The sequence below is a fragment of the Pseudomonas sp. DW-iso17 genome (genome assembly GCF_058725345.1).
Genome location: NZ_JBZXEA010000046.1, coordinates 1 through 44,261, shown reverse-complemented (window position 1 = coordinate 44,261; position 44,261 = coordinate 1). Strand labels below are relative to the sequence as shown.

Sequence of the window (44,261 nt, the reverse complement as noted above, 5' to 3'; positions counted from 1 at the left end):
GCTGCCACCTCCGGTGCCGGATGCTGTCAGGGTGTTGTGGGCCACAACACTTGCCGTGTCGCCGGCACGGATGCCGGATCCTGCCAAGGTGGTGCGGGCCGCACCACTTATATGGCTGCCACCTCCGGTGCCGGATGCTGTCAGGGTGTTGTGGGCCACAACACTTGCCGTGTCGCCGGCACGGATGCCGGATCCTGCCAAGGTGGTGCGGGCCGCACCACTTATATGGCGGCCACCTCCGGTGCCGGATGCTGTCAGGGTGTTGTGGGCCACAACACTTGCCATGTCGCCGGCACGGATGCCGGATCCTGCCAAGGTGGTGCGGGCCGCACCACTTATATGGCGGCCACCTCCGGTGCCGGATGCTGTCAGGGTGTTGTGGGCCACAACACTTGCCGTGTCGCTGGCACGAATGCCGGATCCTGGGCAAGTGATTTGGGCCGAGTCACTTGCGTGGCGGCCGCGGCGTATTTCGGTTCCTGTCAGGGTGTTGCGGGCCGCAACACTTGCTGTGTAGCTGGCACAGATTCCGGTCACGACCGCTTCGCTCTGGGCCGCGTTACCACGATATTCTGGTTGTCCACCTGACATCATGGATGTGTACCCCGATTAGGCTTCAGCAGATGCAGCATTCCGCTGAGTGTGTGTTTTGCGGTTTGTATCGACTCAGGGCTACGCGTCTGCGTTAGCGTCTTCGTCGGCTGCTCTGCGCCCTCTGGCGGGGCTGAAGCGTCTTGACGCTCGGGGCTCGCTTTTGCCTTGTCGTCAGGGTTCCATTGGCTGTTGAAATCGCCGCGAACGGCCATGCCGACGAGCGTCATTAAGTATCCAAGCGGGTTTCGGACCCCTCCCGAGTCACAGCGGTGGACCCATTGTTTGATGAGCGCGGTTTTCAACTCTGCTGGAACCTTTTGCAGCGCCAGGACCGCGTTCTGTTTTTGCTCGACCGGTAGTCGATGCAGTGCACCGAGCAAATCGGCAGCGATGTCGTTTGGTGTGGGCGGTACATGTACAGAGCTTTTACAAACATCTTTGTGTGTATCTGTATACGTACTATATGAGTTCGGATGCCGAACTAAGTCCGAACTCAGTGATTTACGGCTGAGTTCGGCATCCGAACTCTGCTCCAAAGCGATTCGCTCTTCGCCTTTTTCACTGAGTTCGGTATCCGAACTCAGTGGAGATAGAGCTATATTTTGCTGAGTTCGGATTCCGAACTCAGTCGCTTTAAGAACGACTGGAGCCTGCGCTTTGGTCCAGGCCTGGCTATTCATGCGGGATTCGATGATGTCCAGCCTGCTAGGTAAGCGTTGGCCAACATCAGGATCAGCTGCAAATTCCTTCCAGGCAATTTCTGCCACTTCGCGAATCACCTTGGTCTGGTGCTGCATTGACTGCGCGAGTAGCTGCAAGTAGTCCTTGTCGAACTCTATAGCTTCGGCCGGTGTGACCGGTTCGTCGTGAAGCAGGTAGACGTTGCCTTGCACTTGTCCACTCAGATCATTGCGCACCCGTCGCCCCAGGCTAAGCCAACGGGTGAGACGTAAGGTCACTAATGCTTTTGATACAGTTTCACGCGAGGCAGGCCTACCGGGTTGCATACCCAAATATGGCCGCAGTTGGTCATAGGTAGGGAACGCCGTAAGGCCGTCGTCATTGATCAGTAGGCGAAATACCTGCCAGGTGTTTCTTTCAAGCGGGGTTAAGCGATCATCCAAAAGCAATCGGCGAGGAACCGTTTCGTGTGGGTTCCCGCTGAAAATAATTCCGGAGTAGGGGGAAGACCCTTCAATCCCCGGAGGCGCCGACTCTTTTTTCTGAAGCAAATGAGCTTCAAGGTGACCCGAGGCCGAGTCTAAAAGCGTCGACAAGGGAAGCCGAGACAACCTCATAATACAGAGTCACCTTCCACCGATGTCGCTGCAGGCTGTGCAAGTCGTTGAGAAGACACAAGCTGTAGCCTTCTCGGAAGGCCAGGGTTTGCAGGAGGGTAAAGCCCTTCCTTTATCCAGGACTGAATGCGATGCCAGATGATGGCCAGGCTGAGGTTTTCGTGGGTCTCATCTGGGCTAGTATCCTGTGGAGCATTGAGTTCCTCGGCGACCAACATGGCGATGTCCAGCAACGCGAGACTGTCGCCAAGCTCTACCTGATGCTCTTGCATTAGGTGCGTCCATCGGTACCAAAGCTGAGCGTCCATCTCCTCACTGAATTCGCGCCAACGGCCACGACGTGCCGTCACGCCGATCATTAGGCGTTGAAGGGCCACATCCTGCGGAGACAGCCCGAAGAACTGTTGCAGCATTTGAGTGGTCGCGCCAAGTCGCAGCGCACGTTCAATCATGCGCACTTCTTCATCAGAACGCTGCGCGCCTGACAGTAGTTTTTTTACCATGTCCCCATCAATGGTGACGTTGCACCAAGACACGGGAGTGTTAAGCAGCAAGCTCAGTACTGAAGGTTGTTGGAGCTGAGCCAATATCTCTGGCTCCAGGCCCATTTCGATGCAGCGCCGAAGTTGGCCATTACGCATGTGATGAAGCACCTGTGACAGGATTGCTTCATTTATTGGTGTCTTGGACATGACGACTCCCCCTTGTAGAGTCCGTGTGTTAACTGGCTGAATTCGGACCGTTGTTGGCGACTGACTGGATTTCCAGGTCAATCAAACGTCTTGCGAGACGAATAATGCGGAACAGCTTCACTAGAGCGCCGTCGCTGAGACGGCATTCACTTTCAGGGGGCTGATCTTTTGTGTGAGGCTGGCCCAGTAAGATCTGGCCCAGTCCGGCTGCGAACTCAAAGTCAGCCAACGCGTCGATTTGAAGCTTGGGTTGCTGCTGAATCATTTTCAGTACGATGGCCATCGAGCCGCTCAAAGACTGGAGCAGCGTCAAGGTATGTTGGGCTGTGGCAGTAATTTCGACTTCCGCTTCGGGGTGTCGGTAGCTGAACCCGACGCCACCATCGATATCGATAAATTGACCTGGGGCTTTGACCGAGCTGGCTATTTCGCGAGCCAATTGAGCGATGTGCTGACGCAGGGTCGCGGTATTGTCTATTTCGCGTTCGATGTACCAAAGGTCAGAAATGGGATTGAGTCCGCCAGCTTGAACAGGGATGGCCACCAAGGCATTGGAGGCGAAGTCGGGCAAGACCTCACCGTCAAGCGCAGCGAGCTCCCGTTTCATCTTGTCGACTCTGGGAGAAGTCTTCACAGGGCTCGCAACGTGCCCATCGATACGTGCTTGGCGCTCTTGTGGGCTCATTTGCTCCTGCGGAGTTGGGGCCAGTTGCTGTTGCACCCCTTGAGGTGAAGGACTCTCTTTGGAGGGCGTCGTCTTATGTGTGCTGCCCCCCGAAGTAGTAGGGGGTAGTTGTAGAGGGTTCTGATTAGCCTCAATGCCATTGTTCGAAACGTTAAGTTGAGTCCCCCCCTCAAATTGCGATGCAGGGTACTGTGGCAGCTCAAGAACCGGCGTAGACCGGCGCAATTGGTCCTGGTTCTGAGTGATTTCCAACAGTATTTGCTCGTAGCCGAGGTTCAGCGGCTTTTTAAGGTGATCTATCAGTTCGTCCTGAAATCGCTGGAATAGAAATTCTTCAGCGTCGCCCTCAAACTGGGACAGTACATCTTGGAAAAGCGTATCGAAATCAAGGTGCTGCTCCTGCTCTTGATAATTGCGATCCCAGCACTGAAGAGCTGTTTTGCGCAAAGACAGAAGCTTTATGATTCTGTCTACTCCCAGTCCAGAGTACAGCGCGCCTGGAATTGCTGGCAGTAAGTACCGAATGGTGTCGTGCATACGACTCAAGTGAGACGCGGAGACCGGGTAGCCATCCGCTGACAGCCGCCGTGAAAGCTCACGTAATGAGATAGACTCCCCTGCCTCTGTTTCATACAGCGCTCTCGCTTTGTCGACCCCAATAGCCCGCTCAATGAACAGGAGCTGGCCTTGGAGGTCGTTTTCAGCCAAGTGGCCGGTGAGCGAGATGATTTCGCCCCGAACGGCGTCCCAGGGTCGAAATAGGCAGTGAAACTTGAAGTACTTCTCGTCGCCGGTCTCACGATACAACTCGTTTAAAATTGCCAGGCGAGTGTTGCCGCCGTTGCGGATCCGGTACTTATCTTCCCCAGGTTTACGAGTGACGGGAGGTGGCGTATCGAGTCCCCGATTTCGTATCGACTCTTTAATTTCATCGTACTTCGGGTTACGAGTCGTCCTTGGGTTTTCGTCATACGGCAGCGTTTCGTCGAGAGTCAACAGCATGGGGGTATCGACGATGGGGTCGCTCATTCGCGCTGCCACCGGCGACTTCGATTCAAACGCCGGCAGCAACAGCTTATCTTTCATGGTTTGGGCCAAAGACGCTTTCATACTCTGGCTCCTGGCTGCTCATAAGCCGGGCTTGCCGCCAAAAGCTGGTCAATGATTTTCAAAGCACGATCCAGAGCAGCTTCAAGTTCGGCAGTTGTCTCCAGCCGATAAACAATTTCTGAGTTCATCGACCTGGCGTTTTCACGTGCTTCCAACGCGATGCGTTCGCGCATCCCGTCGGGCAGGCGAATAACGAATTTTTCTTCATGCAGACGCTGTGGTTTGTTACTCATGGTGGGCTCCGATGCCTAGGGTAGAAAGTGTGTTCAGCGACGTTTCAACTGATCAGTGAGTTGGGTAGGTAACCCCTTGATGACTAATGAATTGGACGCCTCGTCGTACTCGATCTTGTCCCCTAGCAGATGCGCTTCAAAACTGATGGACAAGCCTTCGGCACGGCCGGTGAACCGACGGAATTGGTTGAGAGTGCGTTTATCCAGGGGGATTTCCGGCGACAGGCCGTAGTCCTTATTGCGGATATGGTCGTAGAACGCCTTGGGGCGATCTTCATCGATCAAGCCTGACAGTTCCTCCAGGCCCATGGGTTCACCGAGCTTGGCCTGGCTGGTGGCGTAGTCCACCAGGGCCTTGGTTTTCTCGCGGGCCGATTCGTCTGGCAGGTCTTCGTTTTCAACGAAGTCGCTGAACGCCTTGAGGAGGGCGCGGGTTTCGCCCGGGCCGTCGACGCCTTCCATGCAGCCAATGAAGTCGCTGAAATACCCCGAGATCTTCTTACCGTTTTTGCCTTTGATGTACGAGATGTACTGCTTGGATTGCTTGTTGTTCTGCCACTCGGACAAGTTGATACGCGCTGCCAGGTGCAACTGGCCAACGTCCAGGTGGCGTGAAGGAGTGACGTCCAGATCGTCAGTAACCACCACGCCTTCACTGTGGTGGAGCAGGGCGACAGTTAGGTAGTCGGTCATGCCTTGCTGGTAATGGGCAAACAGTACGTGGCCACCGGTGGAGAGGTTGGACTCTTCCATCAGCTTTTGCAGATGCTCGACCGCCGTGTGGCTGAAGGCGGTGAAGTCCTGGTCACCTTCAAAGTACTGCTTTAACCAGCCGCTAAACGGGTGCGCGCCGGACTCGGCATGGAAGAAACCCCAGGCCTTGCCTTGTTTGGCGTTATAGCTCTCGTTGAGGTCGGCAAGCATGTTCTCGATGGCGACCGATTCGGATAGCTCCGAATCGCGTGCCTGGAGAACAGCAGGTGTGCCATCGGGTTTTTTGTCGATCAGGTGGACGATGCAATGACGGATAGGCATTAGATTGCCTCCTGCGAGTGTAGGGTTTGAGCTCGATCAGCACGACGAATACGGGCTTTGGCGTTGAGGCCTGAGCGGTAATCGCTTGCGGTTGATGAGGTGTAAATCGATCCAAGGCCAGATTTCGTGAACTTGATATGGCCACCTTGAGTGCGAGACACCGTCCAGCCATTCGCTTCAGCAAACTTCACGAGTACACGAAGGCTCTCGCTTTTTCCGCGTAGGAGATTGGTGGTCATAGCTCTGCATCCCTGTCTGCCAGAACGTTACCGGTCTGGATCGCGATGATTTCAGCCTGATCGCCAGGAAACTTGGTACCGAGCTCATGCAAAAAGTGACGCGTAGCCTCACGTGCTCCAGGCACGCGGAACACCACGCTGCAGTGCTGAACTTCCGCGGGGTGTTGCAGGTGAGACATGACGGCCACTTTCAGCGAGCAGCACTGGAGGTAGCGGGGCACCCAAACCGACCAGAAGTAGCTGGATAGCAAGGCGCCCGCACAGAGCAGTTCAACGGTAATTGTTGCGCTGGGCGTGTTGGTCAGCTCGACGTAGCCGAGCTTCTCAAACTCCAACAGATCCTCACGCATGCTCATTGGGACCACGGTGCTGTGGTCACGAGCAAGGCGGCCGATCGCTTGAGCTAATGCGTCGAGCTCCACCGGGTTGATCCCAGATTTATGGGCATGAGCCACAGCAGAGGCTTCGAACACGGCACCGGCATGGATACTAGGAAATAGCTCGGCGCTACTGTGCATCCGACACCTCCTGAAGCTCCTCGATGTCATAGCTATTGCAAGTAGGGCAAATAAGCTCGTCCACTTCACCGCCGGGTAAGGCTGGAGCGCCACTCACTTGATGTTTCGGGTGGTGGCTATCGCATTGAAGGCACCAGTGAGTGATGCGTACGAGAGTATTCATCGCTGAGGTGTGCTTTTTCATAGTTGAGCCCCTTGCCAGCCGGCGTTGGGACTGAGGTTGGCAAACCGGGTCTGATTGGCGATGAAGGCTGTTCGTACGGTCCCAGTTGGGCCGTTACGCGCCTTGCCGAGAATGATTTCTGCAATGCCTTTGTGTTCGCTCTGAGGGTGGTACACCTCGTCCCGGTAGACGAACATAATCAGGTCCGCGTCCTGTTCAATCGCACCGCTATCACGCAGGTCTGCGTTGATCGGACGCTTATTTGGCCGTCGCTCCAGTTCTCGGTTGAGCTGGGAAAGCGCAACCACCGGGCAATTCATCTCTTTCGCTAGGGCCTTGAGGGACTGGGATATAGCGCTGATCTCGTTGGCCCTGTTTTCCTGACCTGGGCAGCGCATGAGCTGCAGGTAATCGATCAGGATCAAGCTCGGGTGTCCGAAGCGACGAGCTGCTCGACGAGATTTAGCTCTGATTACTGCAGGCGTGAGCGCTGATGAGTCGTCGATGACCAGCCGCTCTCCATAGCCATTAATACGAGAAACCGCTGCAGTCAGCTTCGGCCAATCATCATCATCGAGCTTGCCCTTCAATAGCCTGCCCAGATCGATATGGCCTAGGATGCCCATCAATCGATACATCAGTGCTTTGGCCGGCATTTCCATGCTGAAAACCTGAACTGTACGATCAAGCTTTGCCTGCAGAGCCGTATCTATGAAGTTCAAGGCCAGAGAGGTCTTCCCCATAGACGGGCGCGCGCCGAGGATGATCAGGTCGGCTTCTTGAAAACCCGACGTCAGCTCGTCCAGGTCCTCCAGGCCTGAAGGCAGGCCGGTCACGGTGATATTGCCGTTGAAATGTTCGTCTATTTGTTCGACGACGTTCGTCAGGCATTGGTTGATATTGACGAATTCCGTTGCGCTCTTGCCTTCACCCAGAGCGAACAGTTGCTGTTCAATTGATTCTTGAACATCCTCCGCACTTGCCAACGGGTCTGTCGCCTCGCGAGAGCATTGGTATCCAAGGGACATGAGCTGTCTGAGCCGAGAGCGATTACGCACGATGGATGCGTAATGCTCGATGTTGGCTACAGACGGCGTGTTTTTGGCCAGCTCGCCCAGATAGCTCAGCCCTCCGGCTTCGTCTGGCTCCTCCAACGCGTTGTGGACGGTGACGATGTCGAACGGAATGGACTTGTCAGCAAGGCTTGCCATTGTCCGGAACAGCAACCGATGGTCGTGTCGGAAAAAATCAGAGGCATCCAGTTTGTCTGCGACGAGATCCCAGGTGTTGTTGTCGAGCAGTAGCCCACCTAACACACCTTGTTCAGCCTCTACGGAGTAGGGAGGTGAGAGGTCAAGGTGATTCATTTCCCAGACTCCTGGCCTATCTGAAGAAAACCACTCCCGTTGCGTGCCCCCAGGGCTTTGACCATGTCGACTTCAACCTTCGCTGAATTGATCATGACCTGAGCAACCTCGGCAACCGCTTTGGCCCGTTCGATTTCCATTGGTCTTTCTGGGTCCAGGAGGCTCTCGATCGCGACGAACAGGTGATTACGTAGATCTTCAATCTTGTTCTTCATGTTCAACCTCCCGGATGGTGCGTTTGAGTTTGCCGATAGCGCGTATTGCGGATTTCAGCTCTTCCGGATACCGATGAATGGTGTTCCGACGCATACGTTCTGCTCTCGTCAGCAACTCCAGGTTATTCAGGGCTATATGGGCCTTGTTGCCGTCCTTGAAGCACACGCACATGTTTATAGGGACTGGTCCGTGATGCTCCTCCCAAAGCAGTACATGCACGGCTTTCCAGTCAACGGGTGGGTAACCGGTATCGGTGATTTTCTTCTGCTGATAACCGTCAGGAGTTGTGCGCAGGCTGCCAATAGGCAGCCAGTTCCCCGGTTTATTGCCGGCCTTAAACTGCGTCTGAGTCATACGGCCAGAGGAGGGGAGCCCCTTAAGGCCCTTATTCCATGGGACGGATCCCTTGGGAAAGCGGAATTCTGCGCCCAACTTGCCGTCAAGCCGGCCACAGAGACTACTGCGAAGAAACTCGGCGCTTTTGCTCAAGCCCAGCCGTTTGGCTTTGGCATAGACCTGATAGACGCTGAGCCCCAATTCGGCGGCTAGGACCTGAGTCGGTTCATTGGGATAGCGGGCAATGAGCGAGCGCTCTTCTGCCTCACTCCAAACATGGTGTTTGTGAACCGGGGCAAGCCCAAGTTGGGATCTGGCTTGTTCCAGCGCCGCCATGGCCAAAGGTGAAAGCGAATGAGTTCTCATTGGCTCCCTCCATGCCCAAGGGCTCCTTGTGACTGCTGTCCGACACCACGATGCAGCCTGGCATGCTTGCCCTGGTCCCATCCCGCTTGCAAAGAGCGGGTGTCATGACCTTTGGCTTCGATGGGCTTGATAATGGCTAGCGTTAGTTTTGGATGATGCCATTCCAGGTAGGCTTGGATCTCCAGCGCAGTGTTTTCGTCTATCCCACCTGCAAACTGGTTCACCTTAGAGGCGACGGCATTGAGCCAGCCCTCGGCAAACAGTTGGCCGCGGTGACGTTTGGTTTTCAGTTGGCAGCGCTTCTGCTGGGCAACATGAGCTCGTCGGGCTGCGACAAGCTGGTGATGCAGCGTTGAATAGGTGTGAGCTGCCAGATCGGGTGAAATACCTTTCCCCAAGAACTTGAAGGACCAGCCAAGTAGCGGATTGAAATACGCCAAGTGGCTGCAATCGAAGGCTTGGGAACAGATTGAGGCCAGGTTGTGCAGCCAATCCTGCGGTGCCCGACGGGTTTTGGTACCCACAATGGATTCTTCGATTGTATGGGCAGCGACTTCGGTGTGTTCCAAGTTGTACTGATTCATCAAATGGCGAGCTTGACGAAGTGCAATTTCCACTTCGTTTGGGGCAGCGCCTTGTGACTTGGCCAGCGCCATGAGTTTGGCGACCTTGCTGAGGACTTTTTGCTTGTCCATCATTCACCCCCTTCCTGTTGGAGGCGGGGGGAGAGCGCCTCTGACCACAGGCGAAGTGTTTCTTCCTCATCAGCAGAGAGGTGAGTCCGGGCAAGGCAGTCCGCAACCTTCTGTTTCAGGGCATCAAGGCGGTCTTGAACACTTGACCCATCGTCGTAAGCAATCTCTTGCTCAACAGCTTGCACAACGTCATTACGAAGAGAGAGAACCGTGCTTATCCAAAAAGCACTTGGGCTGGTCCAGCCAATGAGCTTTCGAGTTCTGGCAGGCGACAGGTAATCACGGAGCCTGAGATTGAACTCCCTAGGGGAATAACCATTCCTGAAAACGTCTGCTCGATTAAGCGTCAGCGCTGTTTTAAGAATATCTAGAAGAGGGTCCAAAGCCGTTGGCTCAGGAGCAAAGGGTTCTAAATATGTTTCAGCTACCAGGCGTTTGGCTTCGGCATATCGACTTTGCTGACGGCGTTTGGCTTGGTTTTCGTCGCGGCCGCGCTTTTCCTTCGCGTGCTTAATGTTCGAGTTCACTGACTCGATAAGCTTCGCGGCGTCCTGCAAAAGCTGAAGCTGGTCAACGCTCAACTGAGCGCCAATCCGACCGGGTAATTGGTAACCGCTTGTCAGGGCTCGGATTTCTCGTGCGGTTCCACTGAGCTTGGCTTGCAAGCTGCGCAATTGCTGAGCGCTGTAGTACTTGCCAACCTCTAGGATGAGGTTTGCAGTAATACTGCGGGCGTCGGTAATGGAGGGCTTCGCCATTTCAACGACCCTCCCTCACCAAGTTAGCTACCTTTTCCTCGGTCATGGCCTCGAAGCGGTCACGCCATTCTGGAAAAAGCTCAATGGCCAATTGGCGGATCACGACAAGGGCTGCAGGGGATATGCGGTTGGAAGGCTGTCTGTATTCCAAGCGGTGTACTGGGACGCCCAGGGATGAACTGTTACGAAACACCACTGCGGAGGGGACGACGCATTCCAGAACGTTGATTTCGTCATTGTCCTGGAAAATTTCCCGTACCGACTGCTCGATCATTTGCGCGTCGGTGGTTTGGTCGAGATTGTTGACGACGATCCGCACAGGAGGGATTTTCATGCCCAGGCGCCCATAGGCGCGCAGGCCGTCCAGCATCTGCATGGATCCCCGGCTGAACTCCCGTGCAGCGAGCATATTGGGCGGAAGTGGGGATATGACCAAATCAGAGGCTAGGACCACCATTTCGAGCATTGCCGACCTGGCGCCTTGGGTGTCAATCAGTACCAGGTCGAAATGATCTTTGAAGCCCGGCATCAGGTTGGCGAGTCGCAACCGTCCGTCAGGTGCTTGCAGGATCAGGCTGTTCAGTTGGTTGTTGATGTCGTTGGAAATGACAAGCGACAGGTTTGGTATCGTGGTGCTGGATATGATCTTGGCTGATTCGGTGATATTGAATGCCAGCAGGTCGTAGATGCCTCCTTGAGCTTCATCGACCAATTGGTAATACGAGGAGAGCGAAGGCTGTGCAGGATCTAGGTCGATCATGAGCACGCGCAGGCCTGCATCCGCACAAAAAGCGCCGAGGTTGGCCTCGATGGTAGTTTTGCCTACGCCGCCTTTGGTCGAAACGACCGCAGAGATTTTCATGGTTTGGAGCCTCTAATGTGGGTTCATTAGAGGCTGCGAGGCCACGGAAACAGCTATGTGTAGCGAACACGATCCTGGGCTATGAAGCACTAAAACCAATTGTCTTTTAACCAATTGGTCGTAGGTTCGAATCCCACACGACCCACCATTTTTGAGACCAGTTAACGCTGGAATCGAATCTTAAGATCAGAGGCCAAAAGCGCTGATCGAAGAAGGCGACTGAAAGGTCGCCTTTTTATTACCGGGGTATAGCGCAGTCCGGTAGCGCGCCTGCTTTGGGAGCAGGATGTCGGGAGTTCGAATCCCCCTACCCCGACCATATTAAAAATCCTCGTATCGAAAGATACGGGGATTTTTTTTGTGCTCGCAAATTCTGAATTCACCGCAAAATAAAGTGGGAGCGGGCTTGCTCGCGAATGCGCTGTGTCAGTCAGTACATCTGTGACTGAACCACCGTATTCGCGAGCAAGCCCGCTCCCACATTTGCCAGGCCTCCTTCGAGACCAGGTTGTTAGTGCAATTTAAGGCGTGGCTCGGTGCCGCGGCCGATCTTGCTGCCCAGCATCAGCATCGCCGTGCGGAAGAACCCATACAGCGCCATCTGGTGCATGCGGTACAACGACACGTAGAACATCCGCGCCAGCCAGCCTTCCAGCATCACACTGCCCGTCAGATTGCCCATCAGGTTACCCACCGCGGAAAAGCGCGACAGCGAGATCAGCGAGCCGTAGTCGGTGTACTTGTAGGTCGGCAGCTCCTTGCCTTCGATTCGTAGCTTCAGCGACTTGGCGAGCAATGAGGCCTGTTGGTGAGCCGCTTGGGCCCGTGGCGGTACATTGCGGTCGGTGCCCGGCTGCGGGCAGGCGGCGCAATCACCAAAGGCGAAGATATTTTCGTCGCGGGTTGTTTGCAGGGTTTGCAGGACTTGCAGCTGGTTGATGCGGTTGGTTTCCAGGCCGTCGATGTCCTTGAGGAAACCGGGGGCGCGGATACCGGCCGCCCAGACCTTGAGGCTAGCCGGAATCACCTGGCCGCTGCTGGTGATCAAGGCGTCGGCAGTTACTTCACTGACCGCCGAGTTGGTCAGTACCGTCACCCCTAGTTTTTCCAGGGTCTTGTGCACTGGCCCACCGATCCGCTCCGGCAGTGCAGGTAATACCCGCGGGCCGGCTTCGATCAGGGTGATGTGCATGTTTTCTGGCTTGATACGGTCAAGGCCATAGGCAGCCAGTTCATGGGCGGCGTTATGCAGCTCGGCGGCCAGCTCGACCCCGGTGGCACCGGCGCCCACGATGGCGACGCTGATCTGTTCAACGGCGTCGGTCTGCCCGGCATGGGCGCGCAGGTAGTGGTTGAGCAGTTGCTGATGGAAGCGCTCGGCCTGCTTGCGGGTATCGAGGAACAGGCAATGTTGCGCTGCGCCCTCAGTGCCGAAGTCGTTGGTAGTGCTGCCTACCGCAATCACCAGGCTGTCATAGCCCAGCACGCGGGCAGGCACCAGTTCGCGGCCTTCTTCGTCGAGGGTTGCGGCCAGCTGGATTTTTTTCTGCTCACGGTCAAGCCCGCTCATGCGCCCTAGCTGGAACTCGAAGTGGTTCCATTTCGCCTGGGCAACATAGTTGAGTTCGTCTTCAGAGGAGTTCAGTGAGCCGGCCGCCACTTCGTGCAGTAACGGCTTCCAGATGTGGGTCAGGTTGGTGTCGACCAGCGTGATGCTGGCCTTGCCACGCTTGCCCAGAGTCTTACCCAGGCGGGTAGCCAACTCCAGGCCGCCGGCACCGCCGCCGACGATAATAATACGATGGGTCATGAGGATATCTCGCAAGGCTAAAAGAAATCGGAGCAGTTACCCTCGCGAGCGCCAGGCGGCTCATAGCGTCAGGTAACTCAATAGGCGGCTCAGCGCACCGAGCCCGATTACCACGACCAGCACCACGCAGAGGAGCAGCCACGGCCGGAAAGGCTTGCGCTCGACTCTGTGCTGGGTAAGTCGCAGGTACTCTTCGACACGCTCTTGGTCATCGGGTTTCAGGCGGCTGGTCATAAAGGCCTCGTCAGGTAGACGTTGCAAAGGGGCGCCACGTTACAGCCAGGGGCATCAAAGGCTGATGCCGACATCAAACACTATGCTGCGGCCCAGGTTGTTGCGCAAGAAGTCCGGCGCGTCGGGATGTGCAAACAGCACCCTGGCAAAGGTTGGCCCCACCAGTGACAGCGAGCGCCAGCCTTGGCGCAGGTATTCGGTCGGCGGCGGAAAATGGCTGTTGAGGTCCAGCACTTCGCGTTTGAGGCTGGTAAACGCAATGAGGTCCAACTCCCCCAGGTCCATGCCGCGTTCTTTGTAGTTGTGGGCTTTTTTACGCAGTGTGGGGGCCAGGCGCAGCAGGAATTCATGGGCGGGAATGCGCCGTGGCTTGGCTTCGCGCCGTACCAGTTGGCTCAAGGAGAAAGCACTGCGCCTGCGCAGCAACTCATCGCGCCACTCGTCGTTCAGGCGACGGCCCTCGTCCAGCACAAAAAAGACCTCGAAGCTGGCGTCGCGAAACAACACGTCGGGCGGCTCCTGGCCCGCAGCGTGAAACTCTTCGACGCGGTAGGGCACGTTCAAGCCTTGCAGCAGGCGCTGGCAGACCCAACGCTCACGCTCCCACTTGCGGGCATTGGACAGAAACGCATTGGCTTGTTCGGCTGCTACGGTGAGCAGGCGCAAATAATCTGAGTCATCCATAGTCGCAGCTTAGCGTTCAAATGATGACCACAGGAAGTCTTGCCTTAAAAACGCGGGTGTAGAATGCTGATGTGGAGCAGGCCCAGGGACGAGGTGTGTGATGAGGTTTTTGGTAAAGGCAGAGCATCCGTGATCAGTGCAGCGGTTCTGGCACCCCAGACGCTCGGCCTCGGCTGGCTGGTGTATGCGCCCGTGTTGATGTGGGCGATGCTGCGCTCGCCATGGGTGGAGTTGTTTGCCGACCGTCGGCGCCAGCATTTGCTGTTCGGCACGGTGTTCGCGCTGTTCATGCTGTGGCTCGTGCGACGGGATTTCGATACCGGCGTGTCCTACCACTTTATCGGCATGACCGCCGTGACCTTGCTGCTGGATTGGCCGCTGGCAATCGTCGGTGGCTTTGCCGCCCAGCTTGGCTTGATGCTGTTGGGGCGCCAGGATCTGGCCGCGCTTGGCGTCAATGGCCTGCTGCTGATCGTGCTGCCGGTGCTGGTCACCGAAGGGTGCGCGCTGTTTGTAGAGCGGGCGCAGCCGCGAAACCCCTTTGTGTATATCTTCTGTTCGGGCTTTTTTGCTGCCGCCCTCTCGGCATTGCTATGCCTGTTGGCCGGCTTGGGCTTGTTGTGGTTCGACGGTCTTTTTGCGATGCCTGAGTGGTTGGAAGATTTTGTCGGTTACCTGTGGCTGATCATCTTTCCCGAAGCCTTTATCAACGGCATGGTCATCAGCGCGCTGGTGGTGTTTTGCCCGGAATGGTTGGAGACGTTCAACCGCACTCGCTACCTCTCGGCGCCGTGGAAGGACGACGATTCGCGGCGTTGATCCAGGTCAAATGCCAGGCCGCGGCGCGGGTCCATACTCTGCAAAATTTTCAGGAGCACGGACAATGAGTGTGTACGAGTGGGCACGGCAGGAGTTGCGCAGAAGCCAGGATGCAGCGCAGGAAATCGGTTTTGACCCCGGCTTGACCTTGCGGGCCATGCTCAGTGCGGTCGTGCAGCAAAGCAAGGGTGTACGCAGTTTTGAAGACCTGGCCGACGAGTTGCAATACCTTGCAGAGAACCTCGACGACCAGCAGGAATATGCCTTTATGCGCCCTTAGTGGCGTGGCGGCAGGTCTTCGGAAAACAGTTCATCTTCGGCGTCAGGGGCCACGGGAATCTTGTGTTCTTCAGCGGCCCAGGCGCCTAGGTCGATAAGCTTGCAACGGTCCGAGCAGAACGGTCGGTTGAGGTTGGTCGCTTTCCATTCCACGGGTGCACCGCAGGTTGGGCAGTCGACGGTCAGGGGTTGGCTCATGATCGGCCTCCACGCAAAGTAAGGTAAAAGTGGTGCAGTCGCTCGACCTCGCCGTGCAGCCAGGCGAGGTCCTTATCGTTGACCAGCACGTCATCGGCATGGTTCAGGCGGTCTTCGCGGCTGGACTGGGCCTTGAGAATCGCCTGCACCTGTTGTTCGCTGATGCCGTCGCGCTGCAGGGTACGCTGAATCTGCAGTGATTGCGGCACGTCGATCACCAGGATGCGCTGGGTCATGCTGTACTGCCCGGACTCGATCAGCAGCGGCGACACCAGGATCGCGTAGGGCGATTGGGCGCGTGCCAGGTGGCTGCGAATTTCCTCGGCGATCAGCGGGTGCAGCAAGGCTTCCAGCCACAGGCGCTCTTGCGGGACCTCAAAGATCAGTTTGCGCAGCGCGGCACGGTCCAGTTGGCCGTCGGCTTGCAGCACGTCGCTGCCGAAGTGTTCGGCGATGCGTGCCAGGGCCGGGCGGCCAGGCTCGACCACCCAGCGCGCGGCGTGATCGGCATCCACCAGGTCGATGCCCAGCTTGATAAAGTGCTCGGCCGCAGCACTTTTGCCGCTGCCAATGCCGCCCGTGAGCCCAAGAATCCAGGGTGTTGCAACAGAAGTGGTCATCTGAAACCGACAGACTGCAAATAGAAGTCGGTTATTTGACCACCCCAGAGCAATGCAATCCAGCCGGCAATTGCCAGGCAGGGGCCAAACGGCATCGGCGCTGACACCTGGGCCTTACGCAAACGCAGCAGGATCAGCCCGGCAAGCACGCCCAGCAGCGAGGCCATCAGCAGGGTCATCGGCAGAATCTGCCAGCCGCCCCAGGCTCCCAGCAAGGCCAATAACTTGAAGTCGCCATGGCCCATGCCGTCTCTGCCGGTGGCCATCTTGAACAGCCAGAACAGGCACCACAAGCTCATGTAGCCGATAACCGCGCCCCACACTGCATCGGGCAGTGGCGTCAACAGGTCAGCACTGTTGAGGATCAGCCCCAGCCATAGCAGCGGCAGCACCAGCACATCCGGCAGCAGTTGGTGGTCCAGATCAATCAGGCTCATGCCCAGCAAGCCCCAACTCAACAGCATCACCGCGCCGGCTTGCCAGCCGAAGCCGAAGTGCCAGGCGACAGCGGTTGAGATCAGCGCGCACGCGAGTTCGGTGAGGGGGTAACGCAGGCCGATGGGCTCACGGCAGTGGGCACAATGCCCCCGGAGCAACAGGTAGCTGAGCACCGGGATATTTTCCCAAGGCCGAATCGGTTGATTGCAGCGCGGGCAGCAGGAGTTCGGACGCATCAGGTTATAGGCCGGCCCACCGGGCTCGGCTGGCAAGTCGAGAATCTCATGGGCCTGGGCACGCCATTCCCGCTCGAGCATTTTGGGCAGGCGCCACGCCAGCACATTGAGGAAGCTGCCGACGATCAGGCCCAACACCAGCGCCAGGCCAACAAACGCCCAGGGATGTTCGCTCAGCAGCAGGCTCAAAATGCCGTCCCCAATTGGAACACCGGCAGGTACATGGCCACTACCAGCGCGCCGACAATCCCCCCCAATACGACCATGATCAGCGGCTCCATCAGGCTGGTGAGGTTGTCGACCAAGGTATCCACGTCTGACTCGTAGTGGTTCGCGACTTTTTCCAGCATGCGGTCCAGGGTGCCGGACTCTTCCCCGATTGCGGTCATCTGGATCGCCATGCCTGGGAACAGGCCGCTGTTATGCATCGATTGATTCAACTGCATGCCTGTGGATACATCGTGGCGCATACGTTCGATTGCCTGTTTGAAGGGGCCATTGCCGACGGCGCCGGCCACCGAACCCAATGCCTGTACCAGAGGGACGCCCGCCGCAAAGGTGGTGGAAAGTGTACGAGCGTAGCGGGCGACCGCAGATTTGTGCAGCAGTTTGCCTGCCATGGGCACTTTCAACAAACCTGCTGCCCACCAATGGCGAAACCCCGGGTAAGTACGGTAGGCGTGGCGCCCCACAACCAGCGCCGCGCCCACACCCAGCCCCAGCATCCACCACGCCTGTTGCAGCAGTTCCGACAGCGCGATGACCCCCAGGGTAAACCCGGGCAATTGGCCGTTGACCCCGGCGAACAAGTTCTGGAATTGCGGCACCACATGGATCAACAGCACTGTGCTCACCCCTGTGGCAATTACCAGTACCGCGAAAGGGTAGGTCATGGCTTTCTTGATCCTGGTTTTGAGCCGTTGGCTTTTTTCCAAATGAATCGCCACGCGCTCCAGCAGGGTTTCCAGGGCGCCGGCCATTTCGCCAGCCGCCACCAGATTGCAGTACAGCTCATCGAAATGGCGGGGATATTGACGCAGGGCAGCGGCCAACGGGTGGCCGCTGGCAATATGCTGTTTCAACGCCTTGACCAGTTCGCGCAGCTGTGGGTTTTCGACGCCTTCGCTGATGATGTCGAAGGCTTGCAGCAGCGGGATGCCGGCTTTGAGCAAGGTGGCCAACTGGCGAGTGAACAGGGCGATATCTGCAGGCGTTATTCGCGTCTTGAAGATGTGTAAACCATAAGATTTCTTGCGCACACGCTCAGGGCAGATCCCTTGCTGGCGCAGTTGTAGCTTGATCAGCGCAAGGTTATGGCCGGCGATTTGCCCGGACACCCGGCGCCCTTTGCGGTTGATGCCTTCCCAGGCATAAATTGTCGACGTGTCGTTCATGTGAGGTTGACGCACCCAGGTCGTGAAGAATTTATAGCTTAGTCAGGCGGCGGATTCGGACAGGCTGGCGCTAGGCGATAAAATGTCAGATTGTGCGTCTCGCAGGCGATGGACTGCGTGGGGATGAGTACACTGGCGCCGTTGCACACTACGGGGCGCAGGACGTGCCTTGTCATGGTTCTATTCTGGAGAGTGAAAGAGATGCGTCAAAAAGGTTTTACCTTGATCGAGTTATTGATCGTCGTGGCAATCATCGGCATTTTGGCCACCATTGGCCTGCCCATGTACACCAAGCACCAGGCCAAGGCCAAGTTCACCGCGGGGTTGGCTGAAATCAGCGCGTTAAAGGCCGGCTATGAGGACGTCATCAACCAGGGCACCACGCCGACCCTTTCCCTCATCGGGGGCACCAGCCCTACCGCCAACTGCGCGATCGAGGTGACAGGCGATGTGGCCTCGGGCGCAGGCACCCTGCGTTGTGAAATCCTCGATGCACCCGCGCCCGTGCTCGGCAAGACCATCACCTTGACCCGCAGCGCCACCACCGGCTGGAACTGTGCCACCACGGTAGAGCCGCAGTACGCTGCCAAGGGCTGCGGCGCCAACGGCGCGTGACAGTCGCCGGGCGGTGAGCGAGCAAGTTGCTGCATGCCCAATGCAGTGCTAGCTTTAGCCCACCGCCCGTGTAGCTCAGCCGGTAGAGCAGCGCACTCGTAACGCGAAGGTCGCAGGTTCGATTCCTGTCTCGGGCACCACAGGCACCACTGTTTCAACGGCAATGTTTTCAGATGATCCCAGAATGGTTCTGAAGGCCAGGTGAGCCGGGCATTTGCGCCCGCTCTTTTGTAACTGCGCAACCTTGAAGACCCAGATGCATTCCCATTCCTCGATCTAAGAGAACAATATGACCACGACCGAAATGACCCAGGCCGCTCGGCACGAACAAGCACTCAAGCACTACCTTGAGGACACGCCGCAGCTTAAAGAAGAGATCAAGGACCTGAGTGCCGACGATCAGCGCGACCAGATTCAGTGGGCATTCGAAGATGAGGCCGAGAGTCAGGGCTACCAGCCTTGGGAGCTGACCCTCAAGTACACCTCGACACCACAAGAGTTCGAAGCTGCGCGGTTGGCCTTGCACAAAGAGGCGGCCGAGGTGCTGGGTGTCGATTGGGAAGAGTACTGCGAGATGAATAATCTTGTAGTTTAAAAGCAGCCTGTAGGAGCGAGCTTGCTCGCTCCTACAGTTACGGCATCTTTCAGATACTGAGGCGCATCGACAGGTCCACCGCCTTCACATCCTTGGTCATCGCACCGATGGAGATGTAGTCCACGCCGGTTTCAGCGATAGGCAGCAAGGTGGTTTCATTGATCCCGCCGCTGGCTTCCAGTTTGGCCTTGCCGGCGTTCAGGCGCACGGCTTCGCGCATGTCGTCCAGGCTCAGTTCATCCAGCATGATGATGTCGGCACCCGCCGACAGGGCTTCACGCAACTCCTCCAGGTTTTCCACTTCGATTTCCACGGGCTTGCCCGGCGCGATCTTGTGGGCGGCGGTGATTGCTTGGGCAATACCACCGCAGGCGGCGATGTGGTTTTCCTTGATCAGGAATGCGTCATACAGCCCGATGCGGTGGTTGTGGCAACCGCCGCAGGTCACCGCATACTTCTGCGCCAAACGCAGGCCGGGCAATGTCTTGCGGGTGTCCAGCAGCTTGACCTGGGTGCTGGCGACAAAGTCCGCCAAAAATTGCGCACGGGTGGCAACCCCTGACAGCAATTGCAGAAAATTCAACGCGCAACGTTCACCACTGAGCAGCGAGCGGGCAGGGCCCTCAAGGTGGAACAACGCCTGGTTGGGGCTCACCCGTTCACCGTCAGCCACCTGCCAGTGCACGGCAACCCGAGGGTCCAGTTGACGAAACACTGCGTCCACCCACGCCGTGCCGGCGATAACAGCCGCCTCACGGGTAATGATCGTGGCCTTGGCCAGCCGTTCGGCCGGGATCAACTGCGCGGTGATGTCACCACTGCCGATGTCTTCCAGCAGTGCGCGGCGCACGTTGGCTTCGATTTCGGCGGTGAGGTCGGCAAGACGGAGGTTCGGCATAACAGGCTCCACAAACAAAGTGCCTCGATTATAGGGCCAGCGTGCGTTCTAACCCAGGCTCGCCACTCATTTACCGCACAAAGTCAGAGTGTGCTGGCGCAACTGCCCTCGTTTGCAAGATAATCTCGCGCCTTGCAATTGGCGTCATAGCTTTGACGTCTTGGTGGTGATCGGGTATTTGCAGTGCCTGCCGGGCCTGCGCTCCGTCTCTCCACCTCTCAAAACCGCCGTTTCAGGAGGCCAGGATGCACAATGACGGGAAGGTGGTGCCTATCAACAGGGCGCAGGCCACGCCATCGCCGCTCGCGCGCCTGCCGGTGGTGTTGCTGCAGGTGCGTGACAAGGCTGCGCAACAGCTGCAGCAAGGCTTGCAGGAACTGTTCGATAACGCCGACGACACCCTGTTCGAAATGGCCGAAAAGGCCCGTAGCACCGTCGACCATCATATTTTTTTCGAGGCCATGCGCGACCTGCGCCTCAAGCGCAAGAACTTCGAGCGCGTGTTCATGGAGCAGCTGTTCGTGGCGTTCGCCAACCTTGGCCAGGCCCGGTGCAGCGGGGCACACCTGGTGCCGGTGGTGTCTTATGAGGAGGTCCCCGGCACCGGCGCCGATGACGTGGAAAAAGCCGTGGCCCTGGAGGCGATGCTCGGTCGGGTGCATCACCGTGATGGTTTGGCGCTGGGGCAGTTGAACGCGCGCGTAAGTGCATTGCTCGGCAGGCGCCTGGACGATCCTGAAAACCCATTGGGCCCGGCGCGGTTGTGCGAGTTTTTCCTGCAAGCAGGGCGCAGCCTGGGGGTGGAAATCCGCGTCAAGCTGGTCATGCTCAAGCTATTTGAGAAATACGTGCTCAGTGACGCAGACTTGTTGTATGGCGAGGCCAACCAATTACTGATCGCCACTGGCGTATTGCCGGAACTCAAGGCGCTCCCATCCCGTCGAGCCGGCGGACGTGCGGCCCGGGAGCACCAGCATTGCACCGGCCAGGCGATGGCCGACCCGCCGCTGGATAAAAGCGGCCAGCAAGCGTTCAGTGCCTTGCAGAAGTTGCTGGTAGCCGTGCGTGGCAGCGTGGCCCCGACCCTTGAAGCCAGCGCCGAACCGCAACCTGTTGTCAGCCGCGATCTGCTGCGTCTGCTGTCGCATCTGCAGCAATATGTACCGGAGCCGGAGTGCGAGGACGATTTCGACCTGCGCAACCAGCTGGAACAGCTGCTCACCCGGGTCAGTGTCAAAAGTGGCAAGTCGCGGGTGTTAGAAGAAGCAGACGAAGATGTGATCAATCTGGTCGCCATGCTGTTCGAGTTCATGCTCGATGACAGCAGTGTGCCGGACGCTTTCAAGGCGCTGATCGCTCGCTTGCAGATCCCGCTGCTGAAAGTGGCGGTGCTGGACAAAAGTCTGTTCAGTTGCGCGGAGCATCCCGCGCGGCGCTTGCTCAATGATATCGCGAGCGCCGTCATCGGCTGGAGTTCGCCCCATGACCACACACGGGACAACCTCTACCTGTGTATCGAGCAACTCGTACAGCGCTTGCTGAATGAGTTCGTCGAAGACCCGACGATTTTCTCCCATTTACTCACCACCTTCAGCGAATTCATAGCCCAAGAGCGCAAGCGCAGCGAACGCCTTGAGCGATATACCCGTGACGTCGAGCAAGAGCATCTGCATATCAAGGTGGCGCGCCAGCGTGTGGCGCACGTGCTCAATCGACGGCTCGTGGGCGAAACCTTGCCGCAATCGGTGCTGCAATTTGTACAGCAGGCCTGGAGCCAGGTGCTGTTAGTGGCCGTTCTCAAGCACGGTGAACACTCGCTGCAGTGGCAGACGGCGCTGCGCACCCTGGATGAATTGGTCTGGAGCGTCGGCCTGCGTGAAGACACCGAAGCGGGCCGGCGTTTGCTCGAGCAATTACCCGGGCTGCTCAAGGCATTGCGTAGTGGGTTGGCCGATGCGGCGTTCGATCCTTTCAGTACCCGCGAGTTCTTCCTGCGGTTGCAGGCCATGCATGTTGAGCCGCTCGACAGTGAGGCGCTGGTTGAAGTCCGTGAGCCTTTTGCCCTGTGGGCTGGCCCGCCGGCTGCCGACGAACCACTGCCCCCTGATGACCCCGACCTGCTCAAGGCCCAGCAGTTGCGCGTCGGTGACTGGGTAGCGTTGCTGCAAAATGAAGCCGGTAACCTGCGCTGCAAGTTGACCGCAATCATGCCGCCCGCCGATACCTATATTTTTGTCAGCCGAGCGGGTCTTAAGGTGCTGGAGAAAAGCGCGGGCCAGTTAGCCTTGGCGTTCAAGCAGGGCGCCCTGCATACCTTGAATGATGGCCCGCTGTTCGAACGTGCACTGGCCGCCGTGGTGGGCGACCTGCGGCAACTCAATCGCGGCAAGTGATCGCAACCGCAGGGTGGAACGCGGCATACTGGTCACACCTCGTCTCACTCAAGGAGCCTGTATGCAGTTGGACCCCGCCAGCGGTTGGTGCCAGGGCATTCGTCATTGCCCTTCGCCCAACTTCAACGAGCGCCCTGAAGGCGAAATCTCGCTGTTGGTGGTGCATAACATCAGTTTGCCTCCGGCGCAGTTCAACACCGGTAAGGTGCAGGAGTTTTTCCAGAACCGCCTGGATATCTCAGAACATCCCTACTTTGAAGGGATTGCCAGCCTACGGGTGTCTGCGCATTTTCTGATTGAACGTGACGGCACTGTGACGCAATTTGTTTCGTGCCGTGACCGGGCCTGGCATGCCGGTATTTCCGTCTTTGAGGGGCGCGAGATCTGCAACGATTTTTCTCTGGGAATCGAGCTGGAAGGTACGGATGACCTACCGTTCACCGATGCCCAGTATGCGGCGTTGATCGACCTGGCACGCCAACTGTTGGCCGCTTACCCCGCGATCACCCATCAACGTATTTGTGGTCACAGCGACATCGCTCCGGGTCGCAAGACCGACCCGGGCCCCGCTTTTGATTGGATGCGCTTTCGCAGCGCCCTGCAGGATGGAGGACACGAACGATGAGTTTCCTGGTGTTGGTGCTGGCGGTATGGATCGAGAAGTTCTCGGCCTTGCGCCTGCGGTTGCAGCGTGACGGTGGATGGCTGCGTGAGCTGGCCAAGCTGGAATCGAGCCCGCGCATGGGCAAGCGGCCCTGGTTGATCCTGCTGGTATTGGTGCTGCTGCCGGTGGCGTTGCTGGCGTTGCTGTTGCTGGTCCTGGAGCCAGTGGCCTATGGCCTGTTGGCATTGCCGGTGCACTTGCTGGTGGTGATCTACAGCCTGGGCCGTGGCGATCTATTGGCCGGGCTGGGGCCGTTTCGGGATGCCTGGCGGCGCGGTGACCTGCAAGCGGCCGAGCATGTGGCCGAACGCGACCTCAAGCTTGGCGCCGACAGTGGCGAGCAACTGCTGGGGCGTGTTCAGGGCTACCTGCTGTGGCAGGCGTATCAAAGCTTTTTCGCGGTGATTTTCTGGTATTTCCTGCTGGGCCCGGTGGCCGCCCTGGCGTACCGCCTGTTGGCGCTGGCCAGCGAAAACAGCCAGAACCCCTTGGTGGCCGAGCGCGCCACGCAATTGCGCCACGCGTTTGACTGGTTGCCGGTACGCCTCCTGGCGGCCAGCTTTGCCTTGGTGGGCAATTTCGTCGGGGTCAGCCGGGTGATGCTCCACGAACTGCTGAGCTGGGACATCAGCGCTGCCCAACTGATGGAAAAAGTCGGCCTGGCCGCCGCGGAAATTCCTCCCCCCGTGGTGGGGGCCGATGGCATCAACAGCCTGGATCGCCTGTGGGAGCTGCTGCTACGTGCGGCAGTGCTGTGGTATGCCGGGTTTGCCATCTGGACGGTGTTGCCCTGAGTAATAGCGGCGGGGTGCATCCATCACTCCCGCCGTTAACCTTACGTTACAAAACTCCCTTTCGAATTGAGCTATACAGATAGAGCGCCAAATAGTGGCTATCTGCCGTCGCCCTGCGCCTCAATAAAAATAAAAGAAGGGGAGGTCACCTGTGAAGAGCTTGCTTTATCCCGCCGTCGCGCTGATGAACCGCCTGAGCTTCGGCATGAAGTTCAGCCTGATCAGCGTGCTGTTCCTGCTGCCGATGCTGGCGACCAACTATTACCTGGTGCGCGACTCGTGGCGCGAATACCAGGGCACCCGCGTCGAACTGCAAAGCCTTGACCTGCTCGGCAGCAGTCTGGCGTTGCGTCGGGAGTTGGAAACCCTCAACAACCAGGTACAGATCAACGCCACCCTCGGCCAGTCAGGCAAAGCGGCAGACCTGGAGGCCAGGATCAGCGCCTTGGAAGCCAGTGTAGTGGAGCGCTTGCAGGGCTTGCACGCGATCGCGACCCAGCCCGAGCACGTTGCCGTCTTCGACAGTAAGCGCGATGAGTTGATCGCTGCGTTCAAGGCTCAGCAACAGGAAACCTCGTTGCTCAACAAAGCAGCGTTGATCGGCAAGTTACTCAACCAGGCCCAGATGTTCAGCCAGATTATTGCCAGCCAGGCCGGCTTGAACCGTGATCCGCAAAGTGATCTGCGCCAGCTCAGCGACCTGGTCACCACCGTCACCCCTCAGGTCACCCAGGTCTTGGGTGAAGGCCGTGCGATGGGCGCGTACTCCCTGGGGCAGGGCTTTATCAATTCGTCCTCCAGTACCCGTTTTGACGAACTGCTGCAGCAGTTGGAAAAACTCCATGGTGAATATGGCCTGAAGCTGCAGGACGCGCTCGGCGCCAGCAAGGCCGCGCACGCCGCCCTCGAGGTGTCGGCGCAAGCCAGCCAGGCGAGCCTCAAGCAAGGCAGTGAGTTTTTCGAAGAGCAGGTGGTGATGGCCGAAACCCTCGACGCGCCTTGGCAGGGGTTTTATGACGGCGTCAGCCAACTAATGGCCAAGACCTATCAATTGGATGACGCCACCCTGGCGTTCCTCGGGCAGCAGTTGCAGCAGCGCCTGGCGCAGAACCGTCTGCACATGGTGTTGCTGGTCACGGCCCTGGCGACGGTGTTTGCGCTGATTTTCTATCTCTATGCCGGTTTCTTTGTTTCCACTCGCACCACCTTGCGCCGCCTGGGGGCGATGATGGACAAAGTGGCGACGGGCGATATGACCGTCACTTTCGTTGCGCAAAGCCGTGACGAATTGGGCGACCTGGGCCAGGTGTTCAATGGCACCGTGGCCAAGATTCATGACCTGATCGAGCGCGTTGGGCATACGGTCAGCCAGGTGGAGTTGCAGGCCGGCCAGGTGCAGGCGGTGTCGGCACAGAGTAACCAGGCGGTGTCCGGCCAGCGCAGCCAGATCGAACAAGTAGCGACCGCGATGAACCAGATGTCCGCCACCGCCCAAGAGGTGGCGCGCAGCGCGGCGGCGGCGGTCAGCAGTGCCCAGAGCGTCAATGATGAAACGGTCAGCGGGCGTGCGCTGGTGCAATCCCAGCAAGGCGGCATCGCACGCCTGGCGGCGGAGATAGACGATTCGGTGCGGGTGATCAACCAGCTGGCAGCCGACAGCCAGTCCATCAGCAGCGTTTTGGAAGTGATCAAGAGCATTGCCGAGCAGACCAACCTGCTGGCGCTCAACGCGGCCATCGAAGCCGCGCGCGCCGGTGACCAAGGGCGCGGGTTTGCGGTGGTGGCCGACGAAGTGCGCACTCTGGCTCGGCGCACCCAGCACTCAACCGAGGAAATCGAGCAGATGATCAGCCGCTTGCACAGCGGCGTCGGCGCGGCGGTGAAGGCCATGGGCAGCAGCCATGAGATGGCGAATGGCACGGTGGGGCAGTCGGAAAAAGTCCAGCAAGCCCTGGAAAATATCCTGGGAGCGGTAGGGATGATCGTCGACCAGAACCAGCAGATCGCCGCCGCCGTGGAACAGCAAACGGCGGTCGCCCACGACATCGACCAGAACATTGTCGAAATCAACCGTGCTGGCGAGCATGCAGCGCAAGGCGCCCAGCACACGGAAGCGGCCAGTCGGCAGTTGGCAATCCAGGTGGTTGAGTTGAAGCAATTGATTGGTGCGTTTCGGGTGTAGGGAGGTTCTGAAGGATGTAGCTACCGACCCTGTGGCCGATGTCTTGATTTGCCTGGGCGTGTTTTATCGCGACGTGAATAGGTGAAAATTTATTTCATCCGTCACGGTCACGAGGAGACACGACGATGGCCGCTGCAATCGGTATCAAAGGGCATTGCGCCCAGTGCGACATGACGTTTGAACTCAAGCCTTGGCAACTGAATGCCATTGCCATTGATGTGCCTTTTGACTGTACGTATTGCCACTCGGGGTTGCAGTTGGGGTGCGCCAAGCAGTTGCGGCAGTTCAGGGCCCTGGACCAATGGGCGCTGGTGCGGCCGAGCATGATCATGCTGACATGCGCGACCTTGCTGGTGGCCTTGTTCGCTGAATGGTTGGGGCTGCTCAGTGTGATCGGGCAACTGAACGTTTCGCTGGTCGCCGTGCTGATCCATTTGCTGGTGGTGCGCTATGCCCGGCATCGACAGACAATGATCTTGAAGTTGCAGGTGATCAGTCCGCTACCAGTTGAACAGCTCGCACGCATTGCGTGTGCTCGTCTCAGCGAGCGATAGAGGGCTGATACCCATGCGCTCGGCCAGGGCCGTGCAGATATCTGGCAGATGCTGCGGGCTATTGCGCTGGTTGGGGTACATGGCCGGAGCCATATCCGGCGCATCGGTTTCCAGCACCACGGCGTCGAGAGGCAACTGGGCCAGTACCCGGTGCATGCGCAGCGCCTGGGGCCAGGTGGCCGCGCCGCCCAGGCCCAGTTTGAACCCCAGCTTGATGTACTCGCGCGCCTCTTCAGCGCTGCCAGCGAACGCGTGGATGATGCCGCCTCTGGGCACGCGGATGCGCTTGAGGGTGGCAATCACGGCGGCGTGGCTGCGGCGAACGTGGAGCAAGGCCGGCAGTTGGAAATCCACCGCGAGTTTCAGTTGGGCTTCAAATAACTGTTGCTGGCGCTGGTGGTCCAACTGTTCGAGAAAGTAATCCAGGCCAATTTCGCCCACGGCGCACAGTTGCCGGTGGCCATGCAGGCGCGTCAACCAGTCGCCCAGCTCCAGCAGGTCGGCGGGGCGATGCTCCTCGAGATACACCGGGTGCAAGCCGAAGGCGGCGAACAAGCCTTCGTCCTGTTGCACCAAGTCCCACAGCCGCTGCCAGTTTTTCTGGTACACCCCCAGCACCACCAGGCGCCGCACGCCGAGTTCACGGCTGTGGGCAAGGACGTGCGAGCGATCCTGGTCGAAGTCCTCGAAGTCCAGGTGCGTGTGGGTGTCGATCAGCTCCACGCTCAGGCCTCGTGGATACGCTGCTTGAAAGTCCGGCCAATCGCATGCACGCCGGGTTGGTACTGTTCTTCTTCAATGGCGGCCAGGGCCAGGCGCAGGGCGGTCTCGGCAATCAATTGATGTTGCTGGGCCATGGCGTTGACCGGCAGCGGGAGGAAATCCAGCAACTGGGTATCGCCGAAGGTGCCCAGGCGCAGGGGACGTGACTTGAGGGGGAAGTCATGCAGCGCATCAAACACGCCTTGCAGCAGTACGTAGGAGGTGGTTACCAGCGCGTCCGGCAAATGCCCCAGGCGTTGCAGCAGTTGCTCCATCAGCTCTCGGCCGCAGTCACGACTGAAGGCTTCGCCCTGTTCGATAATCACTTCGCCCGTAAAGCCTTGCAGCGCATCACGGAAACCGGCGGTACGTGCCTGGCTGATGCTCAGCTCGGGCCGCGCGCCAATCAGTGCGATCTGCTTGGGCAACGGTTGCAGCAGGCTGCTGGTGAGTTGCCTGCAGGCCTGGTGGTCGTCGCTGACCACGGAGCAGAACTGGTTCGGCTCCATCTCCCGGTCGATGGCAATCACCGGCAGCCCCTTGGCCTGCAGCTCGCGATAGCTGTCATCGCTGGCTGGCAGGCAACTGGCGACGAACAACGCATCGCAACGCCGCGCCCGGAACAGTTGCAGCAGTTGGCGTTCGCTGTCCGCTTCATCATCGGAGCTGGCGATCAGCAACTGATAGCCCCGCGCCCGTGCTCCTTGTTCCAGCAGTTTGGCGATGCGTGCGTAGCTGGGGTTTTCCAGGTCTGGCAGGATGAACCCCAAGGTTCGCGTATGCCGGCTGCGCAGCCCGGCGGCTTGAGGGTTGGGGGTAAAGCCATGGGCTTGGACCACGGCACGCACACGCTCAACGGTGGCGTTGCTGATGCGCTGCTGTTCGGCCTTGCCGTTGATGACATAGCTGGCGGTGGTAACGGACACACCGGCCAGACGTGCGATATCACTGAGTTTCAAACCGGGATTTCCTTGTTTTTTGGCGCTCGCCCCGACATTTTGTCCAATCGTAACCGATTCCAGCATTCGACCAATGTCCCACAGCAAGCGCCGAGTGGCCCTTCAAGCTTGCGCAATTAACGCGTAATCTGCCATAAATTCTAGATTAAACGTTTCAGCAAGCGTATTTTTACGATGTTCGCCACTGAGTGACCACTGCCAATTGACCGCTCAGTCAGTTAATTTCGAACTTATTTACCTACAACAATACCTAGTGCGCCCGTCGCACTAACTAGGAGAACGGCATGCTTGAGCTCACTGTAGAGCAGATATCCATGGGCCAGGTGGCTGTGGATAAATCTGCTGCCTTGCACCTGCTCGCTGACAAACTGGTGGCCGATGGCCTGGTTGCCGAAGGTTATCTCAGTGGCCTGCAAGCCCGTGAAGCCCAAGGCTCGACCTTTCTCGGCCAAGGCATCGCTATTCCCCACGGCACGCCAGAAACCCGCGACCAGGTGTTTTCCACTGGTGTGCGCCTGCTGCAGTTCCCCGAAGGGGTGGACTGGGGCGATGGCCAGATCGTCTACCTGGCGATTGGCATCGCGGCTAAATCCGATGAACACCTGCGCCTGTTGCAACTGCTCACCCGTGCCCTCGGCGAAACCGACCTGGGCCAGGCGTTGCGCCGTGCCGGCAGCGCCGAAGCGCTGTTGAAACTGTTGCAAGGCGCGCCCCAGGAACTGGCGCTGGATGCGCAGATGATCAGCCTGGGCGTGTCGGCCGATGATTTTGAAGAGTTGGTGTGGCGCGGTGCGCGCCTGCTGCGCCAGGCCGACTGCGTGAGCAATGGCTTTGCAGCTGTATTGCAGCAGGTCGACGCGCTGCCCCTGGGCGATGGCCTGTGGTGGTTGCACAGCGAGCAGACGGTCAAGCGTCCGGGCCTGGCCTTTGTGACGCCGGACAAACCCATGCGTTACCTCGGCCAGCCCCTGCACGGCCTGTTCTGCCTGGCGAGCCTCGGTGAAGCGCACCAGACCCTGCTTGAACGCCTGTGTGCCTTGCTCATTGAAGGGCGCGGCGAGGAGTTGGGGCGCGCCACCAGCAGCCGCGCGGTGCTGGAAGTGCTGGGCGGTGAACTGCCGCCGGACTGGCCCATCGCCCGTATTACCCTGGCCAACGCCCACGGCCTGCACGCGCGCCCGGCCAAGATCCTGGCGCAATTGGCGAAAAGTTTTGATGGCGATATCCGCGTGCGCATCGTCGATGGCGCGGTGGGCGCCGTGTCGGTCAAAAGCCTGAGCAAGTTGCTCAGCCTCGGCGCACGTCGTGGTCAGGTGCTGGAGTTCGTGGCCGAGCCGACGGTGGCCGGCGATGCACTGCCCGCCCTCTTGGCCGCCGTGCAAGAGGGCCTTGGCGAAGAGGTCGAGCCCTTGCCCACCGTGAGCGCACAGCCAGCACAGGTCGATATCGAAGCGGTGCTCAGCGCGCCACTGAGCGGTAGCCAACTCCAGGCCATTGCCGCCGCACCGGGTATCGCCATCGGCCCGGCCCATATCCAGGTGCCGCAAGTGTTCGATTACCCGTTGCGCGGTGAGTCCGCCGCCGCCGAACGCCAGCGTCTGCACACGGCCTTGAGCGAGGTGCGCACGGATATCCAGGGCTTGATCGAGCGTAGCCAGGCCAAGGCCATCCGCGAGATTTTCATCACGCACCAGGAAATGCTCGACGACCCGGAACTCACCGACGAAGTCGACACCCGCCTCAAGCAAGGCGAAAGCGCCGAAGCCGCCTGGATGAGCGTGATCGAAGCCGCCGCCAAACAGCAGGAAGCCTTGCAGGATGCCTTGCTGGCCGAGCGTGCTGCCGACTTGCGCGACATCGGCCGCCGCGTGCTGGCCCAGTTGTGCGGCGTCCAAAGCGTGCAGGAACCGAGCGAGCCCTACATCCTGGTGATGGAAGAAGTCGGCCCTTCGGACGTGGCGCGCCTGGACCCGGCCCGCGTTGCCGGCATTCTCACCGCCCGGGGCGGCGCCACCGCTCACAGCGCCATTGTCGCCCGCGCTTTGGGCATTCCGGCCTTGGTCGGCGCTGGCGCTGCGGTGTTATTGCTCAACGCGGGCACGCCGCTGTTGCTCGATGGCCAGCGCGGCCGCCTGCATGTGGACCCCGACGCCGCCACCCTGCAACGGGCCACCGTGGAGCGCGACAGCCGCGAGCAGCGCTTGCAAGCCGCTTCGGCCCAACGCCATGAACCGGCGCTGACCCGCGACGGACACGCCGTGGAAGTATTCGCCAACATTGGCGAAAGCGCCGGGGTGGCCAGTGCCGTGGAGCAGGGCGCCGAAGGCATTGGCCTGCTGCGCACCGAACTGATTTTCATGGCCCACCCCCAGGCGCCAGACGAGGCCACCCAGGAGGCCGAATACCGTCGCGTACTCGACGGCCTCAATGGTCGCCCGTTGGTGGTGCGCACCCTGGATGTGGGCGGCGACAAGCCTTTGCCCTATTGGCCGATCGCCGAAGAGGAAAACCCCTTCCTGGGTGTGCGCGGCATTCGCCTGACGTTGCAACGCCCGCAGATCATGGAAGCGCAACTGCGGGCGCTGCTGCGTGCTGCGGATAACCGCCCGCTGCGCATCATGTTCCCCATGGTCGGCAGCGTGGATGAGTGGCGCGCCGCCCGGGACATGACCGAACGCCTGCGCCTGGAGATCCCGGTGGCGGACCTGCAACTGGGGATCATGATCGAAGTGCCCTCAGCCGCGTTGTTGGCGCCGGTCCTCGCCAAGGAAGTCGACTTCTTCAGCGTCGGCACCAACGACCTGACCCAATACACCCTGGCCATCGACCGCGGCCACCCGACCCTGTCGGCCCAGGCCGATGGCTTGCATCCGGCAGTCCTGCAACTGATCGACATCACCGTGCGCGCCGCCCATGCCCACGGCAAATGGGTAGGTGTGTGCGGCGAGTTGGCGGCGGACCCGCTGGCGGTGCCGGTGCTGGTCGGCCTGGGCGTGGATGAGTTGAGCGTGTCGGCCCGCAGCATTCCTGAAGTGAAGGCGCGGGTGCGTGAATTCAGTCTGAGCGAGGCCCAGGGCCTGGCGCAACAAGCACTGGCAGTGGGTTCGCCCGCCGAAGTGCGTGCCCTAGTGGAGGCCGTGTAGATGGCAAATATTCTGACCCTGACGCTGAACCCGGCGTTGGACCTCACGGTACGTCTGGCGCACCTGCAACCCGGTGAGGTCAATCGCAGTGAAGCGATGCTCACCCACGCGGCCGGCAAAGGCGTGAATGTGGCGCAAGTGCTGGCGGACCTGGGCCATTACGTCAGCGTGGGCGGGTTCCTCGGCAGTGCCAACCCCCAGGCTTTCAATGCGCTGATCAAGCGCCGTGGGTTTGGCGATGCCTTCATCCGGGTTCCCGGCGAAACCCGGAGCAATATCAAGATTGCCGAACAGGATGGGCGTGTCACCGACATCAATGCACCGGGGCCGCTGGTGACTGAAGAGGCGCTAAAAGCGCTGCTCAAGATGGTCGCGATCATTGGCCCGGAGTTCGATGCGGTCGTGGTGGCCGGTAGCTTGCCGCGCGGCGTCAGCCCGCAGTGGTTTAAAGGTTTGCTGGAGGCGTTGAAAGACCTCGGTTTAAAAATCGCCCTGGACACCAGCGGCGAAGCGCTGCGCCTGGGGTTGGAGGTTGGCCCGTGGCTGGTCAAACCCAATACCGAAGAGTTGGCCGAGGCCTTGGGTAACGCCACCGATGCCATCAGCCGCCTGCATCAGCAAGGCGTCGAACATGTGGTGGTCTCCGACGGGGCCGCAGGTGTGACCTGGTACCGCCCGGGTGCGGCGCTGCATGCCACGCCGCCCAAGGTGGCAGTGGCCAGTACCGTGGGTGCCGGCGACTCGCTGCTAGCCGGGATGCTCCACGGTTTGCTCAGTGGCGACACGCCGGAGCACACCCTGCGCCGGGCCACGGCGATTGCCGCGATGGCGGTGACACAGATCGGTTTTGGCATCAGCGATGACGCGCAGTTGGCGCATCTCGAAAGCGGCGTCGAAGTACGCACGCTGACAGAACAATAAGAGGGTTTGTGATGAAGTTAGCCATTGTTACCGCCTGCCCGAACGGCATGGTCACCAGTGTGCTGTGCGCCCGCTTGTTGGACGCCGCCGCCCAGCGCATGGGCTTGCACACCAGTGTTGAAGTCGTCGATGTGCAGCGTCCGGAGCGCCAGTTGTCCCAGGCGACGATTGATGATGCCGAGTGGGTGCTGTTGGTCAGCAGTACCCCGGTGGATATGCAGCGGTTTGTCGGCAAGCGTGTGTTCCAGAGCACGCCGGCCCAGGCGTTGGCGGATGTCGAAGGCGTACTGCGCCGGGGCGCCGAAGAAGCCCAGGTGTATGTCGCCGACGCCGCCCCGGTGGCGGCCAAGGCTGCGCCGCGTATCGTCGCGATTACCGCGTGCCCCACCGGTGTGGCCCACACGTTCATGGCCGCCGAAGCCTTGCAGCAGACTGCTCAGCGCCTGGGTTATGACCTGCAGGTCGAAACCCAGGGCTCGGTGGGCGCTCGCACCCCGTTGAGCTCGCAAGCGATTGCCGATGCCGATGTGGTGTTGCTCGCGGCCGATATCGAAGTGGCCACCGAGCGTTTCGCCGGCAAGAAGATTTACCGCTGTGGCACCGGCATTGCCCTCAAGCAATCCGAAGCCATCCTCAACAAAGCCCTGGCCGAAGGCGCGGTGGAAAGCGCGGCCGGCGGTGCACCGGCCAAGGCGGAGAAAACCGGCGTCTACAAACACCTGCTCACCGGCGTGTCGTATATGTTGCCGATGGTGGTGGCGGGGGGCTTGCTGATCGCCTTGTCGTTTGTCTTCGGCATCCATGCTTTCGAGCAGCCCGGCACCTTGGCGGCGGCGCTCAAATCCGTGGGTGACCAGGCGTTCCTGTTGATGGTGCCGCTGCTGGCGGGCTACATCGCCTACTCGATTGCCGACCGTCCTGGCCTTGCGCCCGGCATGATCGGCGGGCTGCTGGCGGGGACGCTGGGGGCTGGGTTTATCGGCGGCATCCTGGCCGGTTTCGTCGCCGGATATTGCGTCAAGCTGATCAGCCGCACGGTGCAACTGCCTCAGAGCCTGGAAGCGCTCAAGCCGATCCTGATCATCCCGTTATTGGCGAGCCTGTTTACCGGCTTGGTGATGATCTACCTGGTGGGCCCACCGGTCGCCCGCTTGCTCACGGGCCTGACGGACTTCCTCAGCACCATGGGCACCACCAACGCGGTGCTCCTGGGCATTCTGCTCGGCGGCATGATGTGTGTGGATTTGGGCGGGCCGATCAACAAGGCGGCCTATGCGTTCTCGGTTGGCCTGCTGGCCGCGTCGAGCGGCGCGCCGATGGCCGCGACCATGGCCGCCGGCATGGTGCCGCCGATTGGCATGGGCATCGCCACGTTGCTGGCCCGGCGCAAGTTCGCCCAGACCGAGCGCGAGGCCGGCAAGGCGGCGATGATCCTGGGGCTGTGCTTTATCTCTGAAGGCGCGATTCCCTTCGCCGCCAAAGACCCGCTGCGCGTCATTCCGGCCAGCATCGCCGGTGGCGCGTTGACCGGTGCGCTGTCGATGTACTTCGGCTGCAAACTCGCCGCGCCCCATGGCGGGTTGTTTGTGCTGGTGATTCCGAATGCGATGAACCATGCGTTGTTGTACTTGTTGGCGATTGTGGCGGGCAGTGTGTTGACCGGTTTGGTGTATGCCGTGCTCAAGCGACCGGAAGCGGCCGAACTGGCCGTGACTGCCTGACACTGGCAGAAAATGTGGGAGCTGGCTTGCCTGCGATAGCCTCGACGGGGTTTGCCTGATACACCGAGGTGTTTGCATCGCAGGCAAGCCAGCTCCCACAGGTGAACTCGACCGTTCTGCTAATCGGTGTCACATCCGCTTCATCCCATCATGCTTTAGTGGCCCTTTTGATACTCAAGAGGGCACCTGCATGAGCCACTTCGATCTCGGTCGCCGCCGTGTGATGCAAGCCGTGGGCGCTGGCCTGTTGTTGCCGGGCCTGGCGCCGGCGGTGATCGCTTCGGTGAAGGACCGACCCCAACTCACTGACGGCGTGCAATCGGGCGACCTGCAGGGCGATCGCGCAATGATCTGGAGCCGCAGTGACCGCCCGGCGAAGATGGTGGTGGAGTGGGATACCCGCAGCGTGTTCAGCAACCCGCGCCGATTCGTCTCGCCCCTGGCCGACAGCCGCACCGACTTTACCGCCCGTGTCGAGCTCACCGGGCTGCCGGTCGACCAGGCGATTTTCTACCGCGTGCATTTCGAAGACGCCCAGACCGGCATTGCCAGTGAACCCTGGTTCGGCCACTTGCGTAGCGTGCCGCAACAGCGGCGTGACATCCGTTTTGTGTGGAGCGGCGACACTGTCGGCCAAGGCTTCGGCATCAACCCGGACATCGGTGGCATGCGCATCTATGAAGCCATGCGCCTGCGCCTGCCGGACTTTTTTATCCACAGCGGCGACACCATCTATGCCGACGGCCCGGTCCCCGCGCAGCTCACCACTGAAGGCGGGCGCATCTGGCGCAACATTACCACCGAAGCCAAAAGCAAAGTCGCGGAAACCCTCGATGAATATCGCGGTAATTACCGCTACAACCTGCTGGATGAAAACGTGCGCCGCTTCAATGCCGAGGTACCGCAGATCTGGCAGTGGGACGATCACGAGGTGATCAACAACTGGTCATCGAGCAAGCAGTTGGATGAGCGTTACCAGACCCGCGACATCAATACCTTGGTGGGCCGTGCCCGCCAGGCCTGGCTGGAATATTCACCCATGCGCCGACAGAGCGCCGACGGTGGCGGGCGCATTTATCGCAAGCTCAGTTATGGGCCGCTGCTGGATGTGTTTGTGTTGGATATGCGCAGCTATCGTGGGCCGAATGATGACAACCTGGGCGCGGAAAAACCCTTCCTCGGGCGGGAACAGTTGGACTGGCTCAAACGCGGGCTCAAGGCCTCGCAAGCGCAGTGGAAGGTGGTCGCCGCCGACATGCCCATCGGTCTGGGCGTGCCCGACGGTGAAGTCAGCCCCGGCGTGGCGCGTTGGGAAGCGATCGCCAATGGCGACCCTGGCCCGGCGCAAGGGCGTGAGCTGGAGATCGCCGAACTGCTGGGGTTCCTGCATGAGCATAAGGTGCGCAACCACGTGTGGCTGACGGCCGATGTGCATTACTGTGCAGCGCATCACTATCACCCTGACCGTGCGACGTTCCAGGATTTCGAGCCGTTCTGGGAGTTTGTGGCAGGGCCGTTGAATGCTGGGAGTTTCGGGCCCAACCCACTGGATAAAACCTTTGGCCCGCACGTGGTGTTCCAGAAGGCGCCACCGGCGCAGAATACCTCGCCGTTTGCGGGCTTTCAGTTTTTTGGTGAAGTGCAGATAGATGGGCAGACGGCGGAGTTGACGGTGATGCTACGGGACTTGGACGGGGTTTCCGTGTTCGAGCAAAAACTGCAACCGGCCTGATCGGAATGCAGCCAAAACTGTGGGAGCTGGCTTGCCTGCGATAGCGATCTGTCAGTGAAAAAATCTTTCACTGATAGGCCGCCATCGCAGGCAAGCCAGCTCCCACCTTTGATCTTCTTTGTTTCTCGGGTCAGTAGACATCCCGACGATAGCGGCCCTGTTCGATCAGGCGCTCCAGCGCCTCCTTGCCCAAGATGTCTGCCAGTGCCTGATCCACCCCCGTCGCCATCCCCTGCAAGCTGCCACACACATAAATCGCCGCGCCATCCGCCAGCCATTTGCGCAGCACATCCGCTGACTCGCGCAGGCGATCCTGTACGTAGACCTTCTCCTCTTGATCGCGGGAAAATGCCAGGTCCAGCAGGGCCAGGTCTCCACTGGCGAGCCAGCCTTGCAGTTCGTCCTGGCACAGGTAGTCGTGGGCGATATTGCGCTCGCCGAACAGCAGCCAGTTTCGCTGCTGGCCGCCGGCAATACGCGCCTTGAGCAAGCTACGCAGGCCCGCCAGGCCGGTGCCGTTGCCCAGCAGAATCAGTGGCACAGGCGCGTCGGGCAAATGGAAGCCGCTGTTGCGCCGCAGGCGCAGGCTGATGGCCGAGCCGAGGGCGGCGTGTTCAGTCAGCCAGCCGGAGCCAAGCCCCAGGCTGCCGTCGGGGTGGCGCTCCTGGCGCACAATCAGCTCCAGCACGCCGTCGCTGGCAATCGAGGCGATGGAGTATTCGCGCATGCCCAGGGGGACCAGCGCGTCCACCAACGCCTGGGCGTGCAGGCCGACCAGGTGCGTGCGGTTGTCCGGCAGTTGGCGCGTGGCCAGGGCCTGATCAAGGGTGTGGGCCACGCCGTCGATCACCACACCGTCGCTGCCGACCAAGCCCAGGCCGGCCAGGAAGTGTTCGATGGCCCAGGGGCAATTGCGCGGCAGGACTTCCACCAGGTCGCCGGCCAGCCAGCTGTGTGCAGACGTGGATGTGAGGCCCAGCAGGTAGACGGGCGAGCCGACACTGTCGGGGTTGAGCAGGGTGCGTTGGCTCAGGGTCCAGTTTTCGTACTGGGCCGTCGGCCAGGCCGCTGCCGGCGCATGCCCGGTGAGCTGGCCCAGTTGCTGTTGCCAGGTGTGCAGGGCCACTGCGTCGCCGCTGTCGACTTCCACCGGGGCAAACAGCGGGGTGCCGCCCTGGTTGGTCAGCCAGAAATGCAGGCGCCGGGCAAAGCCGCAAAAATGTTCGTACTGCCGGTCACCCAGGGCCAGCACCGAGTAGTTCAAGCCTGTGAGGGGCAGCGAATGGCCGAGCACGCTGCGCTCGAAACCTCGGGCGCTGTCGGGGGCTTCGCCGTCGCCAAAGGTACTGACCACAAACAGCGCGTTCTGTGATTGGCTGAGGTCGTCGCGGCTGACACTGCCCAAAGGCTGCACCTTCACCGCCAGGCCCGCAGCCTGCAGTTGCCCGGCCGTTTGCCAGGCCAGTTGTTCGGCAAAGCCGCTCTGGCTGGCGAAGCCGATCAGCCAGGCCGGGGCATTGCTGTGGTTATCTGTCAAACCTTTGCGGGCATCGCGGACCTGGCGCTTTTTGCGGCGTCGGTCGAGGTACAGCAGCCAGCCCGTGATGAAAAACAGCGGCATAAGCAGTGAGCTGACGGTGAGGACGATGCGCCCGACCAGGCCGAAATAGCTGCCGGTGTGCAGCGCATACACACTGGTCAGCAACTGCGCCTTGAGGCTTTTGCTGGCGTAGCGCTCGTGGGATTTGACCTCGCCGGTGGCCGGGTCCAGGTTGATCTGGTTCAGGGCACGGTCATGGGGCGATGAAGTGAGCAGGTAATACACGGTGGCCGGTTGCCCGGCGACCGCGGGCATCCGAATGTTGTAGGCGCTCAAGTCGGGGCCGGCGTTGCTGTAGATGCTGCTCCAGATTGCGTCATAGTTGGCCACCGGAGCCGGGCCTGCGGGAGCCGGGCCGCGCTTGCGCATGCGTTCGTTCTGCGGCGCGTCGGACAGCAGTTTGGTCACGCCACGGTTGTACCAGTCGTAGGACCAGTACAGCCCTGTCAGTGCCGCCAGCAGATAAAACAACAGGCACCAGGTGCCGAATACCGAGTGCAGGTCCCAATTGAAGCTGCGGCCCTTTTTGCGCCAGTCCAGGGTCAGCCAGACGCGCCAGCTTTTCACCTGGCGCGGCCAGCGCAGGTACAGGCCGGAGAGGCAGAAAAACAGCAGGATCAGGGTGCAGGCGCCGGTGATATTGCGCCCGGTATCGCCGATGGCGAGGAAGCGGTGCAATTGCAGGATAAAACCGAACAGGTCCTGGCCGACCGCGTCACCCATGTAGTCGCCGGTGTACGGGTCAAAGTAGCGCATCTGGCCACGGCGCTCGCCCGGTGGCGGGGTGAAGGACACGCGGCCGGCGTTGCCGCTTTCACTTTCTACCCACAGCATGGCCACGGTCTTGCCTTCGGCCGCTTCCAGCTTGCGTACCAGCTCGGCGGGCGGCAGTACACCGGCCTCGCGTTTCTGCACGCTCAACACGGTGGGGTTGAGCGCCCGCAGGATCTCGTCCTGAAACGAGTACGCGGCCCCGGTGACCCCCATCAAGGCCAGCACCAGCCCGGCCGTGATGCCGAAGAACCAATGCAACTGGAACAGGGTTTTCTTCAACACGTCGGAGCGCCTCGCTTAGCTGGATATCTGATCACGGCGCGCATTATGCCGTGAGTTGCCTGGGAACACGCAAAAGCCCCACGCATCCGATGTGTGGGGCTTCTGGCTGGAACTTTACCGCTTTTAGAAGTGGAAGCTGGTGGTCAACAACGCCGTACGCCCGGCCGCTTGGTTGGCGAAATGCGTGGAGAAGGCCTTGTCGTAGTAGGTTTTGTCGGTCAGGTTCTGCACGTTCAGTTGCAGGTCGACGTTCTTGGTCAGCTTGTAGCTGGCCATGGCGTCGTAGCGGGTGTAGGAGGGTACATACACTGTGTTGCCGACATCGCCGTAAACCTCATCGACGTAGAAGGCGCCGCCGCCGACGGTCAGCTTGGGCGTGATCTCGTAGGTGGTCCACAGGCTGAAGGAGTTCTTCGGCGTGTTGGGCATCTGATTGCCTTTGTTGGAGCCCGCACTCACGACACCGTTACGCCCGTTGAGGCCGGATTTGACCAGTTCGCTGTCCAGATAGCTGTAGCCCGCAAACACCTGCCATTGTTCGGTGATTTTGCCGCTGGCGGACAACTCGATGCCGTCGACCTGAGATTCACCGGCGTTCTGGTAGGTGAGTGCATCCACCAGGATGCGGGTGTTTTTCTTCTCGGTGCGGAACACGGCTGCGGTCAGGGACAGGCGGTCGTGGAACAGGTCCCATTTGGTGCCCAGTTCGTAGTTGACGGTTTCTTCTGGCTGCAAGTCGCTGGTGGCAGCACCGGCAGACAGCGGGTTGCCGTCGGAACCTTCGCCTATCAGGCCACCGGCTGGCGTGGCCGATGTGGCGTACGAGGCGTAGATGCTGCCGTTCTCCACCGGCTTCCAGACAAGGCCGGCCTGCCAGTTAAAGAACTGACTGTCGTCCTTGATCTTGCTGCGGGCTTTTACCGTCGCGCTCGGCACTGCGTTGGTGTTGGCTTCGGTGTCAAAGGTGTCGTAGCGCAGGCCCACGTTCAGCAGCCATTTCGGATCGAGCTCGATGGTATCGAACACGTACGCGGCGCGGCTGGTGGCTTTGGTGTTGGTGCCCATATAGTTGCGCGCAATGCTGCCGTTCCAGGCGTCGTCCGGGTTCGGGTTGCTCAGCGACGTGCACTGGCCGCCCAGGCTGCCCTTGGCCGTTGTGCACACCGGGTTGGCGTTAGGGCTGACGGTGTAGCCGCTGACACGGGTTTCTTCACCGGTGAACTCCAGGCCAGTAGAGTAAGTGTGCTTGAAGCCCAGGGCCTGGAAGCTGCCAAACAGGTCAGTCTGGTTGGTGGTTGTGGTCGTGGTGGAGACACGGCTGTTGGCGCGACGCCAGACGGTGCCGTAGCGGTTGACGTTGAACTTGCTGTCATCCGGCTGGGTGAGCACATAGTCCTGGCCGGTGCTGCCGTGGCGCAGGGTGTTCTTGAGCGTCATGTTGTCGTTCAGGTCGTGCTCGATGGAGAACGTGCTGATGTCGGCGCGGGTCTTGCGGAAGTCACGGCTTTTCAAACCGTAGAAGTTGTTGCTGTCGTCGCCGTCGTTGGGTTTGTCATGCGCGTGGGCCGTGGCGGTCGCTGAGCCATAGCCATACGGAATCCCCGAATCCGGCAGGTCGTCACTTTCCATGTGGTAGTAGCTGAGGTTGACGCGGGTCGGCGTGCCCAGGCCAAACGTCAGCGACGGGGCTACACCCCAACGGTCGTAGTTCACCGCATCGCGGCCAGCCACGTTTTGTTCATGGCTCATCAGGTTCAGGCGGAATGCCGCGCTGTCGTCCAGGAACTGGCGGTTCACGTCGAGCACATAGCGGCGGGTCTGGTCGGAGCCGTAGGTAAAGCCGCCGTTGGTGAAGTCCCGCGCTTGTGGGGTCTTGCTCACCAGGTTGAGGCTGCCACCGGCCGAGCCACGGCCGCCGAACGAAGAGTTCGGGCCTTTGCTGACTTCGATGGACTCGATGTCGAAGATCTCGCGGCTCTGGCCGCCGGTATCGCGTACGCCATCGAGGTAGGTATCGCCCTGGGCATCAAAACCACGGATGAACGGACGGTCGCCCTGAGGGTTGCCACCTTCACCGGCACCGAAGGTGATACCCGGTACGGTGCGCAAGGCGTCCTGCAACGAGGTGGCGGCGGTGTCCTTGAGGACTTGTTGCGGCACCACGGTGACCGAGCGCGGCGTGTCCACCAGCGGCGCGGTGTACTTCTGCGACGAGGCTTTCTCCACCTGGTAGGAGGTGTTGTCCTGCTCCTGGCCGGTGATGTTGGTGGCGCCGAGGGAGATAGGGTTGCGCTCGCCTGTTGGCTCGGTATTTTCAGCCGCCTGCGCCAGGTGGGCGGCGGAGCCGGCACTCAGGGCAACGCCAATGGCGGAGGCCAGCATGCGTGGTGAACTGGCCGGTATTTTTAGAATAGTGCGCGACATGACGTGTCCCTTCCCCAAGGATGTGAGGCCGCGGAATATAGGGCCAACAAGACTTTGTATCAATTGCGAGATATTGCTATTCGCATCAAATTTACATTCTTTACACTTTTTCTTTACGGATTTTGTGTTCTCGTTCGTCCTCGCGTTTTACAGGGCGGATAAGAATCAATACCATTGGCGCCTCTCTGATCGCAGGTATTGCCTCATGTTGCTGCACATTCCCGGCCTGTTCTCTCGCGAGGAGGTGCTGCGCATTCGCCAAGCCCTGGAAGAGACCGAATGGGCTGACGGCAAAATCACCGCCGGGCACCAGTCGGCCAAGGCCAAGCACAACCTGCAATTACCCGAAGGCCACCCCCTGGCCAAGGAAATCGGCGCGGCGATGTTGGAACGGTTGTGGAGCAACCCGCTGTTCATGTCGGCCGCGCTGCCGCATAAAGTCTTCCCGCCACTGCTCAACTGCTACACCGCTGGCGGCAGTTTCGACTTTCATATCGACAACGCGGTGCGCCAACCCAAAGGCAGCCATGAGCGCGTGCGCACCGACCTGTCGTCCACGCTGTTCTTCAGCGACCCCGACGACTACGACGGTGGGGAACTGGAGATCCAGGACACGTTCGGCCTGCAGCGGGTCAAGCTACCCGCCGGCGACATGGTGCTGTACCCCGGCTCCAGCCTGCACAAAGTCAACGCGGTGACCCGTGGCGCGCGTTATGCCTCGTTCTTCTGGACCCAAAGCCTGGTGCGCGAAGACAGCCAGCGCACCTTGCTGTTTGAAATGGACGGCGCGATCCAGCAACTGACCCGCGACGTGCCCGACCACCCTGCGCTGATCCAGCTCACCGGCACCTACCACAACCTGTTGCGCCGCTGGGTCGAGGTCTGAGCATGGGCTTTTTATTGCGCCGCGAAGAAGTGCTCAATGTCGAACAATTGCAGAGCATGCTCGATGACTCCCCGGTGCGCGCCGCCCAGGCCATTCTGATCGCGGCCAAGGCAGGCGTGGTCGATGCCCAGGCCCTGCTCGGGCAAATTCTGCTGGAAGGGCGCGGCATCGCACGCGATGAAGCATTGGCGCTGCGCTGGTTCCAGATTGCCGCGCAGGGCGGGCACCTGATGGCGCGCAATATGATCGGGCGTTGCCGCGAGCATGGCTGGGGCTGCGCTGTCGATGAAGCCGCCGCAGCACGGGAATATCGTCTGGCGGCACACGCCGGGTTGGATTGGGGGCAATACAACTACGCCAACCTCTTGGCTACCGGCCGTGGCGTTGTTGAAGACCAGGCGCAAGCACTGGCGCTGTATCGCCAGGCTGCCGAACAGGGCCATGCCAAGTCGATGAACCTGCTCGGGCGTTACCTGGAAGACGGGCAGCATTGCCCCAAGGATGTTGAGGCGGCCGTTGAGTGGTACCGCCGCTCAGCCGAGGCAGGTGATTTTCGTGGGCAGTTCAGCCATGCGGCGGTGCTGGCAGGCAGCGGCCAGGTCGACGCGGCGCTGGAGTGGTTGCACAAGGCGCTGGCAGGCGGGAATCTCAAGTTTCTGCAAACGGCACACAAGGCGCTGGCACGGGCGGATGACCCGCGAATTCGCGCCATGGCCGAGTTGTACCAGCAACGAGCTACGAGCTGATCGTTCCCACGCTCCGCGTGGGAATGCCGCCCTGGACGCTCCGCGTCCGCACTTGAGCGCGTAACGCAGAGCGTCACAGGAGGCGTTCCCACGCAGAGCGTGGGAACGATCGGGGGTGGGGTTAAACGTAGAAGGATTTCAGCGGCGGGAACCCATTGAACTCCACCGCGCTGTAGCTGGTGGTGTAGGCACCGGTCGACAACCAGTACAGACGATCACCAATGGCCAGGTTCAACGGCAGGCCGTACTTGTAGTTTTCGTACATGATATCGGCGCTGTCGCAGGTCGGGCCGGCGATGACCACTTCTTCCATCTCGCCTTTCTTCTCGGTCCAGATCGGGAACTTGATGGCTTCGTCCATGGTTTCGATCAGGCCGGAGAACTTGCCCACATCCGTGTACACCCAGCGCTCGACGGCGGTACGGGACTTGCGCGCCACCAGCACCACTTCGCTGACCAGGATACCGGCGTTGGCGATCAGCGAACGGCCAGGCTCCAGGATGATTTCCGGCAGGTCGTCACCGAAGTCTTCTTTAAGGAAACGGATGATTTCTTCGGCGTAGGTTTCCAGGCTGTTGGTGCGGGTGATGTAGTTGGCCGGGAAGCCGCCGCCCATGTTGATCAGCTTCAGGTGGATGCCGTCTTCTTCTTTGAGGCGTTCGAAGATCACCTTGACCTTGGCGATGGCTGCGTCCCACACGCTGATGTCGCGCTGTTGCGAGCCGACGTGGAACGAGATGCCGTAAGGCACCAGGCCCAGATCGCGGGCGAGGATCAGCAGGTCCATGGCCATGTCGGTCTGGCAGCCGAATTTACGCGACAATGGCCAGTCAGCAGTGGTCGAGCCTTCGGTGAGGATACGCACATACACTTTCGAACCCGGCGCGGCCTTGGCGATGTTGCGAAGGTCGGCTTCGGAGTCGGTGGAGAACAGACGCACGCCCTTCTCATAGAAGTAGCGGATGTCCTTGGATTTCTTGATGGTGTTGCCGTAGCTGATACGGTCGGCGCTGACGCCGCGGTCCATGACCTTGTCCAGCTCATAGATCGAGGCGATGTCGAAGCTCGAACCCTTGTCTTTCAACAGGTCGATGATCTCAACGGCCGGGTTGGCCTTGACGGCGTAATACACCTTGGCGAATTCGAAACCGGCGCGCAGGTCGTCGTAGGCCTGGCTGATCATCGCGGTGTCGATCACCACGAACGGGGTTTCTTGCTTGTCGGCGAACGCCTTCATTTTGTCAAAAGTGGCGCGCGCGAAATAATCTTCGACGTTGATCGACATGCTGGGAACTCCTAAGGGCAAACTAATTTGATCAATGGGTGCAAATGAACGTCCTCCGTATCCCCACTTTGGTTCGCCTACTTCCCAAGGCATGTCGCCGAAAGCAAAAAGGCCATGGGGTAAGCTGCCCTTGGCCTTGCTGTCTCGTCGTCAGTACTTGAGCCGGATGGATCGTTTCCAGCATGGACGTTCGGCGCGAACTTTAGGGCTTGGCGGGCGTGGGATCAACTAAAAATGTCGCGTTTTTGCACGCGTTCGTCGCGCGGCCGCGTGCAGCTACTTATGTAACCGACCGGTGTGACGGATTGATGTTCCCCGGATGGGGCCAATCAGATGGATTTGCGGTGTATTCATCGCAGGCAAGCCAGCTCCCACATTTGAACTGCATTCTTATGCTCAGCCCTTTCAAGGTCTTCTGTAAAATCCCCTGAAATTCATTCAGGGGGTACCTA

42 protein-coding genes, 2 tRNA genes and 1 pseudogene are annotated in these 44,261 nt (G+C 59.8%); 18 read left to right on the top strand and 27 right to left on the bottom strand.

Annotation, left to right across the window (positions count from 1 at the left end; genetic code table 11):
• The 14 genes from AC4PS6_RS25200 to AC4PS6_RS25135 form a co-directional block, all read right to left on the bottom strand.
• On the bottom strand, nt 1-285 hold a 285-nt coding region (locus tag AC4PS6_RS25200), incomplete at its 3' end, for a hypothetical protein (RefSeq protein WP_492181057.1).
• Nucleotides 286-590: 305 nt separating this feature from the next.
• The gene (locus tag AC4PS6_RS25195) at nt 591-1,892 is read right to left on the bottom strand and encodes an STY4528 family pathogenicity island replication protein (protein ID WP_019816979.1); all 1,302 of its coding nucleotides are present in this window, start codon (nt 1,890-1,892) and stop codon (nt 591-593) included.
• Nucleotides 1,889-2,584 carry a DUF2857 domain-containing protein gene (locus AC4PS6_RS25190; RefSeq protein WP_008437329.1) on the bottom strand — a complete coding sequence of 232 codons (696 nt, stop codon included), beginning with the start codon at nt 2,582-2,584 and terminating at the stop codon, nt 1,889-1,891. Before AC4PS6_RS25190 ends, AC4PS6_RS25195 begins: the two co-directional genes overlap by 4 nt.
• A gap of 28 nt (nt 2,585-2,612) precedes the next feature.
• Nucleotides 2,613-4,379 (bottom strand): ParB family protein, encoded by a 1,767-nt coding sequence (locus tag AC4PS6_RS25185; RefSeq protein WP_008437328.1) that lies wholly within the window; start codon nt 4,377-4,379, stop codon nt 2,613-2,615.
• Complete coding sequence (locus AC4PS6_RS25180) at nt 4,376-4,612, bottom strand: Arc family DNA-binding protein (RefSeq protein WP_008437327.1); 237 nt, start codon at nt 4,610-4,612, stop codon at nt 4,376-4,378. Before AC4PS6_RS25180 ends, AC4PS6_RS25185 begins: the two co-directional genes overlap by 4 nt.
• Before the next feature lie 33 nt (nt 4,613-4,645).
• Nucleotides 4,646-5,647 carry a nucleoid-associated protein YejK gene (gene yejK, locus AC4PS6_RS25175; protein WP_008437326.1) on the bottom strand — a complete coding sequence of 334 codons (1,002 nt, stop codon included), beginning with the start codon at nt 5,645-5,647 and terminating at the stop codon, nt 4,646-4,648.
• Complete coding sequence (locus tag AC4PS6_RS25170) at nt 5,647-5,886, bottom strand: type II toxin-antitoxin system HicA family toxin (RefSeq protein WP_008437325.1); 240 nt, start codon at nt 5,884-5,886, stop codon at nt 5,647-5,649. The genes yejK and AC4PS6_RS25170 overlap by 1 nt, the downstream gene beginning before the upstream one ends.
• Nucleotides 5,883-6,404, bottom strand: a complete 522-nt coding sequence (locus AC4PS6_RS25165) for a hypothetical protein (protein ID WP_008437321.1) — start codon at nt 6,402-6,404, stop codon at nt 5,883-5,885. Before AC4PS6_RS25165 ends, AC4PS6_RS25170 begins: the two co-directional genes overlap by 4 nt.
• A gap of 180 nt (nt 6,405-6,584) precedes the next feature.
• Nucleotides 6,585-7,934, bottom strand: coding sequence for a replicative DNA helicase (gene dnaB, locus AC4PS6_RS25160; protein WP_008437319.1), 1,350 nt, complete (start codon nt 7,932-7,934; stop codon nt 6,585-6,587).
• The gene (locus AC4PS6_RS25155; protein WP_008437317.1) at nt 7,931-8,149 is read right to left on the bottom strand and encodes a hypothetical protein; all 219 of its coding nucleotides are present in this window, start codon (nt 8,147-8,149) and stop codon (nt 7,931-7,933) included. Before AC4PS6_RS25155 ends, dnaB begins: the two co-directional genes overlap by 4 nt.
• The gene (locus AC4PS6_RS25150; RefSeq protein WP_020301295.1) at nt 8,133-8,852 is read right to left on the bottom strand and encodes an HNH endonuclease signature motif containing protein; all 720 of its coding nucleotides are present in this window, start codon (nt 8,850-8,852) and stop codon (nt 8,133-8,135) included. The genes AC4PS6_RS25155 and AC4PS6_RS25150 overlap by 17 nt, the downstream gene beginning before the upstream one ends.
• Nucleotides 8,849-9,550, bottom strand: a complete 702-nt coding sequence (locus AC4PS6_RS25145) for a DUF2786 domain-containing protein (RefSeq protein WP_008437315.1) — start codon at nt 9,548-9,550, stop codon at nt 8,849-8,851. The genes AC4PS6_RS25150 and AC4PS6_RS25145 overlap by 4 nt, the downstream gene beginning before the upstream one ends.
• A complete protein-coding gene (locus AC4PS6_RS25140; RefSeq protein WP_008437314.1) occupies nt 9,547-10,305 on the bottom strand; it encodes a hypothetical protein in 759 nt (252 codons plus the stop codon). Before AC4PS6_RS25140 ends, AC4PS6_RS25145 begins: the two co-directional genes overlap by 4 nt.
• A 1-nt stretch (nt 10,306) precedes the next feature.
• Nucleotides 10,307-11,167, bottom strand: a complete 861-nt coding sequence (locus AC4PS6_RS25135) for a ParA family protein (RefSeq protein WP_008437313.1) — start codon at nt 11,165-11,167, stop codon at nt 10,307-10,309.
• Nucleotides 11,168-11,409: 242 nt separating this feature from the next.
• On the opposite strand from AC4PS6_RS25135, the gene AC4PS6_RS25130 reads away from it, so the two are divergent.
• Nucleotides 11,410-11,486, top strand: a tRNA-Pro gene (locus tag AC4PS6_RS25130).
• Nucleotides 11,487-11,678: 192 nt separating this feature from the next.
• Here the strand turns inward: AC4PS6_RS25130 and AC4PS6_RS25125 are convergent.
• The 3 genes from AC4PS6_RS25125 to AC4PS6_RS25115 are packed head-to-tail and all read right to left on the bottom strand — an operon-like array spanning nt 11,679 to nt 13,895.
• A complete protein-coding gene (locus AC4PS6_RS25125) occupies nt 11,679-12,977 on the bottom strand; it encodes an NAD(P)/FAD-dependent oxidoreductase (protein WP_014716868.1) in 1,299 nt (432 codons plus the stop codon).
• 60 nt (nt 12,978-13,037) lie between these two features.
• The gene (locus AC4PS6_RS25120; RefSeq protein ID WP_014716869.1) at nt 13,038-13,211 is read right to left on the bottom strand and encodes a DUF3094 family protein; all 174 of its coding nucleotides are present in this window, start codon (nt 13,209-13,211) and stop codon (nt 13,038-13,040) included.
• Between the two features lie 54 nt (nt 13,212-13,265).
• Nucleotides 13,266-13,895, bottom strand: a complete 630-nt coding sequence (locus AC4PS6_RS25115) for a DUF1780 domain-containing protein (protein ID WP_003188431.1) — start codon at nt 13,893-13,895, stop codon at nt 13,266-13,268.
• A gap of 129 nt (nt 13,896-14,024) precedes the next feature.
• Between AC4PS6_RS25115 and AC4PS6_RS25110 the strand changes: the two genes are divergently transcribed.
• On the top strand, nt 14,025-14,714 hold the full coding sequence (locus AC4PS6_RS25110; RefSeq protein ID WP_038448869.1) for an energy-coupling factor ABC transporter permease: 690 nt from the start codon (nt 14,025-14,027) through the stop codon (nt 14,712-14,714).
• A gap of 64 nt (nt 14,715-14,778) precedes the next feature.
• Complete coding sequence (locus AC4PS6_RS25105; protein ID WP_003171680.1) at nt 14,779-14,994, top strand: hypothetical protein; 216 nt, start codon at nt 14,779-14,781, stop codon at nt 14,992-14,994.
• Here the strand turns inward: AC4PS6_RS25105 and yacG are convergent.
• From yacG to AC4PS6_RS25085, 4 genes are read right to left on the bottom strand one after another with little or no spacing between them, the layout of a single operon-like run.
• On the bottom strand, nt 14,991-15,191 hold the full coding sequence (gene yacG / locus AC4PS6_RS25100) for a DNA gyrase inhibitor YacG (RefSeq protein ID WP_003188437.1): 201 nt from the start codon (nt 15,189-15,191) through the stop codon (nt 14,991-14,993). The genes AC4PS6_RS25105 and yacG overlap by 4 nt on opposite strands.
• Nucleotides 15,188-15,811 carry a dephospho-CoA kinase gene (gene coaE, locus AC4PS6_RS25095; RefSeq protein ID WP_032903992.1) on the bottom strand — a complete coding sequence of 208 codons (624 nt, stop codon included), beginning with the start codon at nt 15,809-15,811 and terminating at the stop codon, nt 15,188-15,190. The genes yacG and coaE overlap by 4 nt, the downstream gene beginning before the upstream one ends.
• Entirely contained in the window at nt 15,808-16,674 is an 867-nt protein-coding gene (locus AC4PS6_RS25090) for a prepilin peptidase (RefSeq protein ID WP_060766604.1), read from the bottom strand. Before AC4PS6_RS25090 ends, coaE begins: the two co-directional genes overlap by 4 nt.
• Entirely contained in the window at nt 16,671-17,879 is a 1,209-nt protein-coding gene (locus tag AC4PS6_RS25085) for a type II secretion system F family protein (RefSeq protein WP_130174635.1), read from the bottom strand. Before AC4PS6_RS25085 ends, AC4PS6_RS25090 begins: the two co-directional genes overlap by 4 nt.
• Nucleotides 17,880-18,080: 201 nt before the next feature.
• On the opposite strand from AC4PS6_RS25085, the gene AC4PS6_RS25080 reads away from it, so the two are divergent.
• The 3 genes from AC4PS6_RS25080 (at nt 18,081) to AC4PS6_RS25070 (ending at nt 19,089) form a co-directional block, all read left to right on the top strand.
• Nucleotides 18,081-18,494, top strand: a complete 414-nt coding sequence (locus AC4PS6_RS25080) for a pilin (protein ID WP_166406348.1) — start codon at nt 18,081-18,083, stop codon at nt 18,492-18,494.
• A 64-nt stretch (nt 18,495-18,558) separates the two neighbouring features.
• Nucleotides 18,559-18,634, top strand: a tRNA-Thr gene (locus AC4PS6_RS25075).
• A 149-nt stretch (nt 18,635-18,783) separates the two neighbouring features.
• Nucleotides 18,784-19,089, top strand: a complete 306-nt coding sequence (locus tag AC4PS6_RS25070) for a DUF6388 family protein (RefSeq protein WP_014716875.1) — start codon at nt 18,784-18,786, stop codon at nt 19,087-19,089.
• A gap of 49 nt (nt 19,090-19,138) precedes the next feature.
• Here AC4PS6_RS25070 and nadC read toward each other — a convergent pair whose 3' ends face one another.
• Nucleotides 19,139-19,987: a carboxylating nicotinate-nucleotide diphosphorylase gene (gene nadC, locus AC4PS6_RS25065; RefSeq protein WP_014716876.1), complete on the bottom strand. Its 849-nt coding sequence runs from the start codon at nt 19,985-19,987 to the stop codon at nt 19,139-19,141.
• A 245-nt stretch (nt 19,988-20,232) separates the two neighbouring features.
• Here nadC and AC4PS6_RS25060 point away from each other — a divergent pair, with 245 nt between their 5' ends.
• From AC4PS6_RS25060 to AC4PS6_RS25035, 6 genes and pseudogenes are all read left to right on the top strand, one after another.
• The gene (locus AC4PS6_RS25060; RefSeq protein WP_103451984.1) at nt 20,233-22,380 is read left to right on the top strand and encodes a DUF1631 domain-containing protein; all 2,148 of its coding nucleotides are present in this window, start codon (nt 20,233-20,235) and stop codon (nt 22,378-22,380) included.
• Between the two features lie 61 nt (nt 22,381-22,441).
• Nucleotides 22,442-23,005: a 1,6-anhydro-N-acetylmuramyl-L-alanine amidase AmpD gene (ampD, locus tag AC4PS6_RS25055; RefSeq protein WP_014716878.1), complete on the top strand. Its 564-nt coding sequence runs from the start codon at nt 22,442-22,444 to the stop codon at nt 23,003-23,005.
• Nucleotides 23,002-23,838 carry a regulatory signaling modulator protein AmpE gene (gene ampE / locus AC4PS6_RS25050; RefSeq protein WP_336827311.1) on the top strand — a complete coding sequence of 279 codons (837 nt, stop codon included), beginning with the start codon at nt 23,002-23,004 and terminating at the stop codon, nt 23,836-23,838. The genes ampD and ampE overlap by 4 nt, the downstream gene beginning before the upstream one ends.
• A 184-nt stretch (nt 23,839-24,022) precedes the next feature.
• Nucleotides 24,023-25,114, top strand: a pseudogene (locus tag AC4PS6_RS25045) (methyl-accepting chemotaxis protein); the annotation flags it as partial.
• A complete protein-coding gene (locus AC4PS6_RS25040) occupies nt 25,091-26,020 on the top strand; it encodes a methyl-accepting chemotaxis protein (RefSeq protein ID WP_371101477.1) in 930 nt (309 codons plus the stop codon). The pseudogene AC4PS6_RS25045 and the gene AC4PS6_RS25040, both read left to right, overlap by 24 nt.
• A 125-nt stretch (nt 26,021-26,145) precedes the next feature.
• Nucleotides 26,146-26,574, top strand: coding sequence for a hypothetical protein (locus AC4PS6_RS25035; RefSeq protein ID WP_019816973.1), 429 nt, complete (start codon nt 26,146-26,148; stop codon nt 26,572-26,574).
• On the opposite strand, the gene AC4PS6_RS25030 is transcribed toward AC4PS6_RS25035, so the two are convergent.
• The gene (locus AC4PS6_RS25030; RefSeq protein ID WP_020301289.1) at nt 26,521-27,297 is read right to left on the bottom strand and encodes a TatD family hydrolase; all 777 of its coding nucleotides are present in this window, start codon (nt 27,295-27,297) and stop codon (nt 26,521-26,523) included. The two genes, AC4PS6_RS25035 and AC4PS6_RS25030, sit on opposite strands and share 54 nt — an antisense overlap.
• Nucleotides 27,298-27,299: 2 nt before the next feature.
• On the bottom strand, nt 27,300-28,295 hold the full coding sequence (cra, locus tag AC4PS6_RS25025) for a catabolite repressor/activator (RefSeq protein ID WP_014716882.1): 996 nt from the start codon (nt 28,293-28,295) through the stop codon (nt 27,300-27,302).
• 284 nt (nt 28,296-28,579) lie between these two features.
• Between cra and ptsP the strand changes: the two genes are divergently transcribed.
• The 4 genes from ptsP to AC4PS6_RS25005 all read left to right on the top strand — a co-directional run bounded on the left by ptsP (nt 28,580) and on the right by AC4PS6_RS25005 (nt 35,812).
• Nucleotides 28,580-31,438 carry a phosphoenolpyruvate--protein phosphotransferase gene (gene ptsP / locus AC4PS6_RS25020; protein ID WP_336827313.1) on the top strand — a complete coding sequence of 953 codons (2,859 nt, stop codon included), beginning with the start codon at nt 28,580-28,582 and terminating at the stop codon, nt 31,436-31,438.
• Nucleotides 31,439-32,359 carry a 1-phosphofructokinase gene (gene pfkB, locus AC4PS6_RS25015; protein ID WP_014716884.1) on the top strand — a complete coding sequence of 307 codons (921 nt, stop codon included), beginning with the start codon at nt 31,439-31,441 and terminating at the stop codon, nt 32,357-32,359.
• Nucleotides 32,360-32,370: 11 nt separating this feature from the next.
• Nucleotides 32,371-34,080: a PTS fructose-like transporter subunit IIB gene (locus AC4PS6_RS25010; RefSeq protein WP_073843081.1), complete on the top strand. Its 1,710-nt coding sequence runs from the start codon at nt 32,371-32,373 to the stop codon at nt 34,078-34,080.
• Nucleotides 34,081-34,270: 190 nt separating this feature from the next.
• Nucleotides 34,271-35,812, top strand: coding sequence for an alkaline phosphatase D family protein (locus AC4PS6_RS25005; protein WP_014716886.1), 1,542 nt, complete (start codon nt 34,271-34,273; stop codon nt 35,810-35,812).
• Between the two features lie 130 nt (nt 35,813-35,942).
• Here the strand turns inward: AC4PS6_RS25005 and AC4PS6_RS25000 are convergent, their stop codons facing one another.
• Both AC4PS6_RS25000 and AC4PS6_RS24995 read right to left on the bottom strand, forming a co-directional pair.
• Nucleotides 35,943-38,468: a PepSY domain-containing protein gene (locus AC4PS6_RS25000; RefSeq protein ID WP_492181056.1), complete on the bottom strand. Its 2,526-nt coding sequence runs from the start codon at nt 38,466-38,468 to the stop codon at nt 35,943-35,945.
• 123 nt (nt 38,469-38,591) lie between these two features.
• Nucleotides 38,592-40,892: a TonB-dependent receptor gene (locus AC4PS6_RS24995; protein ID WP_492181055.1), complete on the bottom strand. Its 2,301-nt coding sequence runs from the start codon at nt 40,890-40,892 to the stop codon at nt 38,592-38,594.
• A 205-nt stretch (nt 40,893-41,097) separates the two neighbouring features.
• Between AC4PS6_RS24995 and AC4PS6_RS24990 the strand changes: the two genes are divergently transcribed.
• A complete protein-coding gene (locus AC4PS6_RS24990; RefSeq protein ID WP_003188464.1) occupies nt 41,098-41,778 on the top strand; it encodes a Fe2+-dependent dioxygenase in 681 nt (226 codons plus the stop codon).
• Nucleotides 41,779-41,780: 2 nt separating this feature from the next.
• Nucleotides 41,781-42,524, top strand: coding sequence for a tetratricopeptide repeat protein (locus AC4PS6_RS24985; RefSeq protein ID WP_014716889.1), 744 nt, complete (start codon nt 41,781-41,783; stop codon nt 42,522-42,524).
• Nucleotides 42,525-42,645: 121 nt separating this feature from the next.
• Here AC4PS6_RS24985 and AC4PS6_RS24980 read toward each other — a convergent pair whose 3' ends face one another.
• Nucleotides 42,646-43,809 (bottom strand): type III PLP-dependent enzyme, encoded by a 1,164-nt coding sequence (locus tag AC4PS6_RS24980; protein ID WP_014716890.1) that lies wholly within the window; start codon nt 43,807-43,809, stop codon nt 42,646-42,648.
• Between the last annotated feature and the right edge of the window lie 452 nt (nt 43,810-44,261).

Bases quoted from the DNA above. Each gene is read 5' to 3' on its own strand.
- AC4PS6_RS25195 (WP_019816979.1), bottom strand. From the start codon at position 1,892: ATGAGGTTGTCTCGGCTTCCCTTGTCGACGCTTTTAGACTCGGCCTCG.
- AC4PS6_RS25190 (WP_008437329.1), bottom strand. From the start codon at position 2,584: ATGTCCAAGACACCAATAAATGAAGCAATCCTGTCACAGGTGCTTCAT.
- AC4PS6_RS25185 (WP_008437328.1), bottom strand. From the start codon at position 4,379: ATGAAAGCGTCTTTGGCCCAAACCATGAAAGATAAGCTGTTGCTGCCG.
- AC4PS6_RS25180 (WP_008437327.1), bottom strand. From the start codon at position 4,612: ATGAGTAACAAACCACAGCGTCTGCATGAAGAAAAATTCGTTATTCGC.
- yejK (WP_008437326.1), bottom strand. From the start codon at position 5,647: ATGCCTATCCGTCATTGCATCGTCCACCTGATCGACAAAAAACCCGAT.
- AC4PS6_RS25170 (WP_008437325.1), bottom strand. From the start codon at position 5,886: ATGACCACCAATCTCCTACGCGGAAAAAGCGAGAGCCTTCGTGTACTC.
- AC4PS6_RS25165 (WP_008437321.1), bottom strand. From the start codon at position 6,404: ATGCACAGTAGCGCCGAGCTATTTCCTAGTATCCATGCCGGTGCCGTG.
- dnaB (WP_008437319.1), bottom strand. From the start codon at position 7,934: ATGAATCACCTTGACCTCTCACCTCCCTACTCCGTAGAGGCTGAACAA.
- AC4PS6_RS25155 (WP_008437317.1), bottom strand. From the start codon at position 8,149: ATGAAGAACAAGATTGAAGATCTACGTAATCACCTGTTCGTCGCGATC.
- AC4PS6_RS25150 (WP_020301295.1), bottom strand. From the start codon at position 8,852: ATGAGAACTCATTCGCTTTCACCTTTGGCCATGGCGGCGCTGGAACAA.
- AC4PS6_RS25145 (WP_008437315.1), bottom strand. From the start codon at position 9,550: ATGATGGACAAGCAAAAAGTCCTCAGCAAGGTCGCCAAACTCATGGCG.
- AC4PS6_RS25140 (WP_008437314.1), bottom strand. From the start codon at position 10,305: ATGGCGAAGCCCTCCATTACCGACGCCCGCAGTATTACTGCAAACCTC.
- AC4PS6_RS25135 (WP_008437313.1), bottom strand. From the start codon at position 11,167: ATGAAAATCTCTGCGGTCGTTTCGACCAAAGGCGGCGTAGGCAAAACT.
- AC4PS6_RS25125 (WP_014716868.1), bottom strand. From the start codon at position 12,977: ATGACCCATCGTATTATTATCGTCGGCGGCGGTGCCGGCGGCCTGGAG.
- AC4PS6_RS25120 (WP_014716869.1), bottom strand. From the start codon at position 13,211: ATGACCAGCCGCCTGAAACCCGATGACCAAGAGCGTGTCGAAGAGTAC.
- AC4PS6_RS25115 (WP_003188431.1), bottom strand. From the start codon at position 13,895: ATGGATGACTCAGATTATTTGCGCCTGCTCACCGTAGCAGCCGAACAA.
- AC4PS6_RS25105 (WP_003171680.1), top strand. From the start codon at position 14,779: ATGAGTGTGTACGAGTGGGCACGGCAGGAGTTGCGCAGAAGCCAGGAT.
- yacG (WP_003188437.1), bottom strand. From the start codon at position 15,191: ATGAGCCAACCCCTGACCGTCGACTGCCCAACCTGCGGTGCACCCGTG.
- coaE (WP_032903992.1), bottom strand. From the start codon at position 15,811: ATGACCACTTCTGTTGCAACACCCTGGATTCTTGGGCTCACGGGCGGC.
- AC4PS6_RS25085 (WP_130174635.1), bottom strand. From the start codon at position 17,879: ATGAACGACACGTCGACAATTTATGCCTGGGAAGGCATCAACCGCAAA.
- AC4PS6_RS25080 (WP_166406348.1), top strand. From the start codon at position 18,081: ATGCGTCAAAAAGGTTTTACCTTGATCGAGTTATTGATCGTCGTGGCA.
- AC4PS6_RS25070 (WP_014716875.1), top strand. From the start codon at position 18,784: ATGACCACGACCGAAATGACCCAGGCCGCTCGGCACGAACAAGCACTC.
- nadC (WP_014716876.1), bottom strand. From the start codon at position 19,987: ATGCCGAACCTCCGTCTTGCCGACCTCACCGCCGAAATCGAAGCCAAC.
- AC4PS6_RS25060 (WP_103451984.1), top strand. From the start codon at position 20,233: ATGCACAATGACGGGAAGGTGGTGCCTATCAACAGGGCGCAGGCCACG.
- ampD (WP_014716878.1), top strand. From the start codon at position 22,442: ATGCAGTTGGACCCCGCCAGCGGTTGGTGCCAGGGCATTCGTCATTGC.
- ampE (WP_336827311.1), top strand. From the start codon at position 23,002: ATGAGTTTCCTGGTGTTGGTGCTGGCGGTATGGATCGAGAAGTTCTCG.
- AC4PS6_RS25040 (WP_371101477.1), top strand. From the start codon at position 25,091: ATGACCGTCACTTTCGTTGCGCAAAGCCGTGACGAATTGGGCGACCTG.
- AC4PS6_RS25035 (WP_019816973.1), top strand. From the start codon at position 26,146: ATGGCCGCTGCAATCGGTATCAAAGGGCATTGCGCCCAGTGCGACATG.
- ptsP (WP_336827313.1), top strand. From the start codon at position 28,580: ATGCTTGAGCTCACTGTAGAGCAGATATCCATGGGCCAGGTGGCTGTG.
- pfkB (WP_014716884.1), top strand. From the start codon at position 31,439: ATGGCAAATATTCTGACCCTGACGCTGAACCCGGCGTTGGACCTCACG.
- AC4PS6_RS25010 (WP_073843081.1), top strand. From the start codon at position 32,371: ATGAAGTTAGCCATTGTTACCGCCTGCCCGAACGGCATGGTCACCAGT.
- AC4PS6_RS25005 (WP_014716886.1), top strand. From the start codon at position 34,271: ATGAGCCACTTCGATCTCGGTCGCCGCCGTGTGATGCAAGCCGTGGGC.
- AC4PS6_RS24995 (WP_492181055.1), bottom strand. From the start codon at position 40,892: ATGTCGCGCACTATTCTAAAAATACCGGCCAGTTCACCACGCATGCTG.
- AC4PS6_RS24990 (WP_003188464.1), top strand. From the start codon at position 41,098: ATGTTGCTGCACATTCCCGGCCTGTTCTCTCGCGAGGAGGTGCTGCGC.
- AC4PS6_RS24985 (WP_014716889.1), top strand. From the start codon at position 41,781: ATGGGCTTTTTATTGCGCCGCGAAGAAGTGCTCAATGTCGAACAATTG.
- AC4PS6_RS24980 (WP_014716890.1), bottom strand. From the start codon at position 43,809: ATGTCGATCAACGTCGAAGATTATTTCGCGCGCGCCACTTTTGACAAA.